The 54,153-nt window shown below is 72.2% G+C and carries 56 protein-coding genes and 1 pseudogene (1 of these 57 only partly in view); 20 read left to right on the forward strand and 37 right to left on the reverse strand.

Going from position 1 to position 54,153, the window contains the following annotated elements; genetic code table 11:
- Nucleotides 1–63 precede the first annotated feature (63 nt).
- From ABCQ75_RS14305 to ABCQ75_RS14330, 6 genes are all read right to left on the reverse strand, one after another.
- A complete protein-coding gene (locus tag ABCQ75_RS14305; protein WP_345886028.1) occupies nt 64–1,218 on the reverse strand; it encodes an integrase core domain-containing protein in 1,155 nt (384 codons plus the stop codon).
- A gap of 498 nt (nt 1,219–1,716) precedes the next feature.
- Complete coding sequence (locus ABCQ75_RS14310; protein ID WP_345886219.1) at nt 1,717–2,172, reverse strand: DUF4383 domain-containing protein; 456 nt, start codon at nt 2,170–2,172, stop codon at nt 1,717–1,719.
- Between the two features lie 154 nt (nt 2,173–2,326).
- Entirely contained in the window at nt 2,327–3,268 is a 942-nt protein-coding gene (locus ABCQ75_RS14315; protein WP_345886220.1) for an anti-sigma factor domain-containing protein, read from the reverse strand.
- Nucleotides 3,261–3,863, reverse strand: coding sequence for an ECF RNA polymerase sigma factor SigK (gene sigK / locus ABCQ75_RS14320; RefSeq protein ID WP_427916113.1), 603 nt, complete (start codon nt 3,861–3,863; stop codon nt 3,261–3,263). The genes ABCQ75_RS14315 and sigK overlap by 8 nt, the downstream gene beginning before the upstream one ends.
- Nucleotides 3,864–4,230: 367 nt before the next feature.
- Nucleotides 4,231–4,893: a fasciclin domain-containing protein gene (locus tag ABCQ75_RS14325; RefSeq protein WP_345886222.1), complete on the reverse strand. Its 663-nt coding sequence runs from the start codon at nt 4,891–4,893 to the stop codon at nt 4,231–4,233.
- 84 nt (nt 4,894–4,977) lie between these two features.
- Nucleotides 4,978–5,529 carry a COG4315 family predicted lipoprotein gene (locus tag ABCQ75_RS14330; RefSeq protein WP_345886224.1) on the reverse strand — a complete coding sequence of 184 codons (552 nt, stop codon included), beginning with the start codon at nt 5,527–5,529 and terminating at the stop codon, nt 4,978–4,980.
- 212 nt (nt 5,530–5,741) lie between these two features.
- Between ABCQ75_RS14330 and ABCQ75_RS14335 the strand changes: the two genes are divergently transcribed.
- Together ABCQ75_RS14335 and ABCQ75_RS14340 are read left to right on the forward strand one after the other, a co-directional pair.
- Entirely contained in the window at nt 5,742–6,248 is a 507-nt protein-coding gene (locus ABCQ75_RS14335; RefSeq protein ID WP_345886226.1) for a sigma-70 family RNA polymerase sigma factor, read from the forward strand.
- Nucleotides 6,245–6,955, forward strand: coding sequence for an anti-sigma factor family protein (locus tag ABCQ75_RS14340; RefSeq protein WP_345886227.1), 711 nt, complete (start codon nt 6,245–6,247; stop codon nt 6,953–6,955). Before ABCQ75_RS14335 ends, ABCQ75_RS14340 begins: the two co-directional genes overlap by 4 nt.
- A 65-nt stretch (nt 6,956–7,020) precedes the next feature.
- Here the strand turns inward: ABCQ75_RS14340 and ABCQ75_RS14345 are convergent, their stop codons facing one another.
- The 4 genes from ABCQ75_RS14345 to ABCQ75_RS14360 all read right to left on the reverse strand — a co-directional run bounded on the left by ABCQ75_RS14345 (nt 7,021) and on the right by ABCQ75_RS14360 (nt 11,208).
- Nucleotides 7,021–8,352: an MFS transporter gene (locus tag ABCQ75_RS14345; RefSeq protein WP_345886229.1), complete on the reverse strand. Its 1,332-nt coding sequence runs from the start codon at nt 8,350–8,352 to the stop codon at nt 7,021–7,023.
- A 62-nt stretch (nt 8,353–8,414) separates the two neighbouring features.
- Nucleotides 8,415–9,239 carry an amino acid ABC transporter ATP-binding protein gene (locus tag ABCQ75_RS14350; RefSeq protein WP_345886230.1) on the reverse strand — a complete coding sequence of 275 codons (825 nt, stop codon included), beginning with the start codon at nt 9,237–9,239 and terminating at the stop codon, nt 8,415–8,417.
- The gene (locus ABCQ75_RS14355) at nt 9,236–10,249 is read right to left on the reverse strand and encodes an amino acid ABC transporter permease (protein WP_345886231.1); all 1,014 of its coding nucleotides are present in this window, start codon (nt 10,247–10,249) and stop codon (nt 9,236–9,238) included. The genes ABCQ75_RS14350 and ABCQ75_RS14355 overlap by 4 nt, the downstream gene beginning before the upstream one ends.
- A 38-nt stretch (nt 10,250–10,287) precedes the next feature.
- Nucleotides 10,288–11,208, reverse strand: coding sequence for a transporter substrate-binding domain-containing protein (locus ABCQ75_RS14360; protein ID WP_345886233.1), 921 nt, complete (start codon nt 11,206–11,208; stop codon nt 10,288–10,290).
- Nucleotides 11,209–11,522: 314 nt separating this feature from the next.
- Between ABCQ75_RS14360 and ABCQ75_RS14365 the strand changes: the two genes are divergently transcribed.
- Nucleotides 11,523–12,203, forward strand: a complete 681-nt coding sequence (locus ABCQ75_RS14365; protein WP_345886235.1) for a GntR family transcriptional regulator — start codon at nt 11,523–11,525, stop codon at nt 12,201–12,203.
- 43 nt (nt 12,204–12,246) lie between these two features.
- On the opposite strand, the gene ABCQ75_RS14370 is transcribed toward ABCQ75_RS14365, so the two are convergent.
- Genes ABCQ75_RS14370 through ABCQ75_RS14385 form a run of 4 tightly spaced genes read right to left on the reverse strand, consistent with a single transcriptional unit; the run spans nt 12,247 to nt 17,489 of the window.
- The gene (locus ABCQ75_RS14370; RefSeq protein WP_345886237.1) at nt 12,247–13,752 is read right to left on the reverse strand and encodes an aldehyde dehydrogenase family protein; all 1,506 of its coding nucleotides are present in this window, start codon (nt 13,750–13,752) and stop codon (nt 12,247–12,249) included.
- 10 nt (nt 13,753–13,762) lie between these two features.
- Nucleotides 13,763–14,671 carry a 4-hydroxy-tetrahydrodipicolinate synthase gene (gene dapA / locus ABCQ75_RS14375; protein ID WP_345886238.1) on the reverse strand — a complete coding sequence of 303 codons (909 nt, stop codon included), beginning with the start codon at nt 14,669–14,671 and terminating at the stop codon, nt 13,763–13,765.
- A gap of 40 nt (nt 14,672–14,711) precedes the next feature.
- A complete protein-coding gene (locus ABCQ75_RS14380) occupies nt 14,712–16,100 on the reverse strand; it encodes a protoporphyrinogen/coproporphyrinogen oxidase (RefSeq protein WP_345886239.1) in 1,389 nt (462 codons plus the stop codon).
- A 36-nt stretch (nt 16,101–16,136) separates the two neighbouring features.
- A complete protein-coding gene (locus ABCQ75_RS14385) occupies nt 16,137–17,489 on the reverse strand; it encodes an MFS transporter (RefSeq protein ID WP_345886240.1) in 1,353 nt (450 codons plus the stop codon).
- Nucleotides 17,490–17,616: 127 nt separating this feature from the next.
- On the opposite strand from ABCQ75_RS14385, the gene ABCQ75_RS14390 reads away from it, so the two are divergent.
- The gene (locus ABCQ75_RS14390; RefSeq protein ID WP_345886242.1) at nt 17,617–18,297 is read left to right on the forward strand and encodes a GntR family transcriptional regulator; all 681 of its coding nucleotides are present in this window, start codon (nt 17,617–17,619) and stop codon (nt 18,295–18,297) included.
- A gap of 119 nt (nt 18,298–18,416) precedes the next feature.
- On the opposite strand, the gene ABCQ75_RS14395 is transcribed toward ABCQ75_RS14390, so the two are convergent.
- The gene (locus ABCQ75_RS14395) at nt 18,417–19,142 is read right to left on the reverse strand and encodes a DUF72 domain-containing protein (RefSeq protein ID WP_345886243.1); all 726 of its coding nucleotides are present in this window, start codon (nt 19,140–19,142) and stop codon (nt 18,417–18,419) included.
- 64 nt (nt 19,143–19,206) lie between these two features.
- On the opposite strand from ABCQ75_RS14395, the gene ABCQ75_RS14400 reads away from it, so the two are divergent.
- From ABCQ75_RS14400 to ABCQ75_RS14415, 4 genes are all read left to right on the forward strand, one after another.
- Nucleotides 19,207–19,443, forward strand: a complete 237-nt coding sequence (locus tag ABCQ75_RS14400; protein ID WP_345886244.1) for a hypothetical protein — start codon at nt 19,207–19,209, stop codon at nt 19,441–19,443.
- Between the two features lie 7 nt (nt 19,444–19,450).
- On the forward strand, nt 19,451–20,125 hold the full coding sequence (locus ABCQ75_RS14405; protein ID WP_345886245.1) for an HAD family hydrolase: 675 nt from the start codon (nt 19,451–19,453) through the stop codon (nt 20,123–20,125).
- Between the two features lie 99 nt (nt 20,126–20,224).
- A complete protein-coding gene (locus tag ABCQ75_RS14410; protein ID WP_345886247.1) occupies nt 20,225–21,331 on the forward strand; it encodes an NADH:flavin oxidoreductase in 1,107 nt (368 codons plus the stop codon).
- 133 nt (nt 21,332–21,464) lie between these two features.
- Complete coding sequence (locus ABCQ75_RS14415) at nt 21,465–23,354, forward strand: cytochrome c biogenesis protein DipZ (protein WP_345886249.1); 1,890 nt, start codon at nt 21,465–21,467, stop codon at nt 23,352–23,354.
- 134 nt (nt 23,355–23,488) lie between these two features.
- Here the strand turns inward: ABCQ75_RS14415 and ABCQ75_RS14420 are convergent, their stop codons facing one another.
- From ABCQ75_RS14420 to ABCQ75_RS14450, 7 genes are all read right to left on the reverse strand, one after another.
- A complete protein-coding gene (locus ABCQ75_RS14420; RefSeq protein WP_345886250.1) occupies nt 23,489–23,812 on the reverse strand; it encodes a hypothetical protein in 324 nt (107 codons plus the stop codon).
- A gap of 248 nt (nt 23,813–24,060) precedes the next feature.
- Nucleotides 24,061–24,837, reverse strand: a complete 777-nt coding sequence (locus tag ABCQ75_RS14425) for an AMIN-like domain-containing (lipo)protein (protein WP_345886252.1) — start codon at nt 24,835–24,837, stop codon at nt 24,061–24,063.
- A gap of 109 nt (nt 24,838–24,946) precedes the next feature.
- A complete protein-coding gene (locus ABCQ75_RS14430) occupies nt 24,947–25,612 on the reverse strand; it encodes a TetR/AcrR family transcriptional regulator (protein WP_345886254.1) in 666 nt (221 codons plus the stop codon).
- Complete coding sequence (locus ABCQ75_RS14435) at nt 25,605–26,195, reverse strand: sugar O-acetyltransferase (protein WP_345886255.1); 591 nt, start codon at nt 26,193–26,195, stop codon at nt 25,605–25,607. The genes ABCQ75_RS14430 and ABCQ75_RS14435 overlap by 8 nt, the downstream gene beginning before the upstream one ends.
- Nucleotides 26,196–26,424: 229 nt before the next feature.
- The gene (locus ABCQ75_RS14440) at nt 26,425–26,859 is read right to left on the reverse strand and encodes a DUF4383 domain-containing protein (protein ID WP_345886256.1); all 435 of its coding nucleotides are present in this window, start codon (nt 26,857–26,859) and stop codon (nt 26,425–26,427) included.
- A 92-nt stretch (nt 26,860–26,951) separates the two neighbouring features.
- Nucleotides 26,952–27,119, reverse strand: a complete 168-nt coding sequence (locus ABCQ75_RS14445) for a hypothetical protein (RefSeq protein ID WP_345886257.1) — start codon at nt 27,117–27,119, stop codon at nt 26,952–26,954.
- Nucleotides 27,120–27,287: 168 nt separating this feature from the next.
- Nucleotides 27,288–28,172, reverse strand: a complete 885-nt coding sequence (locus ABCQ75_RS14450) for a ribonuclease Z (RefSeq protein WP_345886314.1) — start codon at nt 28,170–28,172, stop codon at nt 27,288–27,290.
- A gap of 59 nt (nt 28,173–28,231) precedes the next feature.
- On the opposite strand from ABCQ75_RS14450, the gene ABCQ75_RS14455 reads away from it, so the two are divergent.
- Nucleotides 28,232–28,645: an SRPBCC family protein gene (locus ABCQ75_RS14455; protein WP_345886258.1), complete on the forward strand. Its 414-nt coding sequence runs from the start codon at nt 28,232–28,234 to the stop codon at nt 28,643–28,645.
- On the opposite strand, the gene ABCQ75_RS14460 is transcribed toward ABCQ75_RS14455, so the two are convergent.
- The 3 genes and pseudogenes from ABCQ75_RS14460 to ABCQ75_RS14470 all read right to left on the reverse strand — a co-directional run bounded on the left by ABCQ75_RS14460 (nt 28,631) and on the right by ABCQ75_RS14470 (nt 31,347).
- Nucleotides 28,631–28,993 (reverse strand): response regulator transcription factor, encoded by a 363-nt coding sequence (locus ABCQ75_RS14460; RefSeq protein WP_345886259.1) that lies wholly within the window; start codon nt 28,991–28,993, stop codon nt 28,631–28,633. The two genes, ABCQ75_RS14455 and ABCQ75_RS14460, sit on opposite strands and share 15 nt — an antisense overlap.
- A 106-nt stretch (nt 28,994–29,099) precedes the next feature.
- Nucleotides 29,100–29,360: pseudogene (locus tag ABCQ75_RS14465) on the reverse strand (response regulator transcription factor); the annotation flags it as partial.
- Nucleotides 29,347–31,347 (reverse strand): sensor histidine kinase, encoded by a 2,001-nt coding sequence (locus ABCQ75_RS14470; RefSeq protein WP_345886260.1) that lies wholly within the window; start codon nt 31,345–31,347, stop codon nt 29,347–29,349. The pseudogene ABCQ75_RS14465 and the gene ABCQ75_RS14470, both read right to left, overlap by 14 nt.
- A 216-nt stretch (nt 31,348–31,563) precedes the next feature.
- Here ABCQ75_RS14470 and ABCQ75_RS14475 point away from each other — a divergent pair, with 216 nt between their 5' ends.
- On the forward strand, nt 31,564–32,031 hold the full coding sequence (locus ABCQ75_RS14475; protein ID WP_345886262.1) for a hypothetical protein: 468 nt from the start codon (nt 31,564–31,566) through the stop codon (nt 32,029–32,031).
- On the forward strand, nt 32,015–33,487 hold the full coding sequence (locus tag ABCQ75_RS14480; RefSeq protein ID WP_345886264.1) for a multicopper oxidase family protein: 1,473 nt from the start codon (nt 32,015–32,017) through the stop codon (nt 33,485–33,487). The genes ABCQ75_RS14475 and ABCQ75_RS14480 overlap by 17 nt, the downstream gene beginning before the upstream one ends.
- Nucleotides 33,488–33,563: 76 nt before the next feature.
- On the opposite strand, the gene ABCQ75_RS14485 is transcribed toward ABCQ75_RS14480, so the two are convergent.
- Together ABCQ75_RS14485 and ABCQ75_RS14490 are read right to left on the reverse strand one after the other, a co-directional pair.
- The gene (locus tag ABCQ75_RS14485; RefSeq protein ID WP_345886265.1) at nt 33,564–33,764 is read right to left on the reverse strand and encodes a hypothetical protein; all 201 of its coding nucleotides are present in this window, start codon (nt 33,762–33,764) and stop codon (nt 33,564–33,566) included.
- Entirely contained in the window at nt 33,761–34,198 is a 438-nt protein-coding gene (locus ABCQ75_RS14490) for a hypothetical protein (RefSeq protein ID WP_345886266.1), read from the reverse strand. Before ABCQ75_RS14490 ends, ABCQ75_RS14485 begins: the two co-directional genes overlap by 4 nt.
- A 252-nt stretch (nt 34,199–34,450) precedes the next feature.
- On the opposite strand from ABCQ75_RS14490, the gene ABCQ75_RS14495 reads away from it, so the two are divergent.
- Nucleotides 34,451–35,125: a LuxR C-terminal-related transcriptional regulator gene (locus ABCQ75_RS14495; protein WP_345886267.1), complete on the forward strand. Its 675-nt coding sequence runs from the start codon at nt 34,451–34,453 to the stop codon at nt 35,123–35,125.
- 13 nt (nt 35,126–35,138) lie between these two features.
- On the opposite strand, the gene ABCQ75_RS14500 is transcribed toward ABCQ75_RS14495, so the two are convergent.
- Genes ABCQ75_RS14500 through ABCQ75_RS14530 form a run of 7 tightly spaced genes read right to left on the reverse strand, consistent with a single transcriptional unit; the run spans nt 35,139 to nt 42,789 of the window.
- Complete coding sequence (locus ABCQ75_RS14500; RefSeq protein ID WP_345886269.1) at nt 35,139–35,702, reverse strand: MarR family winged helix-turn-helix transcriptional regulator; 564 nt, start codon at nt 35,700–35,702, stop codon at nt 35,139–35,141.
- A 10-nt stretch (nt 35,703–35,712) separates the two neighbouring features.
- Nucleotides 35,713–37,191, reverse strand: coding sequence for a cryptochrome/photolyase family protein (locus ABCQ75_RS14505; RefSeq protein WP_345886271.1), 1,479 nt, complete (start codon nt 37,189–37,191; stop codon nt 35,713–35,715).
- On the reverse strand, nt 37,188–38,438 hold the full coding sequence (locus ABCQ75_RS14510; protein ID WP_345886273.1) for a prenyltransferase: 1,251 nt from the start codon (nt 38,436–38,438) through the stop codon (nt 37,188–37,190). The genes ABCQ75_RS14505 and ABCQ75_RS14510 overlap by 4 nt, the downstream gene beginning before the upstream one ends.
- Nucleotides 38,435–38,806, reverse strand: a complete 372-nt coding sequence (locus tag ABCQ75_RS14515; protein WP_345886275.1) for a lycopene cyclase domain-containing protein — start codon at nt 38,804–38,806, stop codon at nt 38,435–38,437. The genes ABCQ75_RS14510 and ABCQ75_RS14515 overlap by 4 nt, the downstream gene beginning before the upstream one ends.
- Nucleotides 38,803–40,674 carry a phytoene desaturase family protein gene (gene crtI / locus ABCQ75_RS14520; RefSeq protein ID WP_345886276.1) on the reverse strand — a complete coding sequence of 624 codons (1,872 nt, stop codon included), beginning with the start codon at nt 40,672–40,674 and terminating at the stop codon, nt 38,803–38,805. Before crtI ends, ABCQ75_RS14515 begins: the two co-directional genes overlap by 4 nt.
- Nucleotides 40,671–41,609 carry a phytoene/squalene synthase family protein gene (locus ABCQ75_RS14525; protein WP_345886277.1) on the reverse strand — a complete coding sequence of 313 codons (939 nt, stop codon included), beginning with the start codon at nt 41,607–41,609 and terminating at the stop codon, nt 40,671–40,673. The genes crtI and ABCQ75_RS14525 overlap by 4 nt, the downstream gene beginning before the upstream one ends.
- A 1-nt stretch (nt 41,610) precedes the next feature.
- Entirely contained in the window at nt 41,611–42,789 is a 1,179-nt protein-coding gene (locus ABCQ75_RS14530; protein WP_345886278.1) for a polyprenyl synthetase family protein, read from the reverse strand.
- A 131-nt stretch (nt 42,790–42,920) separates the two neighbouring features.
- Between ABCQ75_RS14530 and ABCQ75_RS14535 the strand changes: the two genes are divergently transcribed.
- Genes ABCQ75_RS14535 through ABCQ75_RS14545 form a run of 3 tightly spaced genes read left to right on the forward strand, consistent with a single transcriptional unit; the run spans nt 42,921 to nt 47,664 of the window.
- Nucleotides 42,921–43,796 (forward strand): tryptophan-rich sensory protein, encoded by an 876-nt coding sequence (locus tag ABCQ75_RS14535; RefSeq protein ID WP_345886279.1) that lies wholly within the window; start codon nt 42,921–42,923, stop codon nt 43,794–43,796.
- A complete protein-coding gene (locus ABCQ75_RS14540) occupies nt 43,793–45,283 on the forward strand; it encodes an SDR family oxidoreductase (protein ID WP_345886280.1) in 1,491 nt (496 codons plus the stop codon). The genes ABCQ75_RS14535 and ABCQ75_RS14540 overlap by 4 nt, the downstream gene beginning before the upstream one ends.
- The gene (locus ABCQ75_RS14545) at nt 45,280–47,664 is read left to right on the forward strand and encodes an MMPL family transporter (protein ID WP_345886281.1); all 2,385 of its coding nucleotides are present in this window, start codon (nt 45,280–45,282) and stop codon (nt 47,662–47,664) included. The genes ABCQ75_RS14540 and ABCQ75_RS14545 overlap by 4 nt, the downstream gene beginning before the upstream one ends.
- A gap of 40 nt (nt 47,665–47,704) precedes the next feature.
- Here ABCQ75_RS14545 and ABCQ75_RS14550 read toward each other — a convergent pair whose 3' ends face one another.
- Nucleotides 47,705–47,941: a three-helix bundle dimerization domain-containing protein gene (locus tag ABCQ75_RS14550; RefSeq protein ID WP_345886283.1), complete on the reverse strand. Its 237-nt coding sequence runs from the start codon at nt 47,939–47,941 to the stop codon at nt 47,705–47,707.
- Nucleotides 47,942–48,135: 194 nt separating this feature from the next.
- On the opposite strand from ABCQ75_RS14550, the gene ABCQ75_RS14555 reads away from it, so the two are divergent.
- Complete coding sequence (locus ABCQ75_RS14555; protein WP_345886285.1) at nt 48,136–48,873, forward strand: potassium channel family protein; 738 nt, start codon at nt 48,136–48,138, stop codon at nt 48,871–48,873.
- A gap of 3 nt (nt 48,874–48,876) precedes the next feature.
- Here the strand turns inward: ABCQ75_RS14555 and ABCQ75_RS14560 are convergent, their stop codons facing one another.
- Nucleotides 48,877–50,061 carry a type I restriction enzyme HsdR N-terminal domain-containing protein gene (locus tag ABCQ75_RS14560; RefSeq protein ID WP_345886287.1) on the reverse strand — a complete coding sequence of 395 codons (1,185 nt, stop codon included), beginning with the start codon at nt 50,059–50,061 and terminating at the stop codon, nt 48,877–48,879.
- A 246-nt stretch (nt 50,062–50,307) separates the two neighbouring features.
- Here ABCQ75_RS14560 and ABCQ75_RS14565 point away from each other — a divergent pair, with 246 nt between their 5' ends.
- The 4 genes from ABCQ75_RS14565 (at nt 50,308) to ABCQ75_RS14580 (ending at nt 54,076) form a co-directional block, all read left to right on the forward strand.
- Nucleotides 50,308–51,294: a GGDEF domain-containing response regulator gene (locus tag ABCQ75_RS14565; protein WP_345886288.1), complete on the forward strand. Its 987-nt coding sequence runs from the start codon at nt 50,308–50,310 to the stop codon at nt 51,292–51,294.
- 78 nt (nt 51,295–51,372) lie between these two features.
- Nucleotides 51,373–51,762 carry a DUF7793 family protein gene (locus ABCQ75_RS14570; RefSeq protein ID WP_345886290.1) on the forward strand — a complete coding sequence of 130 codons (390 nt, stop codon included), beginning with the start codon at nt 51,373–51,375 and terminating at the stop codon, nt 51,760–51,762.
- Nucleotides 51,746–53,281, forward strand: a complete 1,536-nt coding sequence (locus tag ABCQ75_RS14575) for a putative bifunctional diguanylate cyclase/phosphodiesterase (protein ID WP_345886291.1) — start codon at nt 51,746–51,748, stop codon at nt 53,279–53,281. Before ABCQ75_RS14570 ends, ABCQ75_RS14575 begins: the two co-directional genes overlap by 17 nt.
- A 9-nt stretch (nt 53,282–53,290) precedes the next feature.
- Nucleotides 53,291–54,076, forward strand: a complete 786-nt coding sequence (locus ABCQ75_RS14580; RefSeq protein WP_345886292.1) for a class I SAM-dependent methyltransferase — start codon at nt 53,291–53,293, stop codon at nt 54,074–54,076.
- A gap of 31 nt (nt 54,077–54,107) precedes the next feature.
- On the opposite strand, the gene mgrA is transcribed toward ABCQ75_RS14580, so the two are convergent.
- Nucleotides 54,108–54,153, reverse strand: the end of a protein-coding gene (gene mgrA / locus ABCQ75_RS14585) for an L-glyceraldehyde 3-phosphate reductase (RefSeq protein WP_345886293.1). The gene runs 986 nt beyond the window's last position; the window shows 46 of its 1,032 coding nt (coding positions 987–1,032); its start codon lies beyond the right edge, outside the window — the gene reads right to left on this strand; the stop codon is at nt 54,108–54,110.

Consider the following 54,153-nt stretch of genomic DNA (forward strand, 5'->3'; position numbering starts at 1 on the left):
CGTGTGATGTCTCAGGACCTCGTGGACAGTTCTGGTCTCAGGTGAGTGTGGACATTTCATGTCTCAGGAGTTCGTGGACACTTCGGTGGCCGGGGGCTGCTTGAGGCCGCTGCGGGGGACGAATTTGGTGCCCTTGGGCGGGCGGGGGTGGGTGAGGATCTCGGTGCCGTCCTCGTCGTAGAAGGAGATCGTGCGGGTGTCGTAGTGGACTCGGACGGTCTTGCCTGCCCAGTGGGCGCCGATGAGGAAGTGGGTGTTCAGGATGGTGACCACGCCCTTGGGCCGTGAGCCCCGCCTGCTGGCTGTGCGGGGTTCGTCCCAGGGCGGGGCGTGGTCCGGTGGCGGCGGGGCCGGTGGAGCCGCGACGGGGGTGCGGTCCCATGCCTCGCGGGGAGTGAGGTCCAGGCTGCCGTGGCCCTGGTGGACCCGCTCGGTGTTGTAGTAGTGGTCGAAGGCGTCCACCTGGGCCTGGAGCTCCTCCAGGGTCGCTGCGGCCGGCTGGGCGGCGAGATAGGTGAACAGGGTCTGGTGGAAGCGCTCGTTCTTGCCCTGGGTGGTGGGCCTGTACGGTTTTCCGGTGATCGGCTCGGTTCCGAGGCTGCGCAGGTACTCCACGAGGATGCCGGCGTGGCCGCGGCGGGACGGGTTCAGGGCCTGGCCGTTGTCGGAGAGGAAGCGCTGGGGCACCCCGTGCCGTGCGATCGCGGTCTTCACCACCGCCATCGCGGCCTCGCTGGTCTCGCCCCAGGCGGCCAGCGAGGCCAGGGCGAGGCGCGAGTGGTCGTCGATGACCTGGAAGATGGTCGCCGCGCGTCCTGCAGGCATAGGCCATTCGGTCGCGTCGATCTGCCAGCACATGTTCGGGGCCGGGTAGGTGAAGCGCTTGAACGCCGAGCGGGGCTTCTTCCGCGGCGAGGGGACGACCTCCCCGGCCCGGGAGAAAATCCGCGCGAGGGTTGCCCGGGAGGGCGGCTCGAGGCCGCGCCGGCGCATCCGGGCTGCGACGCTGAGCGGGCCGTGGTCGAAGCCCGCTCCGCGCAGCTCGGCACGGGTCTTCAACGCCATTTCCACCATCTCGGCAGGCACAGCCCGTGGGCTCGTGTGCGGCCGGTTGGAGCCCAGGTCCAACGCCGCAGAGCTTCCCTCGGCCAAGGCCTTGGCCCTGACCTTGTAGAACCACGCGCGGGAGACACCGTGCCGGCGGCAGAAATCGGACACCGCCCCACGCGGTGCATCGGCAGGCCAGGTCGCGGCCTTCATCCGGATTCGAGGATCAGGTTCAAGAGCGCTCATGGCTCGATCCCAGACCCGAACTGTCCACGGACTCGTGAGACACACTGTCCACGAGGTCCCGAGACATAAGTGTCTATTCAGTCCCGAGACAACACAAGCGCCCGACGAGCGTTTCGGGTACACGTAATTTCGTCTAGAGCCGTCTCGGGTACACCAAATCGCGCATATATCGATAGCGGCATTCTTTGGGCGAGCATTCCGCCGACGGAATTCACGGACCATCTCCAAGCACGACGACGGCCGGCGCCTTCCGTGTGGAAGGTGCCGGCCGTCGTCGTGCGTACCTGAGATGGCGCAGCGGGAAGATATCTGTACCCGAAACGCTGCTAGCGGGAGTTAGGTACCCGAAACCTCGAGTTCGCTGCGAGATATGTACCCGGAACGCTCGTGGGCGCTCTTATGTGTACCCGGAACGGGGCGGGGTCAGCGGTGGGTGGCCGTCGCGGGGCGTGCCGTCGCCGCGCTCCGGCCGAGGATGACCCCGAGGCCGAGCATCCCCACGCCGAGCAGGAGGTGCAGGACGTTGTCCGCGGCGTTGAGCGGGACGAAGTTGCCGCCGTGGTCGCCCGAGAACACGAGCCCGTAGACGAACAGGACCAGGTACACGGCCCCGCCCCAGACGAGGAAGCCCTTGGCGCCGGCGGCCGAGCGGCCCAGCATGAGGCCGAGGACACCGAACAGCAGGTGGACCACGTTGTGGAGCACGGAGACCTGGAACAGGCCCAGGAGGTGGGCGTCGGAGCTGTGCCCCGCGAAGGCGAGGCTCCCGGACGTGATGCCCGGGACGAACCCGAGGACGCCCACGAGGAGGAACACGGCCCCCACCGCGGTCGCGGCGAGCTGGACCGGCGTGCGATGCGACGTGGCTGACATGGACATGGCGTCTCCTTGAAAGTCTTCCGACAGGGTCGGTGCGGTGTGCCCGCACCGATAGTTCGGAACGCCATGCCGGCCGGATTGGACTCTGCAGGGAATTTTCCGAGGAATTTCCCAGAGTCCTCTCCGGCCGGCTCCGCGACCCCGGCCGCGGCCATCAGGAGGAGAGCGGCTCGAGCATGATCGGGTCGCTCGTGGGCTGCGGCGACCCGCCGGCCGGCTCGACCGTGACGCCCACATAGGCGGCCTGGCCCACGCCGCCCTGCAGCTCGTTCCACGTGGTCCCCTTGCCCTCCACGAGGCCCGCGGGCTTGGCGGTCCCGGCGGCGTCGATGAGCCACAGCTCGTAGACCTTGCCAGTCTCGGGAGCGGGCATGCCGATCGTCATGACGCCCGCGAGCGAGTGCTGCCTCGAGTGCGCGATGAGCAGCGTCCCGCCAGTGGGCCCGGTGGCCTCCTGCACCTTCGCGTCCGGGGCAGCGAGGATCTGGCCCATGACGGCGCTCGGCGCGGTGGTCGCCGCTGCGAGGGCGCGCAGCGCCTCGTCCCGTTCCTGCTGGACGCGCGCGCCCCAGATCCCGGCGCCGCCGGCCGCTACGAGGAGCACCGCCGCGGCGGCGGCGAGCCACCGCCCGGGTCCGGCCCACCCGCTTCCCGGCGCACGACGGCGTGACTCACCGATGGGGGTGACGGTCGCCTCGGGCGTGGGTTCGGCGGGAGGGGCCGGGAGTGGCCCCGCGTCCTTGGGAGGTGACCCCGCGTCGCTGGGACGCGACCCCGCGTTGCTGGGAGGTGACCCCGCGTCGCTGGGACGTGACCCCGCGTCGGGGGTGGGGGTGGGGGCGGGGGTTGCCGGAACCGCCGCCGAGTCGAACTGGGGCGTGACGGCGATCTGCGCCATGAGCCGGGCCTTGAGGTCCGGCGGCGGTGCGACGGGCGTCGTCGCGGCGGCGAGCAGCGCCGCGGTCTCGGCGAGCTCGCGCGCCTCCTCCGCCGTGGCGTCGCCGTACCCGAGCGAGCCCTCGAAGCGGCGCCGCTCGTCGTCGTCGAGCGCGTTGAGAGCATAGGCGCCCGTCAGCAGGTGCAGCTGGTCATCCATGGCTCACTCCCAACACGTCTCTCAGGCGGATCATTCCGTCGCGGATCCTGGTCTTCACGGTCCCCAGGGGCAGCCCCAGGGTGGTGGCGACTTCCCCGTAGGTGTAGCCGCCGTAGTAGGCGAGTCTGATCGCCTGCTTCTGCACTTCCGTGAGCGATTCGAGGGCCTTGTTGACCCGCTCGCTCTCGAGGGCCACCTCGACGCGGTGCTCCACGTCGTCGTAGCTCTCCTGGAAGTCCTTGATGCCCTCGCGCAGGTCCCGGTCAGCGGCCGCCTGAGCGGCGCGGACGCGGTCCACCGCTCGGCGGTGCGCCATCACGGTGATCCAGGCGCGGGCGCGGCCGCGGTCGGCGTCAAACCTCTTGGCCTGCTGCCAGACCTCGAGGAACACCTCCTGCGTGACCTCCTCGCTCTGGGCGGGGTCGCGCACCACGCGAAGCACGAGGCCGTGCACGAGGGGCGCGAGCGCGTCGTACAGGTGCCCGAAGGCGGCTTGGTCGCCGCGGGCCACGCGGGCCATGAGCTCATCGAGGTCGGGGGCTGGTGTCCCGCCGTCACGGTCCGGCATGTAGACCACTGTCTCACGGGTTCCCATGGCCCTCCGTCACGTTGCGCTCCCCTCCACCGTCCCCGGAGCGCTGCCCAGCTGACCGGCCGCGCTTCGGGGGGTGGCATAGGTAGTTCGGAGCGCTGGCCCCTGCGGATTGGGCTGCCGGGAGCGAGGCGCCCGCCCGTGGGCCCTTCCCGTTTCGGGTACATATGAGAACGCGAATTCCGCCTTTCGGGTACACGTCGATGTACCCGAAAGGCGGAATTCGCGTCGTTATCTGTACCCGAGACGAAGGTGGAGGTGCCGCGCGGGGCGGGGGGAATGGGAGCGGGCCAGGCGCCCCCAGCGCGCCCGGCCCGCGAACCCCCGACGGCGAGTCCCGCCGTCGTGCATAACCCCCAGCCCCGCGCGGCTACTTCGCCGCCGGCGGCATGAGGACGGTGTCCACGAGGTACACCGTCGCGTTGGCGGTCTGGACGCCGCCGCACACCACGGTGGCGTCGTTGACCTTGAGGGACTCGCCCGAGCCGGTCACCTTGACCTCGCCGCCCTGGACGGTCTTGTGCGTGCCGGCGATCGAGGCGGGCTCGATCTGGCCGGGGACCACGTGGTAGGTGAGGATGCTCGAGAGCGTCTTGTCATCGGTCTTGAGCGCCTCGATCGTGGCCGGGTCGATCTTCGCGAAGGCGCTGTCCACCGGGGCGAACACCGTGAACTCGCTGCCGTTGAGCGTGTCCACGAGGTCCACCTTCGGGTTGAGCTTCCCGGAGACGGCGGAGACCAGGGTGGTCAGGAGCGGGTTGTTGGACGCCGCGACGGCGACGGGGTCCGCGCTCATGCCCTGGATCGAGCCGGGGCCGTCCGGGTTGGCCTTCGCGTAGTCGGCGCAGCCCGGGCCCACGAGGTTCGCGGCGGGCCCGGCCGTCATCGCCGGCGTGCTCGGGCTCGCGGCGCTCGGCATGGCGGACGACGACGACTCGGTGCCTGCCGTCGTCGACCCGCCGCAGGCGGCGAGGCCCAGGCCGGCGGTAGCGGCGAGGGCGATGACGGCGGACGTGCGCTTGATGCTGATCATGGCTTCACTCCTAGGTTCACGAAGGGGCTTGCACGTGAACTTCGGAGCCGCCGCCGGAGCGGATTGGGGGGATTTCGCGGGGACCTAGTAGCCCATCCCGCCCGTGGTCTGGGTGGGGGCCGGGGTGGCCGCTGGCGAGAGCTGGGTCTGGACCATCGTCCCGTCCGGCCCGACCACGTACCAGACTCCCGCGACGCCCTGGCCGTTGACCTGCCCGGGCGCGGTGTCCTTGGCGTAGTAGTAGACGGGCATCCCATTGACGGTGACCTGCTGCTTGCCGTCCTCGGTGGCGATGCTGCCGACCTCGGCGGTCACGCCCTCGAGCTTCGGGGCGCCCTCGCTCGTCACGGCCGGCCAGAGGTCCGCGCAGCCGCCCGTGCACGCGCTCTTCTTCTCACCGGCGTTGTCCCGCGTGTAGTAGTAGACGGTCCAGCCCTCGTCGTCCACCAGGATCTCGGTGTCGCCGACCGTGCTGGTCCTGAGCGCCTCGGCCCCGCCCGAGGGGGACGACGCCGAGGCGGCCGGCGCGGGGGTGGTGCCGGTCGCCGTCGTGCCCCCGCCGCCGCCCGCGCAGCCGGCGAGCGCGAGGGCCGAGGCCGCCGCCGCGGCGAGGAGGAGAGCTGCTCGCTTGTCCATGATGTGCCCTTCCGTTCTGGAGCCTTCCAGGAGCGGGCCGGCCCTGGTGGGAGCGCCGGTCGCTGGACTGGAGACGACGCGCGGGGCCATCCGGTTCAGCCGTGCGAGGACAATGGACCGCAGCGGCCTGAACCGTCTGGGCGCGCCCGTCGTCTCACCGGGGAAGGGCCGCCGACCGCGGGGGAAGGCTGCCCGGCAGGCGGGAGGGAAGCGTGCCCATGGACGAGGACGCCGTCGCGGCGATCTACCGCGACCACGGCGCGGCGCTGCGGCGCTTCGCCCGCGGCGCCGTGGGCAGCGACGGCCAGGCCGAGGAGATCGTCCAGGAGGCCATCGTCCGGGTGTGGCGGCAGGCCCCCGAGACGACCGTGGGCCTGCGCGCGTACCTCTACCGCACGGTGCGGAACCTCATCGTGGACCAGCACCGGCAGCGCGCCCGCCGGCCCCGCACGGTTCCCGCCGAGGGGGACGGCGGGTTCGACGCCGCGGTCGACGCCGAGCGGATCGACGAGCTCCTGGACCGGATCGTGATGGAGGAGGCACTCATGCGGCTCACGCCCGAGCACCGGCAGGCGCTCGTCGCCGTGCACTACCGCCGGCTGAGCGTCCACGAGGCCGCCCTCGAGCTGGGCGTCCCGGCCGGGACCGTGAAGTCGCGCTGCTTCTACGGGCTCAGGGCCCTCCGCGCCGCCCTCGACGAGCTGGGGGTGGAACGATGAGCCTCGACCACCGCGACGCCCGGATGTCACTCGGCGCCTACCTCCTCGGCGCCCTCGGCCCCGAGGAGGCCCGCGCTGTGGAGGCCCACGTGGCCGTGTGCGCCCAGTGCCGGGCGGAAGTCGAGGAGCTCGAGACCCTGCCCGCGCTCCTGGACGCCGTCCCCGCGCAGCGCGCCCTCGCCCTCGCCGACGCCGCTCCCCTCCCCGGCGAGGCCAGCGCACCGCCGGCCCTCCTCGCTAAGGTGCGGGCACGGCGTCGTGCGCTGCGGGCGCGGGGGACGGCGGCGCTCACGGGGGCGGCCGCGGCCTCGCTCGTGCTCGGCGCCGCCCTCGGCGCGAGCGTGCTGCGGGCGCCGACCGCCCAGGGCCCGGGCACGATGACGACGGCGAGCCCGGCTCCGAGCGCGTCGCCGGCGGCGCGGTACTCCCTCGCGACGGCCGACGGCGCGCAGGTCGAGATCGGGCTCGTCGCCAAGGCGTGGGGCACCGAGCTGTCCCTCGAGTGCCGCGGGATGCCGGCCGGGGTGTTCAGCGTGTGGGTCGTCGCGGACGACGGCACGCAGGAGCGCGCGGCGAACTGGGGCTCGGCGGGCTACGCGGGCCGGGCCCTGCTCACGGGGGCGACGTCCCACCATCTCGCGTCCATCCGGGAGGTCCAGATCCGGGACGAGTCGCAGCGCACCCTCGCGAGCGTGCGCCGCGGGTGAGGGCCCCAACGCGTGGCCACGTCCCACCCGACGCGTGGCCACGTCCCACCCGACGCGTGGCCACGTCAGTGCGCCATGGTGCCCGCCGCCTCGGTGAGGCTCTTGCCCTTCGTCTCGGGTGCGAGCCACTGCGACAGCGAGGCTCCCACGAGCGCGACGCATGCCGCGATGAGCATCGTGGGGCCGGATCCGAGGCTCTCCATGGAGGTGGGCAGGAGGAAAGTGCCGAGGCCCGCCCCCACGCGGCTGACGGCAGCCGCGAAACCGGTGCCGATCCCGCGGATCTCAGTGGGGAAGACCTCCCCGGGGTAGACGCTGGTCAGCGTGTTGTACATCGCGTTGAAGAACGAGAAGACCAGGAACAGCGCGAGCACGGCGGCGGGCGGCGCGCCTGCCCAGAGCCCGATCACCGCGAGGATGGCCGTGCACAGCCACTGCGGCGGAACGGTCAGCACGCGGCGGCCGGCCCTGTCGATCAGCAGGACCGTGAGCACCACCCCGGCCAGGGCCACGGCGGCCAGCCCGACGCCCCCGGCGAGCCCGCCGCCGAGGCCATACCTGCCCAGCACGCTGTCGGCGAAGGTCGCGATCGCGAAGTACGGCGCGACCCCGCAGAACCAGAACATGGACGTGAACAGCGTTGCCCGCCAGTACTGCCGCGAGAACAGCATCCCGAACGTCCCGGTCTTGGCGTCCTCGTGCTCCACGTCGGCCATGTCGGCGGCGTCGATGAGGTACCGGTGGGCGAGGCGCCGGGCCTCGTCCCTGCGGCCGACGTTCCACAGCCAGCGCGGCGACTCGGGCAGGCCGATCCGCGCCGCGAGCAGGACCACCGCGATGGCCGTGCTCGTGCCCAGGATGGTGCGCCAGCCCAGATCGGTGAGCTCGGTGAGCAGGTAGCCGGCGAGGAACGCGACCATGAAGCCGGCGTACCACGCGATGATGGTCGCCCCGAGCAGCCGGCCCCTGAGCCGGGCGGGCGCGAACTCGGCCATGAGCGGCCAGCCGACCGAGTACTCGGTGCCGACCGCGATCCCCATGAGGAACCGCACGAGGATGAGCTGGACGGCGGAGTCGACGACGAACTGGAGGGCCGAGGCGGCCACGAACAGCGCCATGTCCGCCATGAACAGCGGCTTGCGGCCGAACCTGTCTCCCAGATACCCGCCCAGCGGCGAGCCCACGAGGATGCCCAGGAGCGCGGCGGCCGCGGTGAGGCCCTCCTCGAGCGGCGAGAGGCCCAGGTCCTCGGCGAACGTTCCGGTGACGGGGCCGATGATCCCGAGGATGTAGCCGTCGAGGAACATCCCGCCGATCAGGACGGCAGTCAGCCTGACGAGGAAGCGCCGCCTGGCGGCGGGCGACGCATCCGCGCCGGCCGTCCTCGAGCGATCCATGGCACAAGCATGCGCCCGCTGGCGCGCGGTGGACAGGTGCCGGCGTCGGTCTCCCGCCGGCGTCAGGCGACGGCGGTATCCCGGCGTTCGTTGAGGCTGCGGAGGAAGGTCTTGGTGGCCTCCGTCTGGGGATTGTCGATCACCTGGGACGGCGGTCCCTGCTCTGCGACGCGCCCCTCCGCCATGAAGACGACCTCGTCCGCGACCGCCCTGGCGAATCCGATCTCATGGGTGACCACGATCATCGTCATGCCGCTGCGCGCGAGCTCCTTCATGACCTCGAGGACCTCGCCGACGAGCTCGGGATCGAGGGCCGAGGTGGGCTCGTCGAAGAGCATCACCGAAGGCTTCATGACGAGGGCCCGGGCGATGGCGACCCGCTGCTGCTGCCCGCCCGAGAGCGTGCTCGGGTAGACATCGGCCTTCTCGGCCAGGCCCACGCTGGTCAGCAGCTTCATGGCCTCTTCGCGGACCTCGCCCGCTGGCCTGCCCAGGACGCGGCAGGGAGCCTCGAGCAGGTTCTCCAGGACGGTCAGGTGCGGGAACAGGTTGAAGGCCTGGAAGACCATTCCCGTGGCAGCGCGCTGACGGGCGATCTCCTTGGGGCGCAGCTCGTGGAGCCTGTCCCCCTTGACGCGGTAGCCGACCACCTCGCCCTTGACGATCACGGCGCCGCTCGACGGCTTCTCCAGATGGTTGATGCACCTCAGCATGGTCGACTTGCCCGACCCGGAGCGGCCGAGGATGACGACGACCTGGCCAGGGTAGATGTCCAGGCTGACGGACTTGAGCACTTCCAGGTCGCCGAAGCTCTTGCGCAGTCCGACGATCCTCACGATCGGCTCGGACCGGTCGCTCCTGCGCTCGACAGGGGGTGTGGTGGTCATGGCTGGCCCTCCTCTGCAGTGGTCGATGTGAGCATCGGGGTGGCGCGCCTGCGCGCTCCCCGGGTACCGCGACGCTTCTCGCCGGAGGCCTGGTGGCCTGCGACGCCGCGCCCGTAGTAGCGCTCGATGCGGCGCTGGAAGATGCTGAGGATGCTCGTGCACAGCAGGTACCAGAACGAGACGACGATCAGGAGCGGGATGGTCTCGAACGTCTGGGTGTAGATCATCTGGGCGGAGTACAGCAGGTCAGGCAGGGCGATCACGCTGACCAGGGAGCTGTACTTGAGCATGCCGATGACCTGGTTGCCGGTCGGCGGGACGATCACCCGCAGTGCCTGGGGCAGGATGATGCGCCGGAAGGACAGCAGGCCATTCATCCCCAGGGCGGCTGCCGCCTCGGTCTGGTGCCTGGACACCGAGAGCAGCCCGCCGCGCACGATCTCGGCCATGTAGGCGGACTCGTGCAGGGCCAGGCCGAGCAGGGCCACGGTCCACAGCGACAGCACCGAGTTGGTGGAGGCCCCGAACAGCTCGGGTCCACCGAACGGGACGCCGACGCCGAGCCGGGGGTAGAGCGCCGAGAGGTTGTACCAGAAGATGAGCTGGATCAGGAGCGGCGTCCCCCGGAAGAACCAGAGGTAGGCCCCGGCCACGCTCTGCAGGACCTTGTTCTCCGAGAGCCGGCATGCGGCCAGGATGATGCCCAGCACGATCGCGAGGGACATGCTGACCACGGTCAGGACCAGGGTGCTCCCCAGCCCTGCCATGATCTGCGGGAAGAAGAGGTAGTGCCACACGGTCTCCCACTGGAAGTTCCTGTTGGTGACCATCGAGTGGGCGAGGTTCGCGACGAGCAGCAGGAGGAAGACCGCGGCGACCGTCCGGCCGTGGTGCTTGAGCGGCACGGTCTCCTTCGCGAGGATCTCCTGGTCGACCGCAAGGGCCGATGGTGCGCTGCCCGCGGTGGACGCCGCGTGCCGCAGGCGCGTTGTCTCCTTGGCGCTATTCATGACAGCTTCTGCCTTTCACTTCTCACGCGCATCCGGCGTCAGCTGCTCGGAGCGGGGATGATCTCGGACTTGTCCACGGCGCCGAGACCACCGTTGAGCTCATCCAGGACCGCCTTCAGCTCGCCGTCCTCGATGAGCTTGTCCGTGGCGGCCTGGAAGGCCTTGGCCAGCTGGGCCGTGTCGGCGTTGTTCGCCAGGGCCAGACCGGTCTTGATCTCCGGCCCGAAGCCGAGCTTGGCCAGCTTGAACTGGCCGTTGCCCTTCTCGACCGTGTAGGCCGCCTGGCTGCCGCTGGCGAGGGACGCGTCGATGCGGCCCTGGCTGAGCGCGAGGTTGACCTGGGCCTGGGTCTGGAAGGTGTCCACCGTGGTCGCCGCACCGCCGGAGGCCTTGCAGTCATCGGCCATGGACTGGGCGGTGGCCGCCTCGGAGGACCCGAGGGAAGCCCCGATCCTCAGCCCGCAGACGTCCTCCGGCCTGTCGAAGCTGGTCTTGTCCGAGTCGGCCTTGACCACGAACTCGTCCATCGAGACGTGGTTGGTGACGAAGGTGACGACCTTGGTCCGGTCCTCGGTCACGTTGATCTCGCCCGTGGCGGCATCGTAGCGGCCTGCCTGCAGCCCGGGGATCACGCCGTCGAACGGGATGATCTTGAAGTCGACGTCGAGGCCGAGCAGGGCCGCAGCCTTGCGGGTCAGCTCGATGTCCCAGCCGGTGACCTCGCCGCCTCCCGCAGGCTCCATCACCGCTGGGGCGTACACCGCCGCTGCGACGGTGAGAGTGCCCTTGTCCCGGACGGACGCCGGCAGCATGTCCACGAGGGCGGAGTCCGCGGCGGGCGTCTCGGCGGACTGGGGCTGGGCGGGCGACGCGCCGCACGCGGCGGTGCCGAGGACGGCGCCCGCGACGACGGATGCCATGAGCGCGCCCCGCATGCGGGGGAAGCGAAGAAGGTTCATTGGTCTCTCCTGGATGACTCTCGTGGATGCCCGCCCGCGAACGGTCGGGCTGATGTCTGGATGCCGGGTGCCCTGACGGCTGGAGCCAGCTGACGGCCGGGCTCACCATCGATGTGAGCGATGGGACGGCCCGCTCGGGGGAGGAGTATGAGCTGGATCACATCGCCGATGTGATCACATATTAGAGTTAGATCAAAGATCAAAACAACCCCAGGACCGGATCTTTTCCCTCTGCGGCATACAGCTGCACCTGCACCGCGAACAGGTGCCCACGGCACCGTTGGCCGTACCGGGGTGGCCTCTATATTTGATCCATGTCGCTGTCGAAGAGGGTCGCTCCCCTGCTGCTCGCCGACCAGGTGTACGCCACGCTCCAGGAGGCGATCCTCAACGGCGAGCTGCCCCCGGGGTCCCGGCTGACCGTCCGGGAGCTCGCCGAGCAGGTCGGAACGAGCCCCATGCCAGTGCGCGAGGCGATCCGCCGCCTCGAGGAGGCCGGGCTGGTGCACCGCGAGCCGCACCGGGGAGCCGTGGTCAGGGGGCTCACTCTCGAGGAGCTGGTCCACGTCTACGACATCCGCCGCCTGCTGGAGGTCGAGGCGGCGCGCCTGGGCAGCGAGCGCATCAGCGCCGAGGACTGCGAGCGGATGCAGGCCGAGTACAGCCTCATGCGCGCCGCGATCAGGGACGGCCGGGTCGTCCCGTACCTCGACCACGACGAGGCCCTTCTGTCCATCCTGTACAACGCCGCCGGGAACCCGCTCCTCGTCCAGATGATCCGCAGCCTCTGGCAGCAGTGCCGCGCCTACAAGATCGTCGGCGCGAAGGGCTCACTGGACAGCCCGGAAGACGTCTCGCTGTGGCGCTACCAGCAGGACCTCATTGCAGCGGCGCGGGAGAGCGACTCCGCGGGAGCGGCTGCCGTGAACGAAGCGTCGCTGCTCGACGCCACGGACCGCATCAAGGCTCGGCTGGACGCGCAGGGCGAGCGCTAAGCAGGCGAGGGGCCCGGGAGTCCGGGCCCCTCGCGTCGGCCCGTCAGCGGCCCTGGTTGTGCATGACGTGCTTGGTCCTGGAGTAGTCGTCGAGGGCGTAGACGGAGAGGTCCCGGCCGTAGCCGGAGCCCTTGAACCCGCCCCAGGGGACCTCGTTGGCGAGGACGAGGTGGGAGTTGACCCACACGGTCCCGGCGTCGATCCGGGACGCGACGTCGTGGCTGCGCCTCGCGTCCTCTGTCCACACAGAGGCGGCCAGGCCGAAGGGGACGGCGTTGGCGCGGGCGACGGCCTCGGCCTCGTCGGCGAAGGTCTCCACCGTCACGACCGGCCCGAAGATCTCCTCGCGCGAGCACTCGGCGCCGTCGGGCACGTCCACGAGCACGGTGGGGGCCACGAAGTAGCCCGGGCCATCGAGCGCGGTTCCGCCGATCGCGGCCGTGATGCCGGCGGCCTTGGCGCGCTCGAGGTAGCCGAGGACGCGCTCGTAGTGGCCCTTCGAGTTCAGCGGGCCGATCTCGACTTCCTTCCCGGCCCCGGGCTCGCCGACGACGAGCGTGCTGACCTCCTTCACGAGGAGCGCGGTGAACTCCCCGGCCACCGACTCGTGCACGAGGACGCGGCACGCGGCCCCGCACTCCTGGCCCGAGTTCCAGTACCCGGCGGCCCGCAGCGAGGACGCCGCTGCGGCGAGATCGGCGTCGTCGAACACGACCACGGGCGCCTTGCCGCCGAGCTCGAGATGAACGCGCTTGAGCGACTCCGCCGCCCCGCGTGCCACGGCCTGGCCGCTGCCCACAGACCCGGTGAGGGCGATCATCGCGATGCCGGGGTGCTCCGAGAGCCGCTGGCCGACCACCGAGCCGCGGCCGGTGACGACGTTGAACACGCCGGCGGGGAGGATGTCCGCGACGAGCTCGGCGAACTTGAGGGTGGTGAGCGGGGTCTGCTCCGAGGGCTTGATGACCAGGGAGTTCCCGGCGGCGAGGATCGGCGCGATCTTCCACGCGCCCATGAGGAGCGGGTAGTTCCACGGCGTGACGACGCCGACGACGCCGAGCGGCTCGCGGAGGATCAGCGAGAGGTGGTCGTGGGCGTAGGTCCCGGCGGCCATGGACGTGGTAGCGCGCAGGGCGCCGGCCATGAAGCGGAAGGTGTCGACCGTGCCCGCGACGTCGTCCTCGGAGACCATGGACGGCTTGCCGGTGTTGGCGGACTCGAGCCGGACCAGCAGGTCGGCGTTCTCGGCCAGGCGGTCCGCGATGCGGTGCAGGATCTCGGAGCGCTCCTTGGGCACCATCCGGCCCCACTCTGCCTGGGCGGCGAGCGCGGCGGCGACGGCGGAGTCGACCTCCTCCACCGTGCCCGAGGCGACGGAGGCGATCTCGAGGCCCGTGCACGGGTCGATGACCGCGGTGGGCGTGGCGCCCCGCCCGGGCCGGAAGGAGCCGTTGATGAAGTGCTCGCCCGGGGGGAGCTCGGCCTCCGTGACGATGGGACCGGCCTGGGAGCGGCGGACCTGTGTCGGGGCGCTGGTGGAAATGCTCATGGAGGCCTCCTCAGCCGACGTTCTGGTAGAGGGCGGACAGGGCGTTCCGCAGGCGGGCGTGGTCCTCGGCGCCCAGCTCGGCGGTGGGGCGCCGCGGCGAGCCGGCCGGGAGGCCCTGGAGGGCGAGGCCCGCCTTGACGGACGGGATGAACGGCACGGACAGGAGCGCGTCGATCACTGGGTAAAGGGCGTTCCACCGCTCGCGGGCGCCGGCCAGGTCGCCCTCGGCGATGCGGCGGGCGACGTCGACGATCTCGTTCGGCACGACGTTCGCCGTCCCCGCCATGACCCCGGCCGCCCCCTCGACGAGCGCGCTGTACAGGTAGGCGTCCCAGCCGATGAACGTGCCGATCACGTCCCTGTGGTGGTGGATGAGCTGGAGGGCCTGCTCCCAGTTCGCGCTCGAGTCCTTGATGTAGCGGATGGTCGGAACGTCCTCGGCGAGCGAGCGGACCGTGGCCGGGTCCAGGTTGACGCCCGTGACGGCCGGGATGTTGTAGAGCATGACCGGGAGGTCCACCGACCCCGCGACGTCCTTGATGTACGCGACCGTCTCCGCGACGGACAGCGGCTCGTAGTACGGCGTGATGAGCATGAGCACGTCAGCGCCGGACTTCTCGGCGGCCTTGGAGAGGCGGACGGCCTCGGCGGTCGAGGTCGCCCCGGTCTGCGCGATGACGGGGACGCGCCCGGCGGTGTGCTCGATGACGGTGTCGATGAGGAGAAGGCGCTCGTCCGAGGAGAGCGCCCCGACCTCGCCGGTCGAGCCGGCGGCGACGACGCCGTCCACCCCGGCGTCGATGGAGCGGTCGACGACGCGGCGGAGCGTCGCGGTGTCGATCGCCTCGTCCGCCGTGAAGGGGGTGGCGAGGGCGGTGAGGACGCCCGTGAGGTGCTGGGAGCTGTGCTGCTGCGACATGTGCTGTTCTCCTGGTGGTGCGGTGGAAAGCGTGGGTGGATCAGGCGCCGGAAGCGAGCCGGAGCGGCTGAACGGCGCCCTGCCGTTCAGTGGCGAGGAGGCTCGCGGCTTCCTGGGCTGCCGAGAACCCGGTGGTGATGGAGCTCTCGGTGTACAGGGTCCCGAGGTAGTCCCCGGCGAGGAAGACCCGGTCGGTGCCGCGCATGAGGGTGGACTGGATCTTGGCCCGGCCCGGGAAGCAGTAGGGCGAGGCAACCGCCCACCGGTCCGTCTGGGCCTCGACCACGCTGTCCGCGAAGCCGTGCCCGAGCACGGCGTCCAGGTCCGCGAGGTGGGTCTGGACGACCTCCTCGTCGCTCTTGTCGAGCAGGGCCCGGCCCAGGGCGGCCGGGGAGAACGTCATGAAGCTCCCCCCGGGCTTCCGCACGGACTCGGTGCCGCGGACGATGCTGGCCTGGTTGAGCGCGATCGCGAACGAGCGCTTGGGCGCGGCGATCGCGTAGATGTCGTCCCACGGCCGCGCCGTGGTCTCGTCGGTCAGGAACGCCGTGCTCACGTGGGGGCCGTACTTGATCTGCGCGAGTGCCCCGCGCAGCTCCTCGGGAAGGTCCACCCCGATCCGGTGCGAGACGTCCGCCGTGGTCGCCAGGATCACGGTGCGCGCCTCGACCTCCCGGGCGACCCCGCCCTGGAGGTAGCGCACCAGGACCGAGTCCTTCCGGTGCACGACCTCCTGCACCGCCGCCCCGAGCTGGACACGGTCCCCCAGAGCGGCCGCGATCGAGCCCGTCAGCGTCGACGGGCCCCCCACGATGCCCCGGCTCAGGCCCTGTCCGAAGCCGAGGACAAGGCTGAAGTAGCCGATCCCCGCCCCGGCCGAGATCTGGTCCATGTCCCCGGCCGAGCGGGTGACCGTCGTCTTGAAAAGCGCCGCCGCGTCCTCGGAGAGGTCCCCGATGAAGTCCTCGAACGTGGACTCGTTCTCGAAGTCGTAGATCCGCTGCTGCCGCTGTGCGCCCGACTCCCCCGGGCGCTTGCGCACCACGCCCGTGTACTTCGCGACCCCCGCGACGACCTTCAGCCCCGCCCGCAGCGTGTCGATGCGGGACGAGAGGGACATGGGGATCCGGAACGGGTACGTCGCGATGTGCCCCTCGCGGATGAACTTCCCGTTCATCGACAGCGCCTGCAGCGACCCCGGGATCTGCACGGCGCTGACGCCGACCTCGCCCAGCAGGGCGTCCGTGGACGACCCCTCGCCGGCGAACACATGCCCGCCCCAGTTGAGCCAGTAGTCACCGCGCCGCTCGGAGCGGATGCGGCCGCCCACGCGGTGCTCCGATTCGAGGAGCACGGTGTCCCAGTGCCGCAGCCGCCAGGCTGCGGAGAGGCCGGCGAGGCCGCCTCCGACGATCACTGCGTCTTTCATGTCAGGTCCTTATGGGTTCGAGAGGGTTCGCGCGGTTCAGAGTGCGGCCGTGGCCTTGGCCCGCGAGGGCGCCGGCGCGGGGTCGAGCGCTGCGGCCTGGCCGAGGGTGAGGCCGCGGGTCTCGGGGGCCCAAGCCATCGAGACAGCCATGCCCAGGAGGGTGACGATCGCGGCGATGACCATGGTGGTGCCGATGCCCAGGCCGGTCAGGGCGAGGGGCACGAGGTAGGTCCCGGTCGCGGCGCCGATGCGGCTGAGCGAGGAGGCGAGGCCGACGGCGGATCCGCGCACCTCGGTGGGGAACAGCTCGTTCGGGTAGACCCACTGCATGATCTGCGTGCCGCCGATCAGGAGGGCGTAGGCCGCGAAGAGGGCCATGATCACCACCGGGTCGGCCTCCGGGAACAGGCCCAGGCCGAGCAGGGCGAGCCCGCTCCAGAGGAAGCTGTGGATGATCAGCGGGCGGCGGCCCATGCGGTTGACGAGGAACACGGCGACGAGGCATCCGACGAGGAACATGACCGTGATGGCCGCGGAGCCGATGTGGGCGAGGTCGCCGCCGAGCTTGAGGGCCTCGAGGATGGCGGGGCCGAACGCGTAGACGGCGAACAGCGGCACGATCGAGCAGGTCCAGAAGATCGTGATGAAGGCCATGCGCCTGCCGTAGCCGGACTTCACGAGCTGGCCGAGGGTCACGTTGGAGCTGGTCTCCTCGGGGAGGTCGGCGAGGGTCACGTTCGGCCCGTAGACCTTCGCGAGGACCGCGTTCGCCTCGTCGGTCCGGCCCATCTTCGCGAGCCAGCGCGGCGACTCGGGGGTGCCCATGCGCAGGAGCACGATGGCGAGTGCAGGCACAGCCGAGCTCGCCAGCATCCAGCGCCACCCGTCGTCGAACGTCAGCAGGAACTGGCCGACGATGTAGGCGACCGCCGCGCCGACGAACCACATGGTGACGAACGCGCCCAGGAGGGGACCGCGCCAGCGGCTCGGGGTGAACTCCGCAAGGAGGGAGGTGGCGATCGGGTAGTCGGCGCCGACGGCGAAGCCGATGAGGAGCCGCAGAATGATGAGCCAGAACGCGTCGCCGACGAAGGCCTGGGCCACGGAGCAGGCGACGAGGGCGATGAGGTCCACGGTGAAGAGCAGGTGCCTGCCGAACTTGTCCGTGAGCCAGCCGCCGAGGAAGGCGCCGAAGAAGATGCCGATCAGCGCGGCCGCTCCGATGAGGCCCTGCTGCGACGGCGTGAGGTTGAACTCCGGGGTGATCTGGATCATCGCGACGCCGACGATGCTGAGGATGTACCCGTCCACGAACGGGCCGCCCGAGGAGTAGAGAGCGAGCTTCTTGTGGAATGACGACAGCGGGGCGTCGTCGACTACGTGGGACATCGGGGTGGTCCTTTCGCCAAGCGGACGGGCTGGTGTGATACATACCACCCTAAGATGTGATCAAAGATCACACAAGGCCATCCTGTGAACTCGGCGTAAAGGAGTTCTCCCCGCCTATATTTGGTCCGTGCCCATCTCCAAGCGCGTCGAGCCCACCCTGCTGACCGACCAGGTCTACGCCAAGATCCACGAGGCGATCCTCAGCGGGGAGCTCCCGGCCGGCTCACGGCTGCGGGTGCGGGACCTGGCGGAGCAGGTGGGGACGAGCGTCATGCCCGTCCGCGAGGCGATCCGCCGCCTCGAGGAGGCCGGGCTGGCCGAGCGCGAGCCCCACAAGGGAGCCGTGGTCAAGAACCTCTCCCTCGAAGAGCTCGTCCACGTCTACGACGTGCGCCGCCTGCTCGAGACCGAGGCGGCCCGTCTGGGCGCCCTGCAGGTGACCGCCGAGGAGTGCGACAGGATGCAGGCCGAGTACGAGGCCATGCGCACCGCGATCGACGAGGGCCGCGTCGTGGCCGTGCTCGACCACGACGAGGCCATGCTCACGATCCTCTACGAGGCCTCCGGGAACCCCGTGCTCGTGCAGCTGATCCGTGCGCTGTGGCAGCAGTGCCGCGCGTACAAGATCGTGGGCGCGAAGGGCTCGCTCGAGTCCGGGAGCGACGACTCCCTGTGGCGGTACCAGCAGGACCTCATCAAGGCCGCCCGGGACAACGACCCCGAGGCTGCCGCAGCCGTCAACACGGATTCGCTCCTCGACGCGAGCGACCGCATCAAGGCCAGCCTCGCCGCGCAGGCTGGCGCCTGACGCGGATCCGGCCACGAGAGCGTCCCCTGGCTGACGAGTGGCCACGCGTTGGGTGAGACGTGGCCACGCGAAGGGCGGGAGGTGGCCACGCGTTGGGTGGAAGGTGGCCACGCGTTGGGTCAGCCGAGCATCCCGCGCAGGGTGAGCGCGTTGCGCACCGCGTTCCCCTCGCCGTCGTTGTTGAAGTAGGCGAAGACCTCGTGCCCGGCGGCGTCCCATTCGCGGATGCGCTCGGCCCACCAGCCCAGGTCCGGATCCGAGTACGAGCCCGCGTAGAGGTGGTGGTGGTCCGGGCCGTGCAGCCGGACGTACACGTGCTGGGCCGTCGCCTCGAGGACGCACGGCAGGCCCGCGCCGCTCATGATGCAGTACGCCGCCGCGTGCCGCCGGAGGATGCCGAAGACGGCCGGATCGTGCCAGCTCGGGTGGCGGAACTCCACCGCCACCCTGATCCACGGCGGGAGGGCGCCGAGGAACCAGTCCAGCCGCGCGTCGTCGCGCGCGTGATGCGGCGAAAGCTGCACGAGGAGCACCGCGCGGCGCGGGCCCAGCTCATGCCAGCCCTCCGCGATGCGCGCCGCCCACGCCTCGGGCGAGTAGAGCCGCTTGGCGTGCGTGAGCCCGCGCGGCGCCTTCACGGAGAACGCGAAGCCCTCGGGGAGACGACGGCGCCAGCCGGCGAACGCCGTCGTGCGCGGCCAGCGGTAGAAGCTCGCGTTCAGCTCGACCGTGGAGAAGGAGGACGTGTAGAAGCCGAGGCGGTGCCACGGCGGCGTGCCCGGCGGGTACAGCACCGAATCCCAGTGGCCGTAGCTCCATCCCGACGTGCCGATGTTCCACCCCATGGCCCTCAGGGTAGCGGCCGGTCTCCGCGCGTTTGGCGGGACGGTCCTCGGGTATCGGCACCGCATGGCTACTTGCGACATGTGCGGGAATGACTACGACAAGGCCTTCACCCTGACGCAGGGCGAGAAGTCCGGGACCTTCGACAGCTTCGAGTGCGCGATCCACGCCTTCGCACCGAGCTGCGGGCACTGCGGCTGCCGGATCCTGGGCCACGGGGTCGAGTCGGGGCAGGGGATGTACTGCTGCGCCCACTGCGCCGAGGCGAGCGGGGTCCAGGGGCTGACGGACCGCGTCCAGTAGGCGAGCCGTGGCTGCTCTGCGCGGCGTCCTCTTCGACGTGGACGGGACGCTGATCGATTCCACCTACCTCCACACCATCGCCTGGTGGCACGCCTTCCGGGGCTTCGGGCACACAGTCCGGATGAACGCGATCCACCGCTGCGTCGGCATGGGCGGCGACAGGCTCGTGGACAGCCTCCTCGGCCCGGACCGCGACAGGGAACAGGACGGGGCGGTCAAGGACGCGCACGCCGCGGTCTTCTCGACGCTCTGGCCGTACCTCACGGCGTTCGACGGCGCCCGCGACCTCCTCGTGCAGTGCCACAGGGCGGGGCTCAAGGTCGTCCTCGCCTCCTCCGCCCGGGAGCAGGACCTGGGTGTGCTGCGTGCGACGCTGGGCGCCGACGACATCGTGGACGCGGCCACGAGCGCAGCGGACGCGAAGGAGTCCAAGCCGGCGCCGGACATCCTCATCGCCGCGCTGGACGCCGCGGAACTCGAGGCGGAGGAGGTGCTGTTCGTCGGAGACGCCGTCTGGGACGTCCAGGCCGCCGGCGCCCTCGGGATCGAGACGATCGGCGTGGCCTCAGGGGGATACAGCGCGGCGGAACTGCGCGAGGCGGGAGCGGCGGAGGTCTTCGACTCGCCGCGGAGCCTCCTGGAGAACCTGCGGGACAGCCTCATCGGCCAGCGGATGGCCTGAGGACGAGGAAATACCGGCCCACCCGGCGCGGTTGGCACCACCGGCGGGGTCCACAGCACGGGCCCCACCCTGCTCTGAACCCCTGAGAAGGAGACCCCCTTGCAGACAGAGACTTCGACTTCACTGTTCTCCCCCGTCACCATCGGCTCGACAGAGCTGGAGAACCGCGTGGCACTCGCCCCCATGACCCGGATCAGCGCCACCGAGGACGGCTTGGCCACCGAGCGGATGGTGGCCTACTACGAGGGCTACGCCAAGGGCGGGTTCGGCCTGCTCATCACCGAGGGCATCTACACCGACACCGCGTACAGCCAGGGTTACCTGAACCAGCCGGGCATCGCCACCGAGGAGCAGGCCCGCAGCTGGGTCCCGGTGGTCGAGGCGGCGCACGCCGCCGGTGCCAGGATCTTCGCCCAGCTCATGCACGCCGGCTCCCAGGCCCAGGGCAACCGGTTCGTCGACTCCACCGTGGGGCCCTCCGCCGTGGCGCCTCGGGGGGAGCAGCTGCCCTTCTACCGGGGCGAGGGCCCGTACTCCGTGCCCGCGGCCATTACCGCCGAGCAGATGCAGGAAGTGCGGGACGGCTTCGTCGCCGCGGCGCTCAACGCCAAGGAAGCCGGATTCGACGGGGTGGAGATCCACGGTGCCAATGGCTACCTCCTGGACCAGTTCCTCACCGACTACTTCAACCAGCGCACCGACGAGTACGGCGGCTCCCCCGAGAACCGCGTGCGCTTCCCCGCCGAGATCGCCCGGGCGGTCCGGGAGGCCGTGGGCCCGGACTTCACGGTGGGGATCCGCATCTCCCAGGCCAAGGTGAGCGACCATGACCACAAATGGGCCGGCGGCGAGGACGAGGCGCGCGTCATCTTCTCCACGCTGGCGCGGACCGGCGTCGGCTTCGTCCACACGACCGAATACCGGGCGTACGCCCCTGCCTTCGGCGAGGGCGGGAAGTCCCTCGCGCAGCTCGCCAAGGAGCACTCGGGACTGCCCGTGATCACCAACGGGCATCTGGACGACCCGGCGACGGCGGAGTCGATGCTGGGCGACGGCGGCGCCGACGTCGTCGCCCTCGGCAAGGCCGCCCTCGCGAACCGCGACTGGCCTGAGCGGGTGCGCACGGGCCAGCCCCTCGGCGACCTGGACGGGAGCCTCTTCAGCCCCGTGGCCGACGTCAAGGACTGGGAGATCGAGCTCTCCTGATCCCCGCCTGACTGAGCAGGACGCGGGACCGCCGCACCGGCACCCCGGGGGCCGCCCGCCGCGCGTGACGCGGTCGGCGGTCCTCCCCCGTGCCACCCCAATCCGCGACGGGCCCCCGCCCCGAACAGGAGGCATGGGCGAGAACATACTGATCGGCTTCCTCGGCGGGCTCATCACGGGCATCTCGCCGTGCATCCTCCCGGTCCTCCCGGTGATCTTCTTCTCCGGTGGGCTGGACAGCGCGAGGCGCGCGGCGCCGTCGTCCGTGCCCGCCTCGAAGGGGACGGCCCCCCATCTGGGCGGCCCAGACCCCCACCCCGGCGGCCCAGACCCCCACCTCGGCGGTCCAGCCCCCCATCTCGGCGGGAACGGGAGCGGGAGGGAGGCCTCCCGGTGGCGGCCGTACCAGGTGATCGCGGGGCTCGTGCTGAGCTTCAGCGTGGTGACGCTGCTGGGCTCGCTGGTCCTCTCCGCGCTGGGGCTGCCCCAGGACGTACTGCGCTGGGCCGGGATCGCGGTGCTCACGGCGGTGGGCGTGGGGCTCATGGTCCCCCGGTTCGAGGAGCTGCTGGAGAAGCCCTTCTCGTGGATCCCCCAGCGGCAGGTGGACGCGCGGCGCGGCGGGTTCGGGCTCGGCCTCGCGCTCGGCGCGGTGTTCGTCCCGTGCGCGGGGCCGGTCCTCGCGGCCATCACCGTCTCGGGCGCCACCGGGCAGATCGGGCCGGAGACCGTGGCGCTCACGCTCGCGTTCGCCGTGGGCGTCTCCGCCCCGCTGCTCTTCTTCGCCCTCGCCGGCCGAGGCCTGGCCGAGCGGCTCAAGGCCTTCCGCCGCCGCCAGCGCGCCATCCGCATCACCGCGGGCGCGCTCATGATCGCCCTCGCCGTCGGCCTCGTCTTCGACGTCCCGGCACGGCTCCAGCGGCTCATCCCGGACTACACCGCCACCCTCCAGAACGAGCTCGCGCCCACTGCCGGCGGCCCCCTCGACCTCGGCGGCCTCGTCACCGACGAGAACCGGCAGCTCTCCAACTGCACCCAGGGCGCCACGGAGCTCGAGGACTGCGGTCCCGCGCCCGAGCTGCGAGGCATCACCGCGACCCTCAACACGGGCCAGCCCGACTCCGAGCCCCTCACGCTCGAGGGCCTGCGCGGCAAGGTGGTGCTCGTGGACTTCTGGGCGTACTCGTGCATCAACTGCCAGCGCTCCCTGCCGCACATCGTGCGCCTGCAGGAGGCGTACCGGGAAGCTGGGCTGACCGTGATCGGCGTCCACACCCCGGAGTACGCGTTCGAGCGCGAGCAGCGCAACGTCGAGGACGGCATCCGTCAGCACCGCATCAACTACCCGGTGGCGATGGACAACTCCTACTCGACCTGGTCGGCCTACCGGAACCGGTTCTGGCCAGCGCAGTACCTCATCGACGCGGCGGGGAACGTGCGCCATATCCACCAGGGCGAGGGCGGCTACGCGGCCACCGAGCAGCTGGTCCGCGAGCTCCTCACCCAGGCCAATCCGGGCGTGCAGCTGCCGGATCCGATCGAGGACGGCAGCACGTCAGCCCCCGAGGCCGGCAGCACCACCCGCGAGACGTTCCTCGGGGTCGCGAAGCAGGTCAACTACGCGGGACCGGAGCAGTACCGCACCGGGCCCGGCGTGTACTCGTTCCCCGCGGAGCAGCCCGCGGACTCGTTCGCGCTCTCGGGCCCGTGGACGCTCGAATCCCAGCGTATCGTCGCGGCGCCCCCGGCGGGCGCGGAGGCTGGGCAGGCGGACGACGCCGGCCGGTCGCGGGGCGCCGACACCCCACCGCGCGTGCGGCTCAACTTCACGGCCAGCCAGGTCCAGACCGTGGCCGGGGGGACGGGGACGATCACCGTGAAGGGCCCCGACGGCGAGCGCACGATCGAGATCAGCGGCACGCCGCGCTCCTACGTCGTCCTGGACGGCGAGTCCTCGCGGAAGGGGACGCTCGAGATCGAGGCGAGTGCCGGCGTCGAGCTCTACTCCTTCACGTTCGGGTGAGACCGCGGACGGGCGTTCGTTCGTGCTCGTTATGGACCGCGGAGGCGGCGCGCCGGGACCGACACGCCGCCTGAGGGCCCCTGCGGGTGCCGGACACGAGCACGAGCGCGCACTGGGCCGGGAGGCCCGACCGATCAGCCGCCCGCGAGGAAGCCGTGATCCCCGTTGCAGGCATATCCCGGGCTGGGGATGTAGTCCTTGTACCCCTGGATGACCAGGGCTCCGTAGTTCTGCACGTGCCCGAGGTACTCGCCCTCCTTACCCGGGTGGTAGGCGTTGAGGCCCGAGAAGGCGCAGATGGAGTTGGCGACGTAGTCCTTGACCGGCGTCCACTCGCCGGTCGCGAACCCGTCATCGCCCGGAGGTCCGGTGACCTCGCCGGCCAAAGCTGAACCTGCGCCCGCCAGAACCAGCATCGGCGCCATCACTGCTCCCGCGAGCCACGTCTTCACACGCATGGTGAGTCTCCTTCTCTCCGGTGGGACCTGTGGATTGACCGAGACCAGTTGCGGTGGCAAGAGTGTAGCCCCGGGCCGCGGGCCCTCGACAGGGTCCGGCGTTCGTTCGTGCTCGTTATGGACCGCGGAGGCGGCGCGCCGGGACCGACACGCCGCCTGAGGGGCCCTGCGGTGCCGAACACGAGCACGAGCGCGCACAGCGGGGCGGCCGCGCGCAGATGCGGGGGCTGCGGGATGAGCCGGCTGCCCTAGCGCCTCCAGGGCGTCTGGTCCACCTGCACCGCGACGACGAACAGGTGCTGCCCCTGTTCGATCTTCTCCACCTCGATCACGCGGACCTGGCTCCGGGCGGAACTGCCCGCGCGCCCCACTCCCACGCCGTAGGTGAGGTAGCCCTCGAAGTCCCCCGCCGAGGCGTAGCGGGTGATGGCCGTGTAGCCCACCGCGGGGTCAGGAGCGGACACGATGGTGCTCGCCGTCCCGTCCTCGGTGTGGGCCTGGGCGGGGTTGAAGCGGATGCGGAGGACGGCCGCCGTGCCCGGCATCGGGATCGTCGCGCCGCTGCCGTCCTGGATCAGCTGGGGCACGTACTCGAGCTCGTAGCCGGGGAAGGCGCCCTTGAAGCGGAAGCTCATCTGGTCATAGGGGCGGGCCTCGCCGGAGGGGTGCGCGCCCACGCCGATCGTGTAGAGGTACGGGAGGGGAGGCTCGGGCGGCTGCGCGATGGGCGGCCGGAGCTCGTGCGCGATCCGCCAGGGCGAACCCGGCGCGGGGATCCCCCAGTCGTGCTTGAGGGCTGAGGAGATGACCCGGTCACCCGGGCGGGGGGAGGCCGTCCCGCTGGTGTCAGCCGGTGGGGTTGGGGCCGACGGCGAACTGGTCGCCGTCGCGGTCACCGTCGCCGTGACGGTCGTGGTCACCGTGGCCGTGGGGGCCGGGGAGGGCTGGCCGACGCACCCGGACAGCAGGACGGCGGCAGTGCCGGCCAGGCAGAGGAGGCGCGGGCGGATGAAGGACGCTGGCATGGCTGCTCCTTGGGGTCCTGGTGTCACGCCATCAAGGATGGGTGGACCCGCAGGGTTTCCCCAGAGGCTTTGGCCCCTGCGGCCAGCAGTCCCACCCGCCCGCGGGCGGCTACAGCCGGGCGCTCCCCGTGAGGCGTTCGACGGCGTCCGCCGCCGCGGCGGGGTCGTGCGGCACGTTGTCCAGGGCACGGTGGATGGTGAGGCCCTCGATGAGCGCGTCGAGGAGCCTCGCGGTGACCGGGTCGAAGCGGGCCTCGAGCGCGCGGCGGCTGCGCGCCATCCACGCGTTCGTGATGTCGCGGAAGCCCGGACTGCGGGCGGCGAGGGTGTAGAGCTCGTGGGTGAGGACGAGCTCGCGCTGGGTGCCGAGGACGTCCTCGGTGATGATCGCGACCACGGCGGCCTTCGCGGCTTCGCAGTCCCCCGCGCCGGCCAGCCGCCGCTCGAACACCTCCCCCACGGTCCCGGCGAAACGCGTGAACGCCTCGCGCAGGAGCTCGTCCATGCCCTCGAAGTGGTAGTGGATCGAGCCGAGCGGGATGTCCGCCGCTGCCGCGATCCGGCGGTGCGTCGTGCCCGCGACCCCCACGTCAGCGATCACGTCCAGGCACGCCTCGACGATCCGGCCGCGACGGTCCGGGTCGGTCCTCCGCGGTCGGCGCGCCGCCCGCTCGGAGGGCGCGGGAGGGGCCTGGCTCGCGGCGCCCGACGGCGCGGCGGTGCCCCCGCTGCCCGTCGCGGCACCCGGGGCGGGTCGCGCCGCCTGCTCAGGCATCGGCGTCGTCAATGACCCGGATGACCCGCGCGGGGTTGCCGACCGCGACGACGTTGGCCGGGATGTCCCTGGTGACGACCGAGCCGGCGCCGATGACGCTGTTCTCGCCGATCGTGACGCCCGGGCACACGATCACGCCGCCGCCGAGCCACACGTTGTCCCCGACGGTGATGGGCTCCGCCGCCTCGAGCCTGTCCCTGCGGGGCTGCGGCTCGATGGGATGCGTAGGGGTGAGCAGCTGGACGTTGGGGCCGATCTGGCAGTCCTCGCCGATCGTGATGCGCGCGACGTCCAGCGCCGTCAGGTTGTAGTTGATGAACGTGCGTGCACCGACGAAGATCTGCTCGCCGTAGTCCACGTACAGGGGCGGCTTGATGAAGGCGCCCTCGCCGAGCTCGCCGAGGAGCTCCGCGAGGAGCGGGCGGGCGAGGCCCTCGTCTGCGACCGCCGCACGGTGGTACGCGTCGGCGAGCTGCACCGCACGCTGGGCGCGGCGGGCGCTCTCCGGGTCGTCCGAGATGTAGAGCTCGCCAGCGAGCATCCGCTCGCGGTTGGTCCGGGGGTCGCCTGCGAAGTAGCCCATGGTCTGCAAGGGTATGGCCCCTATGGACATATGTCCATATAGCACCCGTCGCCGGAGTCGCCCAGAGGGGCGTTCTTTCGTGCTCGTGATGGATCCCCTCAGCGGCGTGTCAGCACCGACACGCCGCCTTCGGGCCAGTGCCGGGATCCATAACGGGCAGGAGCTCACACCGGGCCTCGTGCCGGTCGCGCCGTTTGCGCGCGACGCGCGCGGTCAGACCCGGGCGCGGTCAGACCCGGGCGGTGTGCCCGCGGCGCCCGAGCGCGAGGCCCAGGGCGAGCATGCCGATGCCGAGCACGAGGTGCAGGATGTTGTCCGCGGCGTTCACGGGGACGAAGTTCGCGGGGTTGGGACCGGCCACGAACAGACCGTAGAGGAACAGCACCAGGTACACAGCGCCGCCCCAGACGAGGAAGGACCGGGCACCGCCGTGCGTCCGAGCCATCGCCAGGCCGGCCACGCCGAAGAGCAGGTGCACGATGTTGTGCAGGACGGACACCTGGAAGATGCCCAGGAGGAGCGCGCTGGAATCGTGGCCCGCGCCGTCCAGCGCCCCGGTGGTGATGCCCGGGACGAACCCGAGCACAGCGACGAGGAGGAAGACGATGCCGACAGCGGCCGAGGCGGTCTGCGCGGGCGTCCGCGCTGCGGTGGTAGTGGCCATGGGTACTCCTTGGTCGGACGGATGCCGGTCGTTGGGTGGAGAAGCCCGGCAACCGGTCTATACCCAGCGGTAGCAGTTCTAGCGCCGCCGCGTCAGTAGCACTTGAGGAGGCGCTGGAGCGCCTCCATGATCTCCGTCTCGCCGTGCGGCTCCCGCTCGACCGCCACGTCCAGGGTCTCTCCGCGCAGGCTCACCGTGAACCGGCCCCCCACGTACTTCACCGTCACCCCGGGCTTGCTGGCCTTGCGGAACCTGACCACTGGAATCCTCCTGACGAACCCCGCGCCGCCTGCGCGGCTTCGGGAACTGAGGTCAAGGATGCGCCCGGTCCGCTGCCGGGCGGCGAAGGGAACCGCGAGGATCCGCACAGCTTTGTGCTGGGTCGCCCTGCGCCGGTTGTGCACGTGCCAGCGCAGCCGCGCGCCGGTTCAGGCGCGCCGCTTCGGGAAGCCGAACCGGTCGCCGTCGTCCGCAGCGCGCACGACGGCGCCGCGCGCCTGCCGCCGTGCCTGCTCTTCCAGCCCGCCCACCGAGGGATAGCGCGAGGAGAAGTGGGTCAGGACGAGGCTCCGCGCCCCGGCCGAGCCCGCGAGCGCGCCCGCCTGCCCGGCGGTGAGGTGGAGGTACTGCTCGGCAAGCGCGGCGTCGTCGTCGCTGAAGGTGCTCTCGGCGACGAGGAGGTCGGCACCGTCCGCGAGCGCCTCGGCGCCCTCGCACACGGCAGTGTCCATGACGAACGCGAACCGCTGGCCGGGCCGCGGGACGCTGACGTCCTCGAGCCGCACCCCGGCGAGCCGGCCCTCCCGCGCGAGCCGCCCGGCGTCGTGCCCCTTGATCCCCACGGCCGCGAGGCGCTCGGGGACGAGCGTGCGGCCCTCTGGCTCGGCGAGCCGGTACCCGTACGTCTCGATGCGGTGCCGCAGGGGCCGCACCTCGAGGCCGTCGGCCACCTCGCCTGCCGCGCCGTGCGGGACCAGACGGAGGTCGACGCCGGGCGAGGCCACCGCGACGAGCGCGCGCACCACGTCCTCCCCGGACGCGGGGTAGTGCAGGTGCACGGGGTGCTGCACGCCGTCGAGCGCCATGCGGGAGAGCACGCCCGGCAGCCCATAGCAGTGGTCGCCGTGGACGTGGGTCAGGCAGATGCGCGTGACCCTTGTCGCGGAGACGCCGGCGTGGATCATCTGGCGCTGGGTGCCCTCGCCCGGGTCGAAGAGGAGCCCCTCCCCGTCCCAGAGGAGGAGGTAGCCGTTGTGGTTCCGCGTCCGGGTGGGCACCTGGGAGGCCGTGCCGAGGACCACGAGTTCGCGCATGGTGCCCAGTATGGTGGCCTGGACGCTCTCGAGAACCTTCTGGACGAGGAGAACCATCCATGACTGAGCCCGTGATCCGCCTCGAGCGGCAGCTCCCCCACCCGCCCGCGGCCGTCTGGTCCGCCCTCACGCAGCCCGAGCTCCTGGCGCGCTGGTGGGCCGCCGGGGACATCGCCCCCACCGTCGGGCACCGCTTCACCCTCGACATGGGCGCCTGGGGCACCCAGCAGTGCGAGGTCCTGACCGTCTCCCCCGAGCGCGAGATGACCTTCCTCTTCGCCGAGGGCGTGCTCGACACGACCGTCACGTGGCGGCTCGAGCCGGTCGACGGCGGCACTCTGCTGCACCTCGAGCACGCGGGCTTCCGGTTCGACACGCCCATGGGGGAGCAGGCCTTCAACGGCATGGGCTCGGGCTGGCCGGGCGTCCTCGCGCGGCTCGACGAGGTCCTCCTCGAGTCACCCTCGCGGTAGGCCGGGTGCGGGGGGAGGGGGTCCGCCGCGGCGAGCCGCACCGTCGCCGTCGCCCTGCAGGAAGGCGAGCACCGCGGCGACCCGCCGGTGCACGCCCGTCGCGGGGATGCCGAGCTTCGTGAAGATGGCGTTGACGTGCTTCTCGACGGTCGACGACGACAGGTACAGCGCCTGCTCGATGCCGGCGTTTGTCCTTCCGCGCGCCATCTCCCGCAGCACCTCCAGCTCCCGCGGCGACAGCTCGGCCAGCGGGTTGGCCGCGGCGGCGCTCCGGCGCCGCACGAGCGTGTCCACGATGAGGGGGTCGATGACCGAGCCCCCGAGCCGCACTTCGCGCAGCGCATGCACGAGGTCCTCGAGGTCGCCGACACGGTCCGTACCCGAGGCCGGCCGATCCCTCCGCGAAGAGCGCGAGCGCGTAGCTCTCGTCCGCGTGCTGCGAGAGCACGACGACGCCCGTGTCCGGGTGGGCGGCGCGGATCGCACGCGCCGCATCGATCCCCTCCATCTGGTGCCCGGGCGGCATCCGGATGTCGGTGAGCACGGCGTCCGGCGAGAAGCGGCGCACGGCATCGAGCAGCTCGACGGCGTCGCCCGTGCAGGCGACCACGTCCACCTCCCCGGAGTCCACCAGGAGGCGCCGCACGCCCTCGCGAACGAGGTAGTTGTCCTCGGCGATCACGACTCGGAGCACGTCCGGCTCATCCGACGGCATGGCGCCCGTCCCCTTCCTTCTGCACCGGGAGCTCGACCAGCACCGTGGTTCCTGAGGGCTCGTTGCCGAAGACGCTCACACTGCCCCGCAGGGCCGCCACACGGTCGCGGATGTTCGCGAGGCCGCCGCGGGCTGCCGGCGCAGGGGCGCCGAGCCCGCACCCGTCGTCGCTGATCGAGATCCGGAGGCGTCCGTCGTTCCTTGCCAGCGCCACGGAAGCATGGGTCGCGTGGGCGTGCTTGGCGGTGTTCGCGAGCGCCTCGCGGACCACGTAGTACGCGGTTGTCTCCACATCGCTGGGGAACCGCTCGGCGCGGAGGTGCTCGTCGGCGTCGACCGTCAGGGGTATCGGGAACCGGGCGGCACTCGACTCGACCGCGGACACGAGCCCGCTGTCGCTGAGCACGGGCGGGTGGATGCCGTGCGCCAGCTCGCGAAGGTCGGTGAGCGTCTCGCGGGCCTGGTCCTGCAGCTCGGCGAGCTCCTCGGGCGTGAGCTGGCCGCGCTGGAGCCGGTTGCGGGCGAGGCGCAGGCCGGCGATCTGCGCCACGACGTTCTGCTGGATCCCGTCGTGGAGGTCGCGCTCGAGGCGCTTGCGCTCGTCGTCCTGCGCGGCGACGAGCCGCTCGCGGGAGGCGGTCAGCGCGTCGAGCTGCTCGGCGAGCCGGGCCGTGAGCCTGACGTTCGCGACCGCAGTCGTGGCCTGCCCTGCCACCGTCCGCAGCAGGTCGCGCTCCTGGTCGCTGTACTCCCCGCGGCGCCGGGGGCCCACCTCGATGCGGCCCAGCGTCTCGCCCGCCTGCCCGAGGTCACACGACGCCGTGGCCTCCCCCCGCGCGTCGCCCACCACGACGGTGGGCGAACCCACGGACCGGCTGCCGGGGCCGACGAGGGTGATCCGCACCCATGAGGCGTCGAGGCCATCGCGCACAGCTTCGGCGAGGCGGGCGAGCAGATCGTCGGGCTCGACCGACTGCTCCAGCCTCGACCCGAGCTCGCGCAGGAGCGTCAGCTGGCGGCGCGGGTCCCCGAAGACGGCTCGATGGATCCACTGCTGCAGCCACGCGCGCATCGGCAGCAGGCAGACGGCGAGCGCTGTGGTGAGGAGGGCGGCGCCGATTCCCGAGAGCCTGTCCCTGAGGAGCACGGCCGGCGCCGCCACCGCTATGGCGTAGAAGACGGTGATGAGGAGGCTGGCCGAACGTGTCACGGCCCGCCCGCGCTCGTCCGTGGCGATGTCGAAGGCGCCGTAGCGCAGGATGCCGTGGATGGCGGCGAGGGGGATCGCCGTCAGGGATGCGAAGACGGCGACCGTCACGACGACGTTGGCCGGCCCGTGCAGCCACAGCCCGAAACTGACGACAGTCGCCACGACGGTCCACATCATGACCCGCGTCTGCTGGCGGACCTCCGGCGCCCCGAACAGCGCCCTGCTCAGGAGCACGGCGACGCCGAGCGGCATGAGCGGCCACTCGACGACGACCCATTCGAGCACCGGCGCGGCCCACGCCAGGGCGGGGACGGCGAGTGGGTTGGAGCGGCCCTCGGACAGTCCGGCGAACTGCGGGACCAGGACATGCGGGGTCACGAAGAGCGAAGACGGGACGGCCAGCACGGGAACCCAGAGGAGGGCGACCGCGGTCCGCTGCCAGCGCCGCTCGAGGACCGCGGTGGGGAAGCCCGCAATCATGCTGAGGAGCCCGGCGCCGGCGACCGCGTCGGCCAGCATGGCGATCGTGTTCGCGAGCAGGAACCACGGCCGGTGGACCAGCTCCGGATCCTCGAACGCATACGTCTCGTACGCCGAGCCGACAGCCATTGCCGTGGCCGCGGCCGAGATGAAGACCGCCGAGCGTGACGAAGAGACCGTGAGGAGCCACATGCCGAAGGCGAAGACCGGCAGCACGCCCAGAAGGGGCCAGCCGAGGCCGTGGTCGTCCGGTGCGACGAAGCCACGGACGATCACGACATAGACGAGCGACGCCACTCCGATTGGAGCGAGCGCTGCGAGCAATGCCCATCTGCGGCCCACAGCCCTATGGTCCGCCTCCTTCGGGATCCGCGGGAGGGGGAAACCCCCGCGCCGGCATAGTGGCTCTCCCCCATTCCGCACTGCGGCCATCCCCCTTACAAGCCCGGTCCTCGTCTCCCTACCGTGGGGTGAGGGGATCCCCGACCTTCATCACGCACCAAGGAGGACCTCATGCGCAGGATCTATTCGGCCATCGCCTGGACCATCGCGGCGGGCGTCGTCGTCCAGGCCGCGTCGATCGCCTTCGGGCTGGGCGGGATGGCGCACTACATCCAGTCCGGCGGGGTCATCGACAAGGCCCTGGTCGAGAGCCGCGAGGCGACGTTCACGGGCGACCTCGGGTTCCCCATCCACGGCATTGTGGGCGGGATGGTCATCCCGATCGCCGCCCTCCTGCTGCTGGGCGTGGCGTTCTTCGTGAAGGTGCGCGGCGCGCGGCTCTGGGCGGCCATCGTGCTGGCCCTCGTGGCGCTGCAGATCACCCTCGGGTACTCCATCGCCGATATGCCCTATCTCGGCCTGGTCCATGGCGCGAACGCCCTGGCCGTGCTGCTCGCCGCCGTCTTCACGGCGCTGCGCGTAGGCCGGCGCTCCGTCTTCGGTGCCGAGAAGTCCGCGTCCGATGCCGTTGCGACCTAGGTCCCGGTGGGCCGCTGCCGCTGCCGCGGCCGTTGCGGTCGGATTCGGGGCCCTGGGCTGGAGCTCGACACTGCTCGGCGAGTACTCGGTCATGGACATGGGCGGCGGGCACGGGGGCCATGCCCCGGGCACGGGCGCAGGGACAGGCGCAGGCCAGCCCGTCGGCGCCCTCAGCGTGCCAGCGCTGACCGCGGACCCACTCCGACCCGCCGACGTCCACGCCGAGCTCGTCGCGAGGCAGGAGACGGTCGAGGTGCCGGGCGGTCGCCCCGTCGAGGGGTACACGGTCAACGGAACGTCCCCGGGGCCGACCATCCGGGCACGGCAGGGCGACCTGGTCGAGGTGGTGTTCGCCAACGAGTCCGTCCCGGTCGGGGCCACCCTGCACTGGCACGGCATCGACGTGCCGAACGCCGCCGACGGCGTCGCAGGCGTCACCCAGGACGCGGTCCCGCCGGGCCGGCGGCACGTCTACCGGTTCGTCGCCGAGGACGCCGGCACCTACTGGTACCACTCGCACCAGGTCTCCCACGAGCAGGTGGAGCGCGGGCTGCTCGGCGCGGTCGTCGTCGAGCCCCGCAGGCCGGGCAATCCAGGTGGGCCGGACGTCGTCGCCCTCCTGCACGTCTACGGGGGCCAGCACACCCTCAACGGGCGCGCGGAGGACGAGCACGTGGCGGCCCGGCCCGGGACAACCGCCCGAATCCGCGTCATCAACACCGACCAGGGCACCGCCGCCGTCTGGTCGGACTCCCCCCTGCGGGTCGTCGCGACCGACGGGCGCGACGTGAACGCGCCGACCAGCGTGGAAGGGCGGAAGGTGCTGGTGCCCGCGGGCGGACGCATGGACGTCACCGTGCAGGCGCCGGCCTCCGGCGCGGCACGCGTGCACCTCGGCGGCGCCCGGAGCGTCTTCGTGGGCGATCCCGGCGCGGAGGCGCCTGCCGCCCGGCAGCCGGAGGGGACGCTCGATCTGCTCTCCTACGGCAGCCCCGCGCCGGTCGGCTTCGACCCGCGCTCGCCCGACCTCGTCTTCGACTACACGATCGGACGCCGCCTCGGCCTCCTCGACGGGCGCCCCGGCAGCTTCTGGACCGTCAACGGCCGGCTCTTCCCGGACGTGCCGATGTTCCACGTGCGCGAGGGCAACGTCGTCGTGCTCCGCATTGCGAACGAGACCGGCGATGTGCACCCCATGCACCTGCACGGCCATCATGTCCTCGTGCTCTCGCGCAACGGGGAGCAGGCGTCAGGGAGCCCGTGGTGGGCCGACTCGCTGGACGTCCACCCGGGCGAGGCCTATGAGGTCGCCTTCACTGCGGACAACCCGGGCATCTGGATGGCCCACTGCCACACCCTCGCCCACGCGCTCGACGGCCTCGTGGCGCACGTGATGTACGAGGGCGTCTCGACTCCGTTCACTGTCAACGGGGCCGCTGGCAACCAGCCCGAGTGACTGCCGCGCCGGGTGCGGGAGGCCCTGCTGCTGCACCTCCCGCACCGCTGGCCCACAAGGGGCGATCGCGCGCAGGTCAGCCTCCCCAGACCTCGCCTGCCTCGAGCCGGGAGATCTGGGCGCGCGCCTGCTCCTCGCCGAGCCCAGCGCGCATGAGCTCCGCGACGAGGCGCTCGTGCCGGCGGAGTGCGTGCGCATGCGCCTCGCCCTGTCCCGGCGCCATTTCGTCGGCGTCGCCTGCCGCTGCTGCCACCCGGGGCACGACGGCGGCGGTCACCGGCGTCCTCCGTCGGCACCCGGGCGCGTCCCGGCGAGCAGGCCGGCCGGGGCGAGGAACGCCTCGAGCGCCGCGAGCGCCTCGGCCGTGCGCTCGAACACGGGAGGAGCCTCCTGCCCCGCCTTGGCGAGCCCCGCGGTGCGCTGGAGCCGGAGGCGGGCCTTCACCACCGCGTGCCGCGCTGCCACGAGGTCCCCGGGATGCAGGGTCAGGACGCCGACCACGCCGCGCAGGGCCTGGAGGGCGAGTGCGGCTGCCCGTGCCTCGTCGCAGCGGGCAGCCGTCCTATGGGATCTGAGTTCGTCTGCGCGTTCGGACCAGAGCCGGACCGCGGCGGTGCGGGCGGCCTCGGTCCAGGCCGTATCGGCGCGGGCGGCGCGAGGGGGAACGGCATGGGCCGCGGGACGTGGGGCTGCTGCCAGAGCATGCTTCACGGGTGCCTCCGTGGGGGGGTCTGGAACACGTGGGGGCTGTCACACAGTCCATCCAGAATCGGCCATCCCCGGCCCCTTGCTGGAGGGCAAAAAGTCCCTAGACGTTCCCGGGAGGCCGCTTGCCGAGGGCTTTCCGGGGAATTATCAAGACAAACGATATGGGGTGCTGGGGTCTTGGACATCAGCAGGGGGGCAAGGCCCTGCGCACTGGAGCTCCAGGAGGCAGCAGTGTTGCCGCAGTCCAACAGACCGATGAGGAGCACGCGGCACGTCCGCGTGTTCATCCTGGACGGGCACGAACTGGTCAGGAGAGGACTCCGCAGCCTGCTCGAGGGCGCGGGCGTGGCCGTGGTGGGCGAGTCGGATTCGGCGCGCGAGGCCTTAAGGGACATCACCGGGCTCAGAGCGGATGTCGCCGTCCTCGGGACCACCATCATGGACGGATTCGCCGTCGAGGTCTGCCGTGAGCTCCGCTCCATGGACCCGCGGATCCGGTGCATCATCCTCAACGACGCCCATGACCAGGAGGCCATCCTCGACTCGATCCTGGCGGGTGCGCACGGCTACTTCGCCAAGGACATCAGCAACGGCGAGCTCCTGGACGCCATCCTGCGCGCCGCGGCCGGCGAGCCGCTGTTCGACCCGGATGCCGAGTCCCGCATCCGGCGCAGCCTCGCAGCCCCTGACGCCGCGAATCCTCGCCTGCGGGTCCTGACCCCGCAGGAGCGGAGGGTGCTCGCGCTCATCGGCCAAGGCCTGACCAACCGGGAGATCGCCCGGGAGCTCTCACTGGCCGAGAAGACCGCGCAGAACTACGCGTCGTCCGTCTTGGCCAAGCTCGGGGCCAAGCACCGCACCGAGGCGGCACTCCACTTCAGGACGGCGTTCGGGCCAGACCCCAACGGCGGCGGGCAGGGGCGCAACTGACCGTACGGAACGCTCAGTGCTCCGGTGCGGGACCGTGCGTCAGCTCCTCGCGGGCCTCCGCGATCGCCTGCGTGAGCCGGTTGACCATCCCGGTCACGAGCTGCAGCTGCGCCGGCGTGTACTCCGCGAGGACGGGGAGCATGTGCCGGACCATCGGGTCGAACATCTCCCGGCCGGTCGCCCGTGCACTGGGCGTGGCGGCGAGCTCCACCTGACGACGATCCGCGTGTGAGGGCCGGCGCTCGAGGTGCCCGGAGCGCTCGAGGCGGTCCAGCACGGACGTCATCGCCGCCGAGCTGAGCACGAGCCGCTCGCGCAGCGCGCCGGGGGTCGCCGTCGTGCCCTCCCGCTCCGCCTCCACCACGGCGTTGAGCGCGTGGATGTCGTTGCGCGCCAGTCCGTGCTGGCGGCGCACCGTCTCGGCGTAGCGCTCTGCCTCGTTGGTGAACTTCTGCAGGAGGAAGAGCAGCTCGAAGCCCGGGGCGCCGCGCATCTGGTCGCGCCCCTGGCCGGGCTCGGCGCCCGTCCCTGGGCGGGCGGCTTCGGGGGGCCCGGCGGACTCGGAGTGGTCGTGCACGTCGGACATTCTAGGCTCGCCCCCTCGCCGCAGCCTCGAACGCGCCGGCGTCCTTGGCCTCCCGGTACGCCTCGAGCGCGGCGGCGCGGCTCTGGGCCAGGTCCACGCACTGCTCGGGGTATCCGTCCGTGCCGAGCTCCGGGATCCACGCACGGGCGTACTCGCCGTCGGGATCGAACTTCTTCGCCTGCGCCTCAGGGTTGAAGATGCGGAAGAACGGCGAGGCGTCCGCCCCGGAGCCCGCCACCCACTGCCAGTTGAACGGGTTGCTGGCGGCGTCCGCGTCCACGAGAGTGTCCCAGAACCACTCCTCCCCGGCGCGCCAGTGGATGCCGAGGTTCTTCACGAGCAGGCTCGCCGAGACCATCCGCACCCGATTGTGCATCCAGCCCGTGGCCCACAGTTCGCGCTGCCCCGCATCCACGATCGGGAACCCCGTGCGCCCCCGCTGCCACGCGGCCAGGAGCGCGCGGGCGTCCCCGTCGTCGTCGGCGCCGCCCGCCCTGCTGTCTCCGCCGTCGGCTCGATGCCACGGGTACGCGTCGAACTCGGGGCGGAGGTTCGCGGTGCCCAGGTCCGGGCGGTGGTAGAGCGTGTGCCACGCGAACTCGCGCCAGCCGAGCTCGGAGGCGAAGACCGCGCTGCCCTCGGGCGCGTCCCGCCGGTGCCCGGCCACGGCGTGCCACACCTGGAACGGGCTCACGTGGCCCCAGCGCAGGTACGGGGAGAGGCGGCTCGTGCCCCCGCGGGCGGGGAGGTCCCGGGTGTCCGGGTAGGCAGCGAGCCCAGCGGGCCCAGTCGGGGCGCCGCGGCCCGAGCGGGCCCCAACGAATTCCTCGAGCAGCCGGTGGCCCGCGGCCTCGCCCGGCTCCCACGCCTCGGCGAGCGGGCCCGACCAGTCGGGCCGGGTGGGCAGGAGGCCCCAGTCGGCGAGGTCATCGGACTCCAGGGCGGCCTGGATGCCGCGGGGCGACTCCTGGCCGCGCGGTGCAGGCAGGGGATTGCGGTGGTCCCGGCCGGAGAGCTCGCGCCAGAACGGGGTGAACACCCTGTAGTGCGTGCCCTGCCGGGTGGCCAGCTCCCACGGCTCGTGCAGGAGGGAGGCGTGGAAGCTCTCGGCCGTGCGTCCGGCCGCGCGGACCGCGGCCTTCACGGCGGAATCGGCGTCCCGCTCCGGCCCGCCGTAGCGGCGGTTCCACGCCACATGGCCGGCACCGCAGTCCTCGGCGGCCTGGGGCACGACGGCGGCTGCCGGGCCCCTGCGGAGCACGAGGGGCACGTTGAGGTGCTTCAGGGACGCCGCGAGGTCCACGAGCGCGTGGTGCAGCCACCACCGCGCGGCCCCGCCGAGGGGGCGGATGCCGGGCGAGTCCTGGTCCAGGACGTAGAGCGCCACCGTGGGCCCGTGCGCGAGGGCCGCGCGCAGTGCGGGGTTGTCCGCCACGCGGAGGTCGTCGCGGAACCATACGAGGGAAGGGTGCTGGGTCATTGCTCCATCCAGATCCAGATCAGCAGCAGGGTCACGGCGAAGCCCGTCGCGTAGTTGAGCCACAGGAAGCGCCGCCAGCCCGCCCGGGTGCGCGCCGCGTCGTCGTCCGTCACGCCCCAGAACACGGCCGCGTTGACCGCGTACGGGAGCGCGAGCAGGCCCGCGAGCAGCCCGGGAGCCGGGCCCGTGCCCGCTCCCGCAGCCGCAGCCGTGGATGCCCCGACGGGCATAGGTTCCCCCGTCCCCATGAATGCCGCTCCGGGCATGAATCCACTGGCGGCGACGAGCGCGCCCGCCGCGAGGTAGCCGAGGACGGCGGAGCGAACCGTGGCGCGCGCCCCGACGAGGGTCGCCACCGAGCCGATCCCGGCCTCCCGGTCCGGCCCGATGTCCTGCACTGCGCCGAACGCGTGGCTCGCCATGCCCCACAGGAAGAACGCGCCGAGGATCGCCACGGCGGCCGGTGTCAGTCCCGTACCCGCAAGCGCCAGCCCGTACACGGCGGGCGAGACGAAGTGCGTGCTCGAGGTCGCCGAGTCCAGCACCGCGCGCTCCTTGAAGCGAAGCCCCGGCACGCTGTACGCGGCCACGGCGAAGAGGGAGACCGCGAGCACCGCCCAGCTCGCCGGGCCGCCGCCCAGCACGAGCAGCGCCACGAACGGCACGCAGCCGCCCCACGCCGCCCACAGCGCCGGGCGGTGCAGGGGCGGCGGGAGCACGGCACCCTCGGCGCCGCCCTTGCGCGGGTTGAGCACGTCGGAGGCGTAGTCGAAGACGTCGTTGGTGCCGTACATCGCGAGGTTGTAGGGAACCAGGAAGAACAGGGTCCCCACCGCGAGCCGCCAGTCCACCCCGCCGCCGGCCAGGAGGTAGGCCGCCGCGAACGGGTACGCCGTGTTGACCCACGAGACCGGACGAGAGGAGACGAGCAGCGCACGCAGGAACCCCTCGCGCCCGCGCAGCCGCGTCCAGAGTGCCGGCACGAGGACGGCCGCCGCGAGCGGGTAGCCGAAGTCCTCGACCGGGGCCAGCCCCACCGCCGTCCCCGTGAGCGACTCCGGCGCGTAGGAGAAGAGGCCCGCGGCGATCATGAGGTTGTCGAAGACGGCGGTGAGCACGAGCAGTGCCGCGGCGGCCGCAAGGAGCGGCATGGTGGCCGGGCGGCGCGCCTTCCGGGAGGCAGCGAGCACGACGGCGATCCCTCCTGCCGCGGCCAGGAAGGCGAGGTCGAGGGCCAGGTACGTCATGGCCCGGCCACCCGGTCTGGTTCCGCGGCGCGAGCCGGGCCTGGGTTCTGGCCCGCTCGGCCGCGCCCTTCAAGGATCCGGGCGGCACCGGCGTAGAGGGCCAGGGCCGTGTAGGAGAAGAAGGCCAGGAACACGGGCTCCTCGAGCGGGAGCTCGGGGGCGAGCATGATCCCCGAGGCCCACACCGAGGTCCCCGCCCGGAAGATGCCCGCGGCGATCGCCGCGACATCCCACGCGAGGAAGAATGCCGTGCCCGCCGCGACCGCGAGGGCCGTGGCGAGCGGGGCGCGCCAGAACGCGAGCCGGAACCGCGCGTCCAGGGCGGCCACCCCTGCGGCGGCGGCGAGGATCGCCACAAGGTAGGTCATGCATGCCCTCCGCCCGCCACGCGGACAGGCTCCGGCGCCCCGGCTCCGCCCGCCACGCGGACAGGCTCCGGCGCCCCGGCTCCGTCTGGGTTCGCCGACGTGGCCCCGGGTGCTTGGGACGTGACCCCAGGTCCTTGGAAGGTGACCCCGCGTCCTTGGGAGGTGACCCCGCGTCCTTGGAAGGTGACCCCGCGTCCTTGGAAGGTGACCCCAGGTCCTTGGGACGTGACCCCGGGTCCTTGGGAGGTGACCCCGGGTGCTTGGGGGGCGGCGAGGGGCGGACCCAAGGGGCCCGGCCGGGCGTCCCCGCGGACGCGCTTGAGCACGAGCTCTGCACTGATGAGGCACATGGGCACCCCGATCCCGGGCCGCACGGACGCCCCGGCGTAGAGGAGCCCCTCCACCTTCGGGCTCGCGTTGCCCGGCCGGAACGCGGCGCTCTGGGCGAGGGTGTGCGCGAGGCCGAGGGCCCCGCCGCGCCACGCGTTGACGTCCTCGGCGAAGTCGGCCGGGCCCCACGTGCGGCGCACGGCGATCCGCTCCGCGAGGTCCGGCACCCCGGCCCACGCGGCCACCTGCCGCACCGCCGCATCGGCGATCGCCTCGACGGCGGGAGAGCCCGCGCCGTCGTGCCCCCCGCGGCCCCACTCCGGCGCGGCGGCGGAGGGCACGAGGACGAACAGGCTCTCGTCCCCGAGCGGGGCCACGCCCGGGTCGGTCGCGCTCGTGCGGGAGACGTACACGGACGTGGTCTCCCCGGGCGCGCGTCCCTGCCCGATCCGGCCGAACCCGTCCCGCCAGTCGCTGGCGAAGAAGAGGCTGTGGTGGGCCAGCTCGGGCAGCCGGCCGCGCACGCCGAGGCACGCGAGGACCGCGCCGGGGCCGGGGTCGCGGCGCGCCCAGGCCCGCTCGGGGTGGGCCTGCAGCTCCTCGGGCAGCAGCGCCGTCTCGAGGTGGTGCAGGTCCGCCGCGCCGACGACGACGGAGGCGCCCGCGCGGTGCTCGCGGCCGGCGTCGTCGGTCCACACCACGCCCTCCACCCGCGGGCGCCCAGCTGCGGGGCCCGTGACGATCCGCGTGGCCCGCGCCCCGGTGTGGATCTGCGCGCCGGCGGCGCGGGCGAGCCGCTCCATGGCATCGACGAGCGCGGCGAACCCGCCCTCGGGGTAGAGGACGCCCTGGGCGAGGTCAAGGTGGCTCATGAGCTGGTACAGCGCGGGCGCACGGTACGGGGTGGTGCCGAGGAACACGGCCGGGTAGCCGAGGATCTGCCGCTGCCTCGGGTCCCCGAACCGCTGGGCCACGCGGCCATGCAGGGACTGCGCGAGGAGTGCGGCCAGGCGCGCGGCCCGGCCGAGCACCTCGGGGTGTGCCAGCCCGCGCAGCGAGCCGAAGTCGTTGTAGAGGAAGTGCCGCAGCGCCACCGAATAGGCGTCCTCCGCCTCGTCCAGGTACGCCGCGAGCGCGGCGCCGGAGCCGGGGTCGAGGGACTCGAAGAGCGCCACCGCGCCCTCGCGGCCGGCGGGCACGTCCACGGGGGCGGGCTGCCCCTCGAAGAACACCCGGTACGCGGGGTCCAGGGAGGTGAGCCGCAGCTGCTCGCCGGCGCTCGTGCCCATGAGCCGGAACCAGTGGTCGATCACCTCCGGCATGAGGTACCACGAGGGCCCGGTGTCGAACCTGAACCCGCCCGACTCCCAGCGCCCGGCGCGCCCGCCCAGGGCGTGGTTCTGCTCGAGCAGCTGCACGGCGTGCCCGTCCCGGGCCAGCAGGCCCGCGGTGGCGAGTCCGGCGATCCCGCCTCCGATCACGACGACGGCGCGCGGCTGGCGGCGTGCGGGGCGCCGCGCCCGCTGGGGGCGGTTCACGCGGCCCGCCGCTCGGGCAGCGCCGGCGAGGGACCGGCGTCGTGCGCGAAGGCCGGGCCCAGGCCCAGGAGGACGGCGGCGGCGAGCCGGAGCTTGGCCAGCGCGGGGACGCGCACGCGGGTCGTGACGAGGACCTCGGCGGGGCACGCCTCGATCCGGTCCGCGAGCTCGGCGAAGAGGGAGTGCGCGAGCGCCACGGCGCGGCGGGACGAGGCGGGGAGGCGGCGCAGGCCCGGCAGCGCGGCGTCGAGGTCCGCGCGCAGGTCGGCCAGGAGGCGAGTCTTCTCGGCCTCGGTCACGTGCAGCGGGTCCACGCCCGGGAAGTAGGCCCGGCCCAGCTCCTGGCCGTCCTGCCGGAGGTCGCGCAGGAAGTTGACCTTCTGGAACGCGGCGCCGAGGCGGCGGGCGGACTCCTCGAGCACCGCGCGCTCGGCCGGGAGCACGCCCACCCCGGCGAGGAACACCTTCAGGCACATGAGCCCCACCACCTCGGCCGAGCCGTGGATGTACACGCCGAGGGAGTCCTCGGTGTGGCCGCCGGGGTCGCAGTCGCGGCGCATCGAGGCGAAGAACGGGCCGGTCAGCTCGGGACCGATCCCGGCCCGCCGCGCCGTGCCGGCGAACGCGTGGACCACGGGGTTGGTGCTGTAGCCGAGGCCGATCGCGGCGAGGGTCTCGTCCTCGAGCCGCGCGAGCTGGTCGAGGACCGCCTCCGTGCCGAGCCCTGCCTCCGCGGCCGCGCCGTCCACGGCCTCGTCCGCGATCCGCACGAGGGCGTAGACGTTCTCGATGTCCCGCCGCTGCGGCGGCGCGAGCAGCCGGCACGCGAGCCCGAACGAGGTGGAGTAGCGGCGGATCACCACGGCGGCGCCTGCCTCGGCAGCGTCCGTGTACCGCGCCAGGGGCGTCTGCGCGGCTGCCGTCTGGGCGGTCATGTCAGTGGTCCCGGTGGAGCACGTGGTTGCAGATCCGGGTCAGCTCGGAGCGCAGGGCGGGCGGGAGCTCGCGTCGGCGGGCCTCGTCGAGCGCCTCGGTGACCATCGCGTGGGCGAGGGAGAGCGCGTACTCGTCCGCGCCGGCGTCGTGCAGCACCTCGCGCATCCTGTCCACGCGGTCGACGCCGTCCGCCTCCTCGTGCGCGCCCGCCGCCCCGGCGGCGTTCCCGGCACGCCCGGACGTGCCGCCCTGCCCGGCCGCGAGGTGGCGGGCCACCTCGGGGTGGTTCCGGGCGTAGGCCGTGAGGACCGTGAGCTTGCCCTCGCGCAGGTCGGAGGTGACGGGCTTGCCGGTCTGGCGCTCGTCCCCGAAGGTGCCGAGCACGTCGTCGATCACCTGATAGGCGGCACCGATGAGCATCCCCACCCGCGCAGCGTCCTCGCACTGCGGCTCGGGGGCGCCGGCGAGCATCGCGCCGAGGCGCAGGGGGGCGGCGAATGAGTAGGCGGCCGTCTTGAGCTGCTCCATCTCGAGCACGTCCTCGAGCGTGTTCCCCGTGCTGTGGGCCATGAGCACGTCGTCCAGCTCGCCCGCCGCGGCGTCGGAGACCGCGGCGTGGACCACGTCCGCGATCCGGGCCCCGAGCTCGGGGTCCTCGGAGGCGCCCTGGGCGAGCCGGAGGGATCCTGCGAGGAGGAGGTCGCCCGCGATCACGGCGACCGAGGCGCCGAGGTGGCGGGCCTCGTCGTCCGGCAGGCCCCGCCCGAGGGCGTCCTCGCGGTAGAGGCCGGCGACATTGGGGCGGCCTCGGCGGAGGAAGTCGCGGTCGATCACGTCGTCGTGCACCACGAGCGCGCCGTGGAGCAGCTCCACCGAGGCGCCCAGCAGCGCGCACGCGGACTCGTCGCGGCCCCCGTACGCGCCGTAGGCGAGGGCGAGGAGCTGGGGCCGGAGCCGCTTGCCGCCCTCGAGCCCCTGGCCGATGCGGTCCCACAGGACCGCGAGGCTCGCTGTGGGCGCGCCGGCGCGCGAGGACTCCACCCACTCCGCGATGGCGTGCTCGGTGGCGGGGCGGACATCGTCCCACCCCAAGGGGCCGTCCAGGAGGCCGCCGAGGGGACCGGCAGGGGCGCCGTCCGGGCCGGGCCGGGCCCCCGCTGCTGTCGTGACCGTTCGCATTGGCTCTCCTCGGGCGCGATTCTGGGGCATCGTTGATATCTCGATTGTCGAGAAATATGATCTTCGAGAAACATGATTCTGGAGAAAGGGTCCTGTGTAAAGGCCCCTCCTCCACCGGCCGAGGGGACACCATGGCGACCATGCACAGCACCGCCCACCGCACTGCCGGCCCGGGATGGTGGCCCGCCGCGCTCACGGCCGCGTCCGCCCTCGCCGCGCTGGCCCTCGCCGCGCTCGGCAGCGGCGCCTTCGGCGGCACGCCCGTGCAGGACGCCGCGGGGGGCTACCTCTCGGCCACCGCCACCCCCCTCTCCCCCGCCACGCGGGCCTTCTCGATCTGGAGCGTCATCTACGCCGGCCTGCTCGCGTACGCGGTGTGGCAGCTGCTCCCCGCCGCCCGCCTCAGCCCGCGCCAGCGCGCCGTCCGGCCCTGGGCGGCGGCCTCGATGCTGCTCAACGCCGCGTGGCTGTGGGCCTCCCAGGCCGGGTCCCTCCCGCTCACCCTCATGGTGATGCTCGTGCTCCTCGCCGTGCTCTGCCGGCTGTTCGCCCTGCTCCTGGCCACACCTCCGGCGAGCCGGACCGAGCTGGTGCTCGCCGACGGCACGTTCGGCCTGTACCTGGGCTGGATCAGCGTCGCGACCGCGGCCAACACGGCGGCCGCGGCCGCTGCCGCGCTCGGCATCCGGCCCGGCGAACCCAGCCCGGCGCTCCCCGCAGGCATCCCTGCGGAGCCCGCCGCCGTCGTCGTGCTCGCCGTCGGCGCCGCAGTGGGAGTGGCCCTCGCGCTCACGGGCCGCGCGGCGCCGCTGCTCTCGATCGCGTGGGGCCTCGCGTGGATCGGGGTGGGGCGCCTGGCCGGCGAGCCGGCGATGCCCACCGTGGGCGCGGCCGCGTTCGCCGCCGCCGCCGTGGTGCTCGCCGCGGGCCTCGCCGTGCGCCTCCGCGGCGGACGCGCCCCGCTCGCGCACGGCCCCCGGAAGACCACGGCGGGGACGACGGCGTGAGCCGGCTCATCGCCGTCGCCGGCGCCACCGGGTACATCGGCGGGAGGCTCGTGCCCCGCCTCCTCGCCGAGGGGAACCGCGTGCGCGTGCTCACCCGGGACCCGTCCAGGCTGCGGGACCTCCCGTGGGGCGCCGACGTCGAGGCCGTCACGGGCAGCCTCGAGGACCCTGCCGCCGCCACAGCGCTGTGCGAGGGGGCCGGCGTCGTGTACTACCTCGTGCACTCGATGGGCGGAACGGGCCGGGACGACTTCCGGGAGCGCGAGCGGGCGTGCGCCGAGAACACCGCGCGGGCCGCGGAGGCCGCGGGCGTGGGCCGGATCGTGTACCTGAGCGGGCTCAACCCCGGCAGGGGCCTGAGCCGGCACCTCGCCTCCCGCGCCGAGGTGGGGCGGATCCTCCTCGGCTCCGGGGTGCCCACGGCCGTGCTGCAGGCGGGACTCGTCATCGGGTCCGGGTCGGCGAGCTTCGAGATGGTCCGGCACCTCACCGACGTGCTGCCGGTCATGCCCGCCCCGCGCTGGGTGCTCAACCGGGTCCAGCCCATCGCGGTGCGGGACGCCCTGCACTACCTCGAGGCCGCCGCGGACCTGCCCGCCCACGTCAACCGGACCTTCGACATCGGCGGTCCGGACGTGCTCACGTACGCCGCGATGATGCGCGGGTACGCCCGCGCCGCCGGGCTGCGGGAGCCCGCAATCCTCGCCCTGCCCGTGCTGACCCCGTGGCTCGCGGCGCAGTGGGTCAACCTCGTCACCCCTATCCCCCGCGCCCTGGCCGTGCCGCTCGTGGAGTCCCTCCAGAACGACTGCGTGGTGCAGGAGCACGGCATCGCGGCGTACATCCGCGAGCCCGAGGGCGGACTGACCTCCTATGAGGCCGCGGTGCGGCTCGCGCTCGGGAAGATCGAGCGCGGGGAGGTCGAGACGACCTGGGCGGGCTCCTCCGCCCTCGGCGCCCCGAGCGATCCGCTCCCGAGCGACCCCGCCTGGTCCGGCGCCACCGTGTACACCGACGAGCGCACGGCCGCGAGCCCCGCCGACCCCGCGAGGGTGTGGGACGTGGTCGAGGCGATCGGCGGGGAGAACGGGTGGTACTCGTTCCCGCTCGCGTGGGCCGCGCGCGGATGGATCGACAAGCTCGTGGGCGGGGTGGGGCTGCGGCGCGGCCGGCGGCACCCGCAGCGCCTGCACCTCGGGGACGCGCTGGACTGGTGGCGGGTCGAGGCGCTCGAGCCCGGGCGGCTGCTGCGGCTGCGCGCGGAGATGCGCGTGCCCGGGCGGGCCTGGCTCGAGATGACGGTGGAGCCGGACGGCCCCGGGAGCGTGTACCGGCAGCGGGCCGTCTTCCTGCCGCATGGCCTGGCCGGGCGGCTCTACTGGCTCGCCGTGCTGCCGTTCCACGGGATCGTGTTCAAGGGCATGGCCTCCCGGATCGTCGCCGCAGCCGAGAAGGGGGCAGCCAGCGTGGAGGAAGGGACCCGATGACCACGTTGCGGCGATCCGCCCGCTGGCTCCTGCCCGTGGGCCTCGTGGTGCTGTGGTTCGTCCTCGCGGGCCTCGGCGGGCCGACCTTCGGGAAGCTCTCCTCCGTCTCGAGCAACGACCAGGCCACGTTCCTCCCCGCAAGCGCGGAGTCCACGGAGGTGCGCGCCTGGCAGGAGGAGTTCACGGACTCCCAGGCCATCCCGGCGCTCGTCGTCGTCGAGAAGGCCGCCGGGGAAGACGGCGCGCTCTCCCGGACCGACCTCGCCGCCCTAGCCCCCCTCGCGGCCGAGCTCGGATCCGTGGAGGGCGTCGCCCCCGCCCCGGCCGGGGCGGGTGGCGGCGGGAGCAGCGTGGTGGGCCCCATCCCCTCCGAGGACGGGCGGGCGGTCCAGTTCGTGGTCCCGATCGCTGAGGGGGCCGAGGGCCTGCGCAGCGTCGTCGCCGAGCTGCGGGAGGTGGCCAAGGGTGTCCCCGACGGGTGGACGGCCTGGGTCACGGGCCCCGCCGGAATCACGGCGGACCTCGTCTCCGCGTTCGGCGGGATCGACGGCATCCTGCTGCTCGTCGCCGTCGGGGCGGTGTTCGTGATCCTCCTGCTCGTCTACCGCTCGGCGGTGCTGCCGTTCCTCGTGCTGTTCTCCGCGGTCGGGGCGCTGTGCGCGTCGGTCCTCGCCGTGTACTGGCTCGCCGCCGCGGGGTGGATCACCCTGAGCGGGCAGAGCCAGGGCATCCTGTCCATCCTCGTGATCGGCGCCGCGACCGACTACGCGCTCCTGCTCGTGGCGCGCTTCCGCGAGGCCCTGCACTCTGTGGAGTCCCGCTGGTCCGCCCTGTGGACCGCATGGCGCGGCTCCTTCGAGCCGATCCTCGCCTCTGCCGCCACGGTGATCCTCGCCCTCCTGTGCCTCCTGTTCTCCGACCTCAACTCCAACCGCAGCCTCGGCCCGATCGCCGCGGTCGGCATCGCCTTCTCCCTTCTCTCCGCGCTCACCTTCCTGCCCGCGCTGCTGGTCCTGTTCGGACGCGGCGTCTTCTGGCCGCTCCGCCCCCGGTTCGAGGGCGCGCACGCGCACACGGCGGTCCAGTCAGGGGCGCACGACGGCGCACGCCCGGGCCCGCGGCACTCGGCGGCGCCTGCGCGGGGCAGCGCCGGGACGGCCGGCGGTCCGGGACGTGCAGGAGGTGCCGGAACGGCGGACGCTGCTGGCGCGCGGGGCACTGCCGGGATTCCCGGCCTCGAGGGCGTCCGGGGCCTGTGGCGGGGGGTCGGCACCCTCGTGGCCCGGCGTCCGCGCCTCACGTGGATCGTGGCCCTCGTCCTCCTGGGCGCCGGCCTCGCGGGGCTCCCCCAGCTCAAGGCCCACGGTGTGGAGCAGACCGAACTCGTGCTCACGGCCACCGAGTCGGTGGAGGGCCAGGAGGTCCTCGCCCGCCACTTCGACGCCGGTTCCGGAAGCCCCGTGGTGGTCGTCGCCCGGGAGGATCGCGCCGCGGACGTCCTCGAAGAGGTGCGCGGCACCCCGGGCGTCGCGTCCGCCTCCCTGTACACGGGGGCCGGGTACACAGGTGCCGCACCGTCAGGCCCGGGCCAGCCCCCGGCCGCCGGCGGGGCCGACGTCGCCCCCGGCCCTCCCGCCGTCGTGCGCGAAGGACGCGTGCTCATCAACGCCGTCCTGGACTACCAGGCGGACTCTGCGGAGGCCGAGCAGGTGGTCAAGGAGCTCCGCGGCGCGCTCGATGCGGCGGACCCCGAGGCACTCGTGGGCGGGGTGACCGCGATCGCCCTCGACACGAACGAGACCGCCCAGGCGGACCTGGTGAAGATCATCCCGCTCGTGCTCGGCGTGATCCTCGTGGTCCTCATGCTCCTGCTGCGGTCCGTGCTCGCGCCCGTGCTGCTCATCGCCTCGGTGGTGGTCTCCTACGGCGCGGCGCTGGGCGTCTCTGCGCTCGTGTTCAACCACGTGCTCGGGTTCCCCGGCGCGGACGCGTCGGTGCCGCTGTTCGGCTTCGTGTTCCTCGTGGCCCTCGGGGTGGACTACAACATCTTCCTCATGACCCGCGTGCGCGAGGAGTCCCTGAAGATCGGCACGCGGCCGGGGATCCTGCGCGGGCTCGCGCTCACCGGCGGGGTCATCACGTCCGCCGGGATCGTGCTCGCGGCGACCTTCGCCGCGCTCGGCGTCATCCCCATCCTGTTCCTGGTCCAGCTCGCGTTCATCGTCGCGTTCGGGGTGCTGCTGGACACCGTGGTGGTGCGGTCGCTGCTCGTCCCGGCACTCGCGTACGACGCCGGGCCGGCCATCTGGTGGCCGTCCCGCCTCGCGCGGGGGTCCCGGTCGCGGGATGAAGATCGGGAAGGCGCGAAGGTGCCGGCATAAGGCCTGCCCGCCATCTGCCCGTACAAGCCGTGCGGAGCATTCAGCCCTGGTGGAGGTCTGCCGACGAGATCGGCTTGGGCGGATGGCCGGCTTCCTTGGTGAGGCGGTCGCGGGCGTTGTGTTCGACCAGAACCGGGACGTAGTCCCGAATGGGTCCGGTCATCTGGGCTGCTGCCTCGCTCACGGCCGAGGCGACGGCTTCGTCGTCGAGCTCGGGGAACCGGCCGGTCAGGCGGGACGTGACCCCGTCCAGAGCATCGGCTTCACTCTCGTGCATCCCCCAATCTTCCTCTCGTCGCGCCCGATCGCAACCCCGGATGCTCGCGACCACGTCCCGCCCCCGGCGCCGCCGTGACGCCGATGCTGGTGCACAAGACCGCATAACTCGAGACCGCGCGGAGCCGCGCACCGTCACACTGCGCCCGCGCGCTCGAAGGCGCGGCATGAGGAGCGCATGGTTACCATGCGGCCATGACTCTCGAGCGCTGGAGCCGTTTGTCCGAGTGGCCTCTGGTGGTGGCTGCGCTCCTTTTCCTGATGGCCTACTCGGTCCAGGTCGTCGCAGCCCCCAGTGGGGCGCAACTGGATTGGACCGAGGCCATTGTGTGGATCACGTGGGCAGTCTTCTTCGCCGACTATGCGGTCAAGCTGGCCCTCGCGCAGTCCCGGGCGCGCTGGTTCATGCGCAACCTGCACGAGCTGGCCATCCTCGCACTCCCCGCATTGCGGCCGCTGCGACTTCTCCGGCTCGTTCTGCTCCTGCGGGTCATGCACCGGACGGCAGGGAGCCGGCTGCGGGGCCGCATCGCCACGTTTGTCGCCGGAGCCGCTGTCATCCTGGCCTACTGCGGAGCCCTTGCGGTCCTGGATGCCGAGCAGAACGCTGAAGGAGCCAACATCACCTCCTTCGGAGACGCACTCTGGTGGGCCTTGGCCACTATCACCACGGTCGGATACGGCGATCACTACCCTGTCACCGTTGTCGGCCGGTTGGTCGCCGCTGGGCTCATGCTGTCGGGGATCGCTGTGCTGGGCGCCGTCACAGCCTCGATGGCCTCATGGCTCGTGGAGGCGGTGAGCCGGGAGACGGCAGCGGTCGTCGAGACCGGCAACGAGGAGATCGAGCACACCATGGCGCGCCTCACCGCCCACGTCGCCCGCCTCGAAGCCGAACTGGCCGAGAGGAATGGAAGCGGCGCCAGCGGATGACGGCTAGTGGGAGATCCTGTCGAGCAGCTTCGGCTGGGCGAGGTCTGCCCGGATGACCTTCCGCAGGACATCCGTGCTTGTTGCCGTCCCCGTCCTCTTCTTCACTTCTCGTCGGATGACGTCCAGCACGGGCTCGGAGAGGACGACCTCGAGCAGGAGCTCAGGCGCCGTGGCGGCACTGTGCCGCCACACGTCCTCGATCTGCCGGCGCTTGAGGGACTCATGGTGCAGGTAGAAGAGCCGTGATGCCTTGGTCTCGGCGGGCTCGGGACCGAGCAGGTCCACCTCGAGGGCGAGATCCACAACGATGGGAAGCCCGCCCGTGAGGTGGTAGACCTGCCAGATCTGACCGTTGGTGAGGACCATCCATTCGATGCCCTCATTCACCGCGTACATCTGCACCTGCCGCAGATGGCGCTCGTTGAGCTTCTGGCTGACGCGCTTCACCTCGATGAAGGCCACAAGCTGACGGTCGATGCGCACGCCGTAGTCTGCGAAATCCTGACGGACCATGTACTCCGTTGTCAGGTCCGCGTACTTGTCGTATCCAAGCCCCTCGCAGAGGAGATCGGTGATCAGGAGGCGGGTGTCCCCTTCGTTCGCATCGCGCTCCAGCAGCTCGCGCAAGGGACCGGCGAATTTCCGCACGGCGGCCAGAGTCTGCTCGCGCGCAGCTTCCTCCCAGCGAGGGATCTTCAGACGGGGTTTCACAGAGCCTGACTTTGTGGAGCCATCATCCTCAAGGGGCTGCGCCGCGCGGTGGGGCTCGCCGTTCTCAGCGCCAACAACCGCGGGGTGCGCGCGCTCCTCCTCGCCCGACGGCGCATCTTCCGCAAGGAGGGCTGCCGTACCGATCGCTTCCTCAGGGGACGGCTCCTGTCCAGCTGTCGTCACGGTCCCTCCGCCTTCGTCCCGCTCCGCGGCCGGCGACAGCGCAACAGGAACGGCGAGTTCTTCCGGGAGCTGCGAGTATGGGTCGACGACTCCCATGGAGGCTTGGGCCATGATCCAGCGGATGGTCTCAGCCCAGGACTTCACAGCGACGTGCTCAGCTCCCGGAGCCTCGACAGATCTGGTCACGGCAAGCACTTCCAGCACCTCGACTGTTGGCACTTCATGCCCGGCCGCCGCGGCGGCCTCTGCCCACCGCACCAACGCCGAGTACCGCGCTGAAGCCTTCGCCTCCATTGGATCCCCCAGTTCCAGCGGCTCCCTCGACCGCTCTGTGCAGACTCTAGCCAAGGCTCGGCGCTGGTGGGGAGGGTCCGGCGGCGCACGTCCGCGTCCAGTCCTGCGCCAATCCTGCGCGGAACACTAGTGCAAACGCGTGATTTCGGCGTGACAATGTCCCCAACGGGGCAATAGACCCGCAGGGGCGCGGAAGCGGCCCTCCCAAGAAGAGACGATGCAGTGCAACAAGGTCGGGGGACCTGCATGAGAGTCCTTGTAGCGGACGGCGATCCCGCATCGCTCCGCGCCCTCCGGTCCGCCATGGAGAGCGCCGGGCACGAATGCGCCACAGCGCGCGACGGAGATTCAGCCTGGGAGGCCTTCCTCGCGCAGTCCCCGCAGGTCGTCCTCGTGGCGGACGACCTCCCGCCCACGCAGGATGGACCTGACGGCGCCCCTGCACGGGACAGCAGCCCCGGAGAGGGCTACGGCCTCGCGCTGTGCCGCAGGATCCGCGCCCATGCGTCCTCCGGCCGGGCCTACGTCCTCGTCCTCGCCTCCCGCCCGGACGAGGACGAGCTGGCGGGGCTGCGGGCCGGCGCGGACGACTGCCTCACGAAGCCCGTCGACGCCGCGGCAATCCACAGCCGCCTCATGGTCGCGCACCGGGTCACGGCCCTGCACGCGGAGCTCTCGCGCTACCGGTCCGCCCTCTCGGACCGTGTCCGGACCGATCCCCTCACTGCGCTGAGCACGAGGCTCCGGCTGAGCGAGGACCTCTCGGTCCTGCTGGACCGCGGCCAGCGCTACGGCGAGCGCTTCGCGGTGGCGCTGTGCAGCGTCGACGGCTACGAGGACTACCGCGTGCGGACGGGCGAGGCGGCCGGGGACCGGGCCGTGCAGGCCGTGGCGCGGACCCTGACCGAGACCGTGCGCAGGAGCGACCTCGTGTACCGGTTCGGCGGCGCCGAGTTCGCCGTCGTGCTCCCCCAGCAGGCGTGGGCGGGGGCACTCGCGGCGATGGAACGCGTGCGGCGCAGCGTGCAGGCGCTGGGAATCGAGGACTCCGCCAGCCCGGACAGCGTGCTCACCCTGAGCGTTGGCATCTCCGTCTTCAGCCCCGCACGGCCCATCAGCGCGGAGGATCTCGTCGCAGAAGCCGACCAGGCCCACTCGCGTGCCCGGTCCGGCGGGACCAACAGCGTGGTCCTCGCCGAGCCGGACCAGAAGGTGGCCGCGAACGAGTGGTAGGGCGCGGACTCGAAGTGCTGGAGGGCCTGCCGGCCGCCGACTACGCTGAGCCACAACGCTCGGCGGGGAAGGACGCATGTGGAACCAGTGGAGATCCCAGGCGGCAAGGGGCGGATCGCCCTCCGCGCAGACGGAATCCTGCACCTCCAGTGGGACCAGCGCATCGTCGTGGAGGGCGCCGACGCGAGGGCGGCCATGGCCAAGGTCAACGAGATCTGCCAGGGCGCCCCGCATCCCATGCTCGTGGACATGGCGACCACGAGGTCCGTCACGCGCGAGGGACGGGCTGTCTTCTCCATCCCCTGCGACGCCTCCCGGATCGCCCTTCTCGGGTCCAGCCCGGTGGACCGGGTGATCGCGAACTTCTTCCTGGGAGTCCACACGCCGCCCTGCCCCACGCGGTTCTTCACCTCGCGCTCCGAGGCCACGGCCTGGCTCCTGGACGGGGCGGATGGAACCGGCGGCTGATGCGCCGGGCCCCCCGCCGGACCCTCGGCTGCAGGCGCTCGTCGACGCGATCCTGGTGCTCGCCTCGGGGGACCTGAGCGCGCGGGTGGAGCCCTCGGACGCCGGCGACGAGCTCGACGCCGTCATCACGGGCGTGAACCTCCTCGCCGAGGAGCTCGACCATGTCTACGCCGAGCTCGAGGACCGCGTCGAGGAGCGGACGGCGATGCTGCGGCGGACACAGGCCGAGCTCGAGGAGCTCGCCGTCACCGACGTGCTGACGGGCCTCCCCAACCGCTCTGCGCTCAAGGACACTGCGGTCCGCACCACCCGCGCGACCCACACGACCGCGGTCATCATGGTGGATCTGGACTCGTTCAAGGAGATCAACGACACCCTCGGGCACGACACCGGCGACCGCGTGCTCGTGGAGGTCTCGCGGAGGCTGCGCTCGACCGTCCGGGGGAGCGACGTCGTCGCCCGTCTGGGGGGCGACGAGTTCGCGATCCTCATCCGGGACACCACCGAGCAGGAGGCGATGCAGGTGGCCCGGCGCGCGCTCGAGTCGCTCCAGGACAACGTGTCGGTGGGCGGCGGTTCGGTGCGCGCCACCGCGAGCATCGGCGTGAGCGTGGGCCCTCCCGACTGGCCGCAACGCCTCCGCGATGCGGACATCGCGATGTACGAGGCCAAGTCGCGCGGCCGGAACAACGTGCAGGTGTTCAGGCCCGCCATGCTCGCCGCGACCACAGAGCGGGCCCGGACCGCGGCCGAACTGCGCACCGCGCTGCAGAACGCCGAGCTGGAGCTCGTGTACCAGCCGATCATCGCCCTCGCCACGGGCGAGGCGATCGGGGTCGAGGCGCTCGTGCGCTGGAACCACCCCACGCGGGGCGTCGTGATGCCCGGCGCCTTCATCCCCATCGCCGAGGAGATGGGCCTCATCGTGGACCTCGGCCGCTCGGTCCTCGAGCAGGCGATCGCCCAGATGCGGGCCTGGATGGACGAGGCCCCCCAACTGCCTGCGTTCACCGTGCACGTGAACCTCTCGGCAACCGAGCTGCGCCGACCGGGCCTCGACCGGGACATCCGCACGTGCCTCGATGCGCATGGGGTGGACCCGAGCCGTCTGGTCCTCGAGATCACCGAGACGGTGCTCATGACGCGCGGCAGCGAGGAGGCGCGGGTGCTGCGCCGCCTGCGGAGGCTCGGGATCCAGCTGCAGATCGACGACTTCGGCACGGGATACTCGTCCATCAGCTACCTCCGCGACCTTCCGGCCCAGACGGTCAAGGTGGACCAGTCCCTCATCAGCACAATCGACTCGGATGCCGCGCAGGCCCAGTTCGTCGAGGCGGTCCTGCACCTCATCACCTCCGCCGGGCTCAGCGCCGTCGTCGAGGGTGTCGAGACCGCGCGGCAGGCGGAGCTGCTCCGGCGCATGGACTGCGCCTACGCACAGGGCTACTTCTTCAGCCGGCCGGTTGCCCCGGACCGTGTCCTCGGCCTCCTGGCGGGTTTCCCGGCGGCACGCGGCTAGTCTTTGCGCATGCGAAGGCACGCCGGCCGGATCCGGCTCCTGCCGGTGGTCCTCCGGCTGGCCTCGCACGCGCCCCGGAACCGGGCTGACGCATGGGAGCAGTACTGGCGCACGGTCCCGGCCGGCGAAGTCCTCTGGGACGGGTCGCCGAAGGCGGAGGGCGCGCAGTACGAAGAGCTCGTCCGCCGCCACCTCGATCCCGGGCTCCCCGTCCTCGATGTGGGCTGCGGCAACGGGACTTGGACCCGCTGGCTCGCGGAGCGGTTCCCGGAGGCCGTGGGCATCGACCAGTCCGCGAGCGCCGTGGAGCAGGCCGCCCGCGAGGCGTCCGGCGTGCCGAACGCGGCGTTCGGCGTCCTCGATGCCCTTGATGACGGCGCGGGCGGTGCCTTGCGGGAACGGGTGGGCGAGGCCAACGTGTTCGTCCGCGGCGTCTTCCATGTCCTCAGACCCGGTGCGCGGAGGACTCTGGCGGCGAACCTGCGTGAGGCGGTGGGCAGCCGGGGCCGCGTCCTCCTCACGGAGACCAACTTCCGCGGCTCCGGCCTGGCCTACCTCGAGCACCTCGGCGCGACCGCCCGCCACATCCCCGGACCCCTGCGGAAGGCGATCGAGACGCTTCCGCAGCCCGGCCACTTCGGACCGCGCGAGCTGCGCAGGGCCTTCCCGGCCTCGGACTGGACCCTGCTCGAGGAGACCGAGGTCGTCATCGGGACCGTCCCCCTGGCAGAGCCGGGGGTGCCGGGAGTGCCGGCGGAGATCCCGGGCTACTGCGCCGTCCTCGCGGCCCGCTGACCCGCGCGGCGGGCCGTCCGCACCGGACCGGTCAGTCCTCCGTCTGCTTGGCCCAGAGGTTCACGCCGGCCTCGACC

This window comes from Sinomonas halotolerans (assembly GCF_039615075.1).
GTDB lineage: Bacteria > Actinomycetota > Actinomycetes > Actinomycetales > Micrococcaceae > Sinomonas > Sinomonas halotolerans.

Bases quoted from the DNA above. Each gene is read 5' to 3' on its own strand.
- ABCQ75_RS14510 (WP_345886273.1), bottom strand. From the start codon at position 38,438: ATGACGTACCTGGCCCTCGACCTCGCCTTCCTGGCCGCGGCAGGAGGG.
- ABCQ75_RS14530 (WP_345886278.1), bottom strand. From the start codon at position 42,789: ATGCGAACGGTCACGACAGCAGCGGGGGCCCGGCCCGGCCCGGACGGC.
- ABCQ75_RS14495 (WP_345886267.1), top strand. From the start codon at position 34,451: ATGAGGAGCACGCGGCACGTCCGCGTGTTCATCCTGGACGGGCACGAA.
- ABCQ75_RS14385 (WP_345886240.1), bottom strand. From the start codon at position 17,489: ATGTCCCACGTAGTCGACGACGCCCCGCTGTCGTCATTCCACAAGAAG.
- ABCQ75_RS14545 (WP_345886281.1), top strand. From the start codon at position 45,280: ATGACCACGTTGCGGCGATCCGCCCGCTGGCTCCTGCCCGTGGGCCTC.
- dapA (WP_345886238.1), bottom strand. From the start codon at position 14,671: ATGTCGCAGCAGCACAGCTCCCAGCACCTCACGGGCGTCCTCACCGCC.
- ABCQ75_RS14400 (WP_345886244.1), top strand. From the start codon at position 19,207: ATGGCTACTTGCGACATGTGCGGGAATGACTACGACAAGGCCTTCACC.
- ABCQ75_RS14525 (WP_345886277.1), bottom strand. From the start codon at position 41,609: ATGACCGCCCAGACGGCAGCCGCGCAGACGCCCCTGGCGCGGTACACG.
- ABCQ75_RS14360 (WP_345886233.1), bottom strand. From the start codon at position 11,208: ATGAACCTTCTTCGCTTCCCCCGCATGCGGGGCGCGCTCATGGCATCC.
- ABCQ75_RS14345 (WP_345886229.1), bottom strand. From the start codon at position 8,352: ATGGATCGCTCGAGGACGGCCGGCGCGGATGCGTCGCCCGCCGCCAGG.
- ABCQ75_RS14580 (WP_345886292.1), top strand. From the start codon at position 53,291: ATGCGAAGGCACGCCGGCCGGATCCGGCTCCTGCCGGTGGTCCTCCGG.
- ABCQ75_RS14355 (WP_345886231.1), bottom strand. From the start codon at position 10,249: ATGAATAGCGCCAAGGAGACAACGCGCCTGCGGCACGCGGCGTCCACC.
- ABCQ75_RS14560 (WP_345886287.1), bottom strand. From the start codon at position 50,061: ATGGAGGCGAAGGCTTCAGCGCGGTACTCGGCGTTGGTGCGGTGGGCA.
- ABCQ75_RS14365 (WP_345886235.1), top strand. From the start codon at position 11,523: ATGTCGCTGTCGAAGAGGGTCGCTCCCCTGCTGCTCGCCGACCAGGTG.
- ABCQ75_RS14555 (WP_345886285.1), top strand. From the start codon at position 48,136: ATGACTCTCGAGCGCTGGAGCCGTTTGTCCGAGTGGCCTCTGGTGGTG.
- ABCQ75_RS14350 (WP_345886230.1), bottom strand. From the start codon at position 9,239: ATGACCACCACACCCCCTGTCGAGCGCAGGAGCGACCGGTCCGAGCCG.
- ABCQ75_RS14425 (WP_345886252.1), bottom strand. From the start codon at position 24,837: ATGCCAGCGTCCTTCATCCGCCCGCGCCTCCTCTGCCTGGCCGGCACT.
- ABCQ75_RS14315 (WP_345886220.1), bottom strand. From the start codon at position 3,268: ATGGATGACCAGCTGCACCTGCTGACGGGCGCCTATGCTCTCAACGCG.
- ABCQ75_RS14430 (WP_345886254.1), bottom strand. From the start codon at position 25,612: ATGCCTGAGCAGGCGGCGCGACCCGCCCCGGGTGCCGCGACGGGCAGC.
- ABCQ75_RS14450 (WP_345886314.1), bottom strand. From the start codon at position 28,172: ATGCGCGAACTCGTGGTCCTCGGCACGGCCTCCCAGGTGCCCACCCGG.
- ABCQ75_RS14370 (WP_345886237.1), bottom strand. From the start codon at position 13,752: ATGAGCATTTCCACCAGCGCCCCGACACAGGTCCGCCGCTCCCAGGCC.
- ABCQ75_RS14475 (WP_345886262.1), top strand. From the start codon at position 31,564: ATGCGCAGGATCTATTCGGCCATCGCCTGGACCATCGCGGCGGGCGTC.
- ABCQ75_RS14395 (WP_345886243.1), bottom strand. From the start codon at position 19,142: ATGGGGTGGAACATCGGCACGTCGGGATGGAGCTACGGCCACTGGGAT.
- ABCQ75_RS14550 (WP_345886283.1), bottom strand. From the start codon at position 47,941: ATGCACGAGAGTGAAGCCGATGCTCTGGACGGGGTCACGTCCCGCCTG.
- sigK (WP_427916113.1), bottom strand. From the start codon at position 3,863: ATGGGAACCCGTGAGACAGTGGTCTACATGCCGGACCGTGACGGCGGG.
- ABCQ75_RS14420 (WP_345886250.1), bottom strand. From the start codon at position 23,812: ATGCGTGTGAAGACGTGGCTCGCGGGAGCAGTGATGGCGCCGATGCTG.
- ABCQ75_RS14440 (WP_345886256.1), bottom strand. From the start codon at position 26,859: ATGGCCACTACCACCGCAGCGCGGACGCCCGCGCAGACCGCCTCGGCC.
- ABCQ75_RS14310 (WP_345886219.1), bottom strand. From the start codon at position 2,172: ATGTCCATGTCAGCCACGTCGCATCGCACGCCGGTCCAGCTCGCCGCG.
- ABCQ75_RS14340 (WP_345886227.1), top strand. From the start codon at position 6,245: ATGAGCCTCGACCACCGCGACGCCCGGATGTCACTCGGCGCCTACCTC.
- ABCQ75_RS14455 (WP_345886258.1), top strand. From the start codon at position 28,232: ATGACTGAGCCCGTGATCCGCCTCGAGCGGCAGCTCCCCCACCCGCCC.
- ABCQ75_RS14415 (WP_345886249.1), top strand. From the start codon at position 21,465: ATGGGCGAGAACATACTGATCGGCTTCCTCGGCGGGCTCATCACGGGC.
- ABCQ75_RS14575 (WP_345886291.1), top strand. From the start codon at position 51,746: ATGGAACCGGCGGCTGATGCGCCGGGCCCCCCGCCGGACCCTCGGCTG.
- ABCQ75_RS14435 (WP_345886255.1), bottom strand. From the start codon at position 26,195: ATGGGCTACTTCGCAGGCGACCCCCGGACCAACCGCGAGCGGATGCTC.
- ABCQ75_RS14325 (WP_345886222.1), bottom strand. From the start codon at position 4,893: ATGATCAGCATCAAGCGCACGTCCGCCGTCATCGCCCTCGCCGCTACC.
- ABCQ75_RS14565 (WP_345886288.1), top strand. From the start codon at position 50,308: ATGAGAGTCCTTGTAGCGGACGGCGATCCCGCATCGCTCCGCGCCCTC.
- ABCQ75_RS14480 (WP_345886264.1), top strand. From the start codon at position 32,015: ATGCCGTTGCGACCTAGGTCCCGGTGGGCCGCTGCCGCTGCCGCGGCC.
- ABCQ75_RS14505 (WP_345886271.1), bottom strand. From the start codon at position 37,191: ATGACCCAGCACCCTTCCCTCGTATGGTTCCGCGACGACCTCCGCGTG.
- ABCQ75_RS14515 (WP_345886275.1), bottom strand. From the start codon at position 38,806: ATGACCTACCTTGTGGCGATCCTCGCCGCCGCCGCAGGGGTGGCCGCC.
- ABCQ75_RS14380 (WP_345886239.1), bottom strand. From the start codon at position 16,100: ATGAAAGACGCAGTGATCGTCGGAGGCGGCCTCGCCGGCCTCTCCGCA.
- ABCQ75_RS14535 (WP_345886279.1), top strand. From the start codon at position 42,921: ATGGCGACCATGCACAGCACCGCCCACCGCACTGCCGGCCCGGGATGG.
- ABCQ75_RS14330 (WP_345886224.1), bottom strand. From the start codon at position 5,529: ATGGACAAGCGAGCAGCTCTCCTCCTCGCCGCGGCGGCGGCCTCGGCC.